We start from the raw sequence: 54,630 nt of genomic DNA on the forward strand, positions 1-54,630 counted from the left end.
TGCCAGCAGACTTGCGCGATGAATTTTACCGGCCCGTTTCGGCAGGCGGCCTAGGTCAATCCGGGGCCAGCATATAGCCCGCGCCGCGCACGGTTTGCAGGTATTGCGGCTGTTTCGGATCGCTTTCGATCTTGCGGCGCAGGCGGGTGATCTGCACGTCGACGGCACGTTCCTGCGCTTGCCCCCGGTCGCGGCCCAATTCTTCGACCAATTTGGCACGGCTGAGCGCGACACCGGGCTGGGCGGCAAAGATCTTCATCAGCTGCACCTCGGTCGTGGTGAGGCGCACCAGATCGTCGCCCTGCCACATCTCGCCCCGCTCCATGTCATAGCGGATCACGCCGAGCGACAGCACCTTTGGTGCGGTGTCGGCGGCAGAGGTGTCGGGCATCCGCCGCAGGATGGCGTTGATGCGCAGCAGCAGTTCTTTTGGCTCAAAGGGCTTGGGCAGGTAGTCATCCGCCCCGGCCTCCAACCCTTCGATGCGGTTGTCGGTCTCGCCCTTGGCGGTCAGCAGCAGGATTGGCGTTTGCAGGGTTTCGCGCAAGGATCGGGTCAGGGCCATGCCGTCTTCGCCGGGCATCATCACGTCGAGCACGATGAGGTCGAACTCCAGCCCCGCCAGCACCCGCCGCGCATGGGCCGCGTCGCGGGCCGTGCTGACCAGAAAGCCGTTCCGCATCAGGAATTTCTTCAACAGGCTGCGGATCCGCTCATCGTCGTCGACGACCAGCAGATGCGGGTCGAGATCGTTCATGGGGCGCTTTCGCGCAGCCGGTCAAAGCTCTGGCGCATTTCGGGATCCATCATGGCCTCCAATACCGTTCTGAAACCGGCCACGGCTTCGGGTCCGGCGGTGCGAAAGGCCAGACGCATCCGCGCGCGCTGCGCGTCCGATAGCTCCTGTTCCAGCTTGCGACCCTCGTCGGTCAGGAACAGATGCCGCTCGCGCTTGTCATTGCGGCCAACCTTGCTCTGCACCAGACCATCGGCAATCAACGTGCGCAAGACACGGTTGAGCGATTGTTTCGTGACCCCGAGGATATTGAGCAGGTTGTTCACCGTCGTGCCGGGGGCGCGGTTGATGAAGTGGATGGCACGGTGATGTGCGCGGCCATAGGCCATATCGGCCAGAATCCGGTCGGGATCGGCGGTGAAACCGCGATAGGCAAAGAACATCGCCTCGATCCCCTGCCGCAGTTGTTCGTCCGTCAAAAACAGCAGGCTGTCGCCGCTGCTAGGGGCCATCATACGCCCGTCCGCCATAGTATGTCTCATTCTCTCTCGGGCCTGTTGGGGATCAGTTTACGTCAGCGTTGTTGACATTCCAATAGTGAAAGGCTATCGAATCTCGTGTTTTGCGCAACTAAATGTCTGCATCTGCCGATTTTTGCGCAATTTTTGAAAAGATAGCGCGTCATTTGGAGGGGAAACACCATGGCAGGCGGATATGACAACCGGGATGGGCACATCTGGATGGATGGCAAAATGGTGGATTGGCGCGACGCCAATGTCCATATCCTGACCCATGCGATGCACTATGCGTCTTCGGTGTTCGAGGGCGAGCGTGCCTACAACGGCAAGATCTTCAAAAGCCGGGAGCATTCGGAACGGCTCAAGCGCTCGGCCGAGATGATCGACTTCGAAATCCCCTACACCATTGATGAGATCGAAGCGGCCAAGGCCGAAGTCCTCGCCGCCTCGGGCTTGCAAGACGCCTATGTGCGCGCGGTGGCTTGGCGCGGTGTAGGCGAAGACATGGGTGTCGCCTCGGCCCGTAACCCGGTGCGCTTGGCCATCGCGGCTTGGGAATGGGGTGCCTATTACGGTGACGCCAAGATGAAGGGCGCCAAGCTCGACATCTCTAAGTGGAAGCGCCCCTCGCCCGAGACGATCCCGAGCCATGCCAAAGCGGCGGGCCTCTATATGATCTGCACCATGTCCAAACACGCCGCCGAGGCGAAGGGCTGTTCGGATGCGATGATGTACGACTACCGCGGCTATGTGGCCGAGGCGACAGGTGCGAATATGTTCTTCGTCAAGGACGGCGAAGTGCACACGCCGCTGGCCGATTGCTTCCTCAACGGCATCACCCGCCAGACCGTGATCGGCATGCTCAAGGACAAGGGCATCAAGGTGCACGAGCGCCACATCATGCCCGAGGAGCTGGAGGGTTTCGAGCAGTGCTGGCTTACCGGCACCGCCGCCGAAGTGACCCCGGTGGGGCAGATCGGCGACTGGACCTTCGAGGTCGGCGCGCTGACGCGTGAAATCGCCACCGACTATGAAAAGCTGGTGCGCAGCTAAACGCTGCCGCCGAACTTTGCCAAAGTTACGCCGCCGTCCTGCAAACCCTTGCGGACGGCGGTTGCGATTTGAACGGCCTCTGCGGTGTCGCCATGCAGGCAAATCGTGTCGATCCGGCTGGGGATGTGCTTGCCGCTCTCGGTGATGATCGCGCCTGCCTTGACCATCTCGACCATGCGCGCCGCTGCCGTTTCCGCGTCATGGATCACAGCACCCGGCTTGCTGCGGTCGACCAGCGTCGCGTCGTCGTTGTAGGCGCGGTCGGCGAAGATCTCCCCGGCCCATTTGCAACCCAAGGAGCGCACCGCCGCCTCCTGCGCCGTGGCGGCCAGCACCATGACGATGAGGTCGGGCGCCACGCTCAGCGCCGCCTCATAAAGGTCGCGGGCCAAGCCTTCATCCTCAGACGCCATATTCGCCAGCGCTCCGTGCAGCTTCAGGTGTCGCACCTCCGCCCCGACGCCGCGCGCCATGCCCACGCTTGCCGCGACCTGATAGCGGATCTGGTTCTGCAAGGTGCCGCGCGGCACCGAGAGGCGGTTGCGGCCAAAACCGGCGAGGTCCATGAACCCCGGATGCGCGCCGATGCCGACGCCGTTTTCATCGGCCATGCGCATCGTCGCGGCCATCACGTCGGCGTCGCCCGCGTGCCCGCCACAGGCGATATTGGCTGAGGTCACGACGCGCAGCAGCGCCGCGTCGTCGCCCATTTTCCACGGGCCAAAGCTTTCGCCCATGTCGGCGTTGAGATCGACGGTTGTCATGTGTTCTCCTTCTCGAAGGGATCGGCCATGGCGGAAACCACGCCGGAGATCAGTTGATAGCCCAGAAGGTCGCGGATGCGCGCCGGGTCGCGCAACAGCGGCTGGCGGCGTTTGGGCAGGGCGGCAAGGTCAGCGCGGTGGCGCGTCTCGGCGGTCAGCGCTTCGTCGAGGTCGACGAAGGCGAAGTGCAGCGCAGCACCCGGCTGGGCCTGCGCGACGATCGGCAGGTCGCAGGGGATCACCGTGCCGATGCGAGGGTAGCCGCCGGTGGTCTGGCATTCGCACATCAGCACGAAGGGCGCGCCGTCGCCGGTGATCTGGATGTCGCCGGGGGTGATGACTTCGGACACGATGGTCAACTGCCCGCCGGTGGCGAAACCTTCGCCGTCATGATCCATCCGCGCGCCCATTCGGTTGGCGCGCGGATCACGGCGAAAGGTGGTTTCGGTGAAGCGCTGGCGGGTCGTCTCGTCGAAGGCATCGGTCTGCATGGAGGCGACGATGCGCACCTTCTCCGCCCCGAACCGGCTGTCGCGGGGCAGGGTGAGGTTCGTCTCGCCCCCCTTGTCGGCCCCCAACGGCAGGGTCTCACCACTTTGCAGCAGCGCGCCGATGCCAGCGGCCAGATGGCTGGCGCGGGCGTTCATCACCGGTGCCACGTCAAATCCACCGCCGACATGCAGGTAGCCATAGGCCCCGTCCCGAGCGCCGCCGATGGTCAGCTTCGCCCCGGCGGGCAGAAGGTGGCTGGCGTTCCACGCGACCGGCTCGCCGTCGATGCTCACCTGCATCTGCGCCCCGGTCAGGGCGATGCGTGTGTCCTGATCCACCTCGAAACTGCCGCCGCTGCCCGCCATCTCCAGCGCGGCGCTGTTGGGGTCTTGCCCCAGCAAGGCGGCCCCCTCGTGCAGGGCGGTCGGGTCCGCCGCACCGCCGTGGGTCAGTCCAACGGCGCGGTAGCCGGGGCGGCCAAGGTCTTGGATGGTCATGGCCGGACCGGCTTGATGGATGGTCAGCGTGCCGCTCATGTCAGCGCCTCCCGCTCGGCCCCGCCGGTGGGGTCTTCGGCGATCCGGTCGAACTCTTGCCGGGTGATGGAGGGGAAGATCAGCTCATCGCCCGGCGACAGCGGAAAGGGCATCTCACTGCCTGGGCGGAAGGTGCGAAAGGCGGTCTGGCCGATGTGCCGCCAGCCGGTGGGGGAGGCATTGGTGAAGATGATCAGCTGCCGAATGGCCACCACCAGCGACCCCGGCGGCACCGATTTCGTCAGCCCCTGCTGGCGCGGAATGTCCCAATGCGGGAGCAGTTCGCCCATATAGGGCTGGCCGGGGGCGAAGCCGATGGTCAGCACCCGGACCCGCGCCTGCGACAGTTCCGCAATGGCCGCGTCGGGGTCGAGGCCCGCGGCCGCGGCGGCCTCCTCCAACTGGGGGGCGAGGTCGGTGCCATAGACCGTGGGCACATGCCACAGGCTGCGCCCGGCGGGAAGGGCTTCGGCGAACCAGTCGCGGGTTTCGAGCAGGTCGCGCAGGCGGTCGGTCATCGTGGTAATGGCCTCTTGGGAGACCTCGAATTGCACGAAGGTCGACACCAGCGAAGTGCTGGTCTCGCGCACCTCGGGCCAGCCCTGTTCCTCTACCGCCGCGCGAAAAGCGAGGGCGGCGCGGTTGGCGGGTTCGGACATCTTCTCGGCAAAGGTGACCAATAGGCCAGAGAGGCCGACACTGCGGATGCGGGGCCAGTCAGTCATTGCGAAGCATCCTTTCGTAAAGGCGCGGCAGCAGCAGCGGGGTCAGATACATCGGCAGTTGCCAGCAGCCGATAAAGATCATCAGCGGCGCGATGACATCCGCAGGCAGCGCCACGAGAAACAGCGCGATATTGCGGTTGCCCGCGCCGATCGCCAGTGGTCCGGCCACGGCGCGCAGCGGGCCGCGTCGGGTCAGCAGCAACGTGCCCGCCTGCAACAGATAGCTTAGGGCAAAGGCCAGCAGCGTCCAGCCGGCCACGGCCCATGGATCGCTGCGCAGCGCGGGGGTCAATGCGGCCATCAACCCCACCACGATGACCGAGAAGGCGAGCACCGATGCGCCATCCAGCGCTTCGGTCTGGCGCGGGGAGGGGCGGGGCAGGATGACATGGCGCAGGGCAAAGCCCAGCCCCGTCGCGCCAAGGATCACGGCCAAGAGCCGCAGGGCGGCGAGGGCGATTTCCGAGGCCGGGCCGAGTTGTGGCAGGGCCGCGAGCACCGGCAGGACGGTCAGCGGAAAGGCGGCGGTGCCCAGCACCATCAGCTGCATCATTCGCCCCGCATCGAGCCGCATCAACAGGGCGAGGTTCACGCTGCCCGTCAGCGCCGGGGCCGCAGCGGCGAGGGTCACTGCCAGTGCGGCGGGGGTCTGTCCCAGCCCGGCCAGCACGAAGCCCCCCAACAGCAGCAGGGGCAGCAGCGTCTGCAAGGCCAGCACCGAGGCCAGCCCCCAGATCAGGTCGCGCACCGCACCAAGGGCCGCGCGATGCCCGATCCTGAGCGCGGTGATCGTCAGCAGCGCCGCCACCATCTGCGGCAACCACCCGGCAAGAGCCGCCGCAAGGCCGGGCAGGGCCAGCCCCGCCAGCAGCCCGACGATCAGGCAGGCCCGAGCATGGCGCGAGGCCAGTCTCAGCATATAGCGCATGGCCCTTCACCGCTAAACCGGTGCGCTGCGCAAGTTTTCGGGCAGCCATGTGGCCACTTCGGGGAACCAGATCAGCACGAAGACCATAAAGACCATGATCGCGAACATCGGCAGCGCGGCCTTGGTGATATAGCCCATCTCGTGGTTGGTCATGCCTTGCAGCACGAAGAGGTTGAAGCCAATCGGCGGGGTGATCTGCGCCATTTCGACGACCACGACCACAAAGATGCCGAACCAGATCAGATCAATGCCCGCGCTGCGCACCATCGGCTCCACCACCGCCATGGTCAGCACGACCGAGGAGATGCCGTCGAGGAACATGCCCAGCACGATATAGAAGACCAAGAGCGCCATCAGTAGCTCGAAACGCGAGAGCTCCATCGCCGCGATCCCGTCGGCCAGCGCGCGGGGCAGGCCGGTGAAGCCCATCGACAGTTTCAGGAAGGCCGCACCCGCAAGGATCAGCGCGATCATCGCAGAGGTCCGCATCGCCCCCATCAGGCTATCGCGGAAGCTGTGCCAGTTCAGCGAGCCCTGAAACAGCGCCAGCGTCAGCGAGCCGATGACACCGATGGCCGCCGCCTCGGTCGCCGTGGCAAAGCCGAGGTACATGGACCCGATCACGACCGTGATCAGCGCAAAGACCGGCAGCAGGAAGCGCGAGTTGCGCAGCTTTTCACCAAAGCTCATGCCGGTCTCCGCATCGGGGTTCCAATCCTTCGACAGCATGCTGGTAACAGCGACATAGCCCATGAACATCAGCGCCAGCAGCAGCCCTGGCAGCACGCCCGCGAAGAAGAGTTTGGTGATGCTTTCGTTGACCGTCACGCCGTAGACGATCAGCGCCAGCGACGGCGGGATCATCAGCCCCAGCGTGGCCGCGCCCGCCAGCGTGCCGATGATCATCTTTTCAGGATAGTTGCGCGCGCGCAGCTCGGGGATCGACATCTTGCCTACGGTGGTCAGCGTCGCGGCGGAAGAGCCCGAGACGGCGGCAAAGACCGTGCAGCCGACGATATTGGTATGCACCAGCCCGCCCGGCAGTTTCGCGAGCCACGGCGACAGCCCGCGGAACATGTCCTGCGACAGCCGCGTGCGGTAGAGGATTTCGCCCATCCAGACAAAGAGCGGCAGCGCGGTCAGCGTCCAGCTTGAGGAACTGGCCCAGATCGTGGTGATCATGGCGTCGCCCACGGGGCGGGTGGTGAAAAGCTCCATCCCGACCCAAGCCACGCCCATCAGGGCAAGGCCGACCCAGACGCCGGTGCCAAGGAGGAAGAAGAGGACGATCAGAAACAGGGTGATGGCATAGATCTCGGTCATGGCGTCATTCCCCGAAGCTTTGATCGACAAGGTCGCGGGTGACGCGGTGGTCGCCCTTGAAGATGAGGTGCAAAAGATTGTCGGTGAGCGCGATGGCAAGGATGCCGCCGCCGATCACCATGACGGATTGCGGAATCCAGAGTGCGGTGGCGTCTTGGTCCTGGCTCACTTCGTGGAACTTCCACGACCAATAGACGAACCAATAGGCGTAGTAAGTAAAATACCACGCGACCGCCGCCGCCACGGCAAAACACCAGATATCCAGCAGCCGCCTCCCGCCCGCGCTCAGCGCGTTAAGCAGGATCGACACGCGGATGTGCGAGCCGCGGTTGAGCGCATTGGCGAAGGCGAGGAAACTGGCCCCAGCCATGGCATAGCCCGCATAGCTGGCAGCGCCCGGAAAGACATTGCCGGTCCAACGGGCGACCATCTGCGCCACGATCAAGGTAAGGATGGCCACCAGACAGAGCGCGGCAAGCGCCCCCGCCCCGGTATATAGCCCGTCCAATAGTCTGCGCAGCGCCTTCATGCGGCTCTCCCTCCGTCAAGTCATGCCCGGGCATGAGAACGGCGGCCCGGGTGACGGGCCGCCGCAGGTTTCGTGATTATTGCATCGCCTTGTAGTCATCGACGATCGCCTGACCGTCTTCGCCCGCGGCTTCGAGCCATTCCTGCGTCATGGTCTCGCCCACTTCGCGCAGGCCCGACATCAGCTCTTCGCTGGCCGGTTCCACGTTCATGCCGCCTTCGCGCAGCCCGTCATAGGTGAACTGGGTGTAATCCTTGGACGCTTGCAGGCCACGCTCTTCGGCCTCGGTCGCGCAGGTGGTGATCGCCTCTTTGTTGGCGTCCGAGACTTCGGCCCAGACATCGGCGTTGATCATCACGTAGTTGCGCGGCAGCCATGCGTCGACTTCATAGAAATGCGTCAGGCTCTCCCAGACCTTCTGGTCGTAGCCGGTGGCCCCCGACGAGATCATCGATTCCGCGACACCGGTGGCGAAGGCCTGGCTGACTTCGGCGGCTTCGATGGTCACGGGCGACATGCCGGTCAGCTCGGCCAGACGCGCGGTGGTGTTGTTGTAAGAGCGGAATTTCACGCCCTTCATGTCCTCGACCGAACCGACTTCCTTTTTGAAGTAGAGCCCTTGGGGCGGCCATGGCACGTTATATAGCAGGACGAGGTTCTGCTCTTCCAACACGGCTTCGACCTTGGGCTTGGCGGCTTCCCAAAGCTGCGCGCTGGCCTCGAAAGAGGGCGCGAGGAAGGGGATGGAGTCAAAGCCGAAGACCGCGTTCTCGTTCTGGTGGCCAGAGAGCAGACGCTCGCCCAGCTGGACCTGCCCGGTCTGGATCGCGCGCTTGATGTCTGCGCCGGCGAAGAGGGCGCCGCCCGGATGGACGGTGATCTCGATCTCGCCGCCGGTCTTCTCGCCCACGCATTCGGCGAATTGCACGCCGTTCTCGGAGTGGAAGTTCGAGGCCGAATAGGCCATCGGCATGTCCCATTTCTCGGCCGCGAAGGCGGGCATGGCGGTGCCCAGCGTCAGGGCGGTCATCGCCGCGCCGGCCATCAGTCTTGCTGTCAGTGTCATGTGGTTTCTCCCTTGTTGTTGCAGTCCCACGCTTGGCGTCATCCGTCGAAGCGTTGGGGGTGATACGGGGTCAGATCCGTGTTTGGCGTCTGCCCCATGATCAATCCGGCGATCAGTCGGCCCGTTTTCGGCCCGCCCGTCAACCCGATGTGATGGTGCCCGAAGGCAGTGTAGACCCGGCTCGTCCCGATCTGCCCGATAAGGGGCAGCGAGTCGCTGGGGGCGGGTCGGTGCCCCAGCCATTCGATTTCTTCGCTGGCGGTGAGATGGGGGAAGGCGGCCTTGGCCTGGCGGCGCAGCAGCGCCAGCGGGGCTTTGGACGCGCCCGCCTCCAACCCGCCGAACTCGACGATCCCGGCACAGCGCAGCCCCTCGGCCATCGGCGTGGCAACGAATTTGCCCGCCGCCATCATGGTGGGGCGCGACGGGCCGCCCTCGGCATCCTTGAAAACGATGTGGTAGCCGCGTTCGGATTCCAGCGGCACGTTGATCCCCAGTTTGCGCATGAGCGGTTTCGACCAGACGCCGGTGGCCAGCAGCACGTCATCGCAGGGCAGCGGGCCTTGATCGGTGAGGACTGAAGTGACCTCCTCGTCGACGATCGCCACGTCCTGCACTTCGGCCTGTCGGATGGTGCCACCCATCCCCTCGAAAGCCTTGGCCAAAGCGCGGACATAGCCGCCGGGGTCGGCGATGAAGCCGTGGTCGGCCAACCGTGCGATGCAGTTGATCTGCGGCCCATAGGCCGGGTCGAATTCCCTGACCACGCCGCCGTCGATGATTTCCGGCTCGAAACCCGCCTCGCGGCGCAGCGCCCATGTGTAGGCTTCAGCCTCAAAGGCAGCGCGGTTGGTATAGGCAAAGCAATAGTCGCTGTCGCGGACCCAATCCGCCAGCCCCAGATCGGCGCAGAGGGCTTTGTGTTGCGCCACGCTGTCGCTCACGATGGGCACCAGCCCGGCAGAGATGCGTCGGGTGTCGCGGTCATTGGCGTGGGCCATGTAGCGGCGCAGCCACGGCAGCAGGCGGGGCAGATAGGGCCAGCGCAGGAACAGCGGGAACTCGGGGTCGCGCAGCATGCCGGGCGATTTGCGCAGCAGGCCCGGCCCGGTCACCGGCGCGACGCCCGCCGCCGCCAGTACGCCGCCATTGCCATGCGAGGTGCCGCGCCCCGGCTCGGCCCGGTCGACGAGCGTTACCGCCGCCCCGGCGCGGCGCAGCCAGATCGCGGCAGAGACGCCGACAATCCCGGCGCCGATAACAACGACATGCTGGCTCATGGGTGGCGGCTTTCGATTTCGCGTTGGGTCATGGCTTGTTTCCTTTGGGGCATCTTTTACACAAAAAATCACCACGTCAACAAAATGCTGATAAAATGTCATCGTTAGGGTTTCGCTTGTCTCGCCCTGCCCGCAAAGGCACCCTGCGCCCAAACGGAGGGCATATGACAAACGAGACGGGCGCGCGGCTGGGAATCCTCATGCTGGACACGCGGTTTCCCCGCATTCTGGGGGATGTCGGCCATGCGGGCAGTTGGGACTTCCCGGTGCGCTATGCGGTGGTGCCGGGGGCCACGCCTGAAGCGATCGTGTGCGACGATATCGAGCCCTTCGTGCAGGCTTTTATCGCGGTGGGGCGCGACTTGATCGCCGAAGGCTGCACCGGCATCGCCACCACCTGCGGCTTCTTGGCGCTGATCCGGCCCCGTCTGGCCGAGGCGCTGGGCGTGCCCGTTGCCGCCTCGGCGTTGGAGCAGGCGGGGCAGATCGCCGCCTGCCTGCCGCCGGGGCAAAGGCTGGGCATTCTGACGATCTCCGCCGCCACGCTTTCGCCCGCCCATCTGCGCGCGGCGGGCGTGCCCGAGGGCAGCCCGGTGGTGGGGATGGAGGGCAGCAGTTTCGCCCGAACGATCCTCGGCAATCTGCCCGACCTCGACGTGGCGCAGGCGCGAGCCGAGATGGTGCAGGCGGCGCAGCGACTGGTGGAGACCCACATAGATGTCGGGGCGATCCTTTTGGAATGCACGAATATGGTGCCATATGCCCCCGACATCGCGGCGGCGACCGGGCGGCCCGTGCATTCGATCCACAGCTATCTCAACTGGTTTCACGCAGGGCTGCTGCCGGCCCGCTTCGGCTAATGCGGCGCGCGCAGCCAGCCGTCGGTGAAGCTGATCCGGCGCACCCCGGTCAGCGGCAGGAGGCGGTGCAGCTCTGCCTCCAAGGCCGCCTGCCGCCCCTTGCCCCAGCGAACCCCGCGCTCGGGCCAGAGCGCGGTGACGCGCAAGACGTCCAGATCGCGATGCGCCTTCATATCGACCCGCCCCACCAGCCTGTCGCCCTGTAACAGCGGAAAGACATAGTAGCCGTATTCGCGCTGTGCTTCGGGCACGAAAACCTCGATCCGGTAGTCGAAACCGAACAGCCGGGCGGCGCGTTTGCGGTCACGCAGGGCGGGGTCGAAGGGGCTGAGCACCCGGAGCCGTTTTGGCGGTTCGCGGGTAAGGGTTGGGTCATCGGCCCAGCCGGGGCGGGCAAAGGCGGGGCGCAGGCTGCCGTCGGCGGCCTCAATGTCGATCTCCTCCAGCCGCCCCGCGGCCTGCTCTGCCACGCACCAGCCGCGCGCCTCGGCGGGGGAGGTATGGGCCCAGAAGGCGGCCAATTCCCCCGCCGTGGCGAAACCCAAGCGCGTCAGCGCCTGATCGCAGCACCAGTCGATCGTCTGCTCTATGTCGGGGGCATGCGCCGGGTCACGCAGCGCGGCGGGGACCACCCGCTCGGTCAGGTCATAGCGCTTGCGAAACCCCTCGCGCCCGGTCACGGCCAGCGCGCCGCTACGCCACAGATATTCCAGCGCGGTTTTCGACGGATGCCATTGCCACCAGCCCCCGCTGCTGCGCGGCTCGTCCCGGCCCACGTCAGATGAGGTGACGCTGCCCTCGGCCCGGACCTGCGCGAGCACGTTTTGCATCTGTGTTTCGAAGTCGTGCCGCTGCCAATCCTTCCAGCGGCCCAGCAACTTGGCCGCATCGCGGGTTTGGCGCAGATGCCATTGCGGGTAGAATTCCATCGGGATGACGGCGGCGTCATGGGTCCAATGCTCAAACAGCGCCCGGTCTTTTTCATAAAGCCGCTTGAGCGCCGCAGGACGATAGCGCGGACGGCGGGCGAACAGGATCAGATCATGCGCCCGCGCCACCGTGTTGATGCTGTCGAGTTGCACAAAACCCAGATCATGGATCAGCTTGAGCAGTGCCGTGCCCTTGGCCGAGCCCTGCGGCGGGTCCGACAGCAGGTGACGCGCCAGAAACAACCGCCGCGCGGCGCCATTGCCGAGCCTTGGGCGGCTCACCCCTGACGGCGGCGGCGCAGGGTATCGCCCAGCGACAGCGTCGGCGTCAGGGTGATCTGGGTCTGCATCTCCGGGTCCGGGTCAGGCTGGGTCTGGTTCAGGATGATCCGCGCCGCCGCCTGACCGATCTCGTTCCGGCAGGCATCCATTGTCGCCAATTGACGCGGCAGACCTTGTAGCAGTTCGACGTTGTTGAACCCGGCAAGGCCGATCTGCCCGGGAATGTCGATACCTTGGTCGATCAGATGCAGCAGCCCGCCCGCGCCGATCATGTCATTGGAGTAATACAGAAAATCAAGGTCGGGCGAGCGTTCCAGCATCTCCTGTGTCATCTCGCGCCCCTTGGCCAGCGCGGAGCCGCCGGAGTAAAAGGCGCGGTCTTCGATCTCCACCCCCGCTTTGGCGAGCCCTTCGGTAAAGCCCTCGAAGCGTTTGCGCGCGCGGTGGTCGAGGGGCATTTTCGTGCCCATGAAGCCAATCCGCTCATAGCCCTCGCGCAGGATTGCCTGCGCCATCTCGCGCCCGGCGCGGCGGTGCGAGATTCCCACCATCGCGTCGACGGGTTTGCCGTCGGTGTCCATAATCTCGACCACCGGAATGCCCGCATTGCGCAGCATGGCGCGGGTGGCCTCTGAATGCTCCAACCCCGCGATGATCACCCCAGAGGGCCGCCACGAGAGCATCTCATAGAGCACCCGCTCTTCCTTCTCGGGCAGGTAGTCCGTCACCCCCACGACCGGTTGCAGCGGCGTGTCTTCGAGCACTTGGTTGATGCCGTTCAGGACTTCGGGGAACACCATATTGCCCAGCGATGGGATCACGACCGCCACAAGGTTCACGCGCTGGCTGGCCAGCGATCCGGCGATCTGGTTTGGCACATAGCCGAGCGCCTTGGCTGCGGCGAGAACGCGGTTGCGGGTGGCCTCCGACACGTCGCCGCGTTTGCGCAGCACACGGCTGACCGTCATCTCGGAAACGCCGCAAGCATCGGATACGTCACGCAGGGTCAAGGGGCGTTTGGGGGGTGTGGTCAATTTGGTTTTCCTGTTTGCCTCACCCATAGGTAGCGCGAAGCGGGAGGCGCGATCAAGCATTGCCGCAGCCCTGCCGAGCGGCGCAGCCATTCGGTTGCCAATCTGCCGATGACATCGCCCGAGGCTTGCGCTACACCCGGCCTGTCGGCCCCGTGGCTCAACTGGATAGAGCAGCCCCCTCCTAAGGGGCAGGTTGCAGGTTCGAATCCTGCCGGGGTCGCCATCAGTCATCCTCACCCCCTTGTGCCTTGAAATCCCCATCCGGTCTGTCAGATTGCCCGGGATATAATCAGGAATGGCAGAGGCTTTGATGAAAATAGGAACTTTTGTGATCGGGGCGGCCTTGCTGGCCGTTGCCGGATGTACGGTGCCGGCGAGCGGGCCGCAGGGCGGCTCGGCCCGTGTGGGCAATCTGCCGGAGTCGGTGGTGAGCCTTGCCGCGCCGAACCAAGATCTGTCGACGGCGCGTTTGCTGCCGGAGGATGGCTGCTATTGGTATCAGCACAACGGCCCGGTCGAAACGACGCTGGTGCCGCTGCGGGCGGTGGGTGGCAATCCGATCTGCACCAAACGCCAAGCCTGACATAACAACGGGGGCTGCCACGCGGCCCCCGTTATTCGTTCCAGCTTAGCTGCTGGCGACAACGCTTTCTTCCGCCGAATAGAGATAGGCCGTCGAGCCGGTCTGCACATTCGGGTAGAGTTGGTTGATATGCGCCATGATCATCCGCACACAGCCTGAGCTTGCCCGGCCGCCGATGCTCTGCGGCTGCGGGGTGCCGTGGATGCGCAGATAGGTGTCGCGGTTCCCTTCAAAGAGGTAGAGCGCCCGCGAACCGAGGGGGTTTTCAGGGCCGGGCGGCACCCCGTCTTCAAGGCCCGCGTAAAGCTCGGGATCGCGCTTGATCATGTTCTGGGTGGGGGTCCAATGCGGCCATTCCACTTTACGTTTGATCGTATAGGTGCCCGGCTCATAAAGATTGCCACGCGCGATCGCCACGCCGTAGCGCATCGCAGTGCCGCCCTCTTCGATATGGTAGATATAGCGGGCCACTGCATCGACGTGGATGTCACCGACGCGCAGGTTGTCATTCGCCACGACCCGTTGCGGCAAGAAGCGCGGGTGCACGCCCCAGGGGTTGCTTGTCGCCGGGTCAAAGCCCGCCGGGGTAACCTGCGCATCCCATGCGGCTTTCTCTGCCGCGCTTGGGCGTGTGCGGGCCATCAGGGGGGTGGCAATCGCGCCGGAAAACAGCGCCGTGGTGGTCTGAATGAAATGACGTCTTGTCAGCATGTGGTCGCTCCGTGGTTGACCTCTCTGCGCGGGGCAGGGTCGTATGCGTGTATGAGAGACTAACGGCCTTTCCCCGCTAGAGGTTCAAGGAAGAAGGCGGTTGCTGAAGAGATTGTGATCTAAAACACACGGTTTTCACGGGAGAACGGGGCGCGGGCGGGTGGGCGCGCGCCCCGAATGCTGCGGGGGTAGCAGGTAGGGAAGGCCCGGTCAGCCGCGTCCCCGGTAGGGGGGCACCCCCTGATCGGGGATCCAGACGCCCTCGGGCAGGGGGCCGGTTTGCCAGAACACGTCAATGGGAATGCCGCCGCGCGGATACCAATAGCCGCCGATCCGCAGCCACTGCGGGTCAAGGAACTCGGCCAGCCGTCGGGCGATGGAGATGGTGCAATCCTCGTGAAACGCGCCGTGATTGCGGAAAGAGGTCAAAAACAACTTCAGCGATTTTGATTCCACCAGCCACGGGCCGGGCACATAGTCGATCACCAGATGGGCAAAGTCGGGCTGGCCGGTCATCGGGCAGAGCGAGGTGAACTCCGGCGCGGTGAAGCGCACGTTATAGGCAACATCGGCCTGCGGGTTCGGCACCCGCTCCAGTTCGGCCTCTTCGGGGCTGGCGGGAATACGGGTTTCCCCGCCGAGTTGTTTGAGATTGCTGTAGATGTCGTCGGACATGGGGGTCTCCATCGGTCAGACGCCGCGCTTGTTGCCCCAGATCAGGACATGAAGTTGCGGCAGGATACGGGGGGCGAACCAGTGATCGGTCATGGCAAGATCGGTCAGCCAGCCTAGGCGGTCGGCCAGCGCCTGCGGGTCCACCGGTGTGGCGGGATCGACCTCGGGGTTGCCGGGTTGAAGGTAGAGCGGGATATCGAGGTGATGGGCATGCACTTCGCGCGCCCAATGGTAGTCGATCTCGTCAAAGATCACGATCTTCATCACCTGCTGCCGCGCCTGCGCGCCGAGGGTCCGGCAGGCGTCGAATGCGTCCCAGTCGACACGCTCACCGCTTGATGGCGGTTTGGGTGAGAGCACAAGCGTATCGAGATCGGCAAACCATGGCCGCGCGATGGAGCCTTGGGTCTCACAGGCGAAGCGATAGCCCGCGGCCTTGCCCATGCGGATCAGCGGGCCGAAATCCTGTATCGCCGGGTTGCCGCCCGAGAGGGAGACGGTCAGCGGTTGGTCCTTGGAAAGCTTCCGGACCCGGCGCCAGACATCCTCGGTCGACATGGGGGCCCAGCTATGGCGGTATTGGCTGTCGACGGCATGCAGACTGTCGCACCAGCTGCACCGATAGTCACAGCCGCCCGCGCGGACAAATACCGTCGGCTCCCCGATCAGCGCGCCTTCGCCCTGAATGGTGGGGCCGAAAATCTCGGCGATGCGTAGGGTCATGGCCGGTATTCCGCCCAGGTCTTCGGGGTCTCGCTGACCAGCACGGCAGAGGTCTCGGGCCAGCGGGCGGCGCACCCATCGTGGAAATGTTTCGCCATGTTCTCGGCGGTGGAGGGGCCGTCGAGCACATCGTTCAGATGCCGGTGGTCAAAGTGATCGTCGATATAGGTCTTGAGCGGTTTCAGGTCGTGGTAATCGCGCACGAAACCATCGGCGTTGAGCGTCTCGGCGGCGAGTTCGATCACGACGATATAGTTGTGTCCATGCAGCCGCGCGCATTGGTGGTCATCGGGCAGGTGGGTCAACTGGTGGCTGGCGGAGAAGTGGAATTCCTTGCGAATACGGAACATCAGCCTTCCCCCTGTGCGGCGAGGGCCGTGGTCCAATAGTCGGGATCGGCGTAGACCGTGGGGTCGGTGACCCCGGCCAGATGAAAGGCTTCGCGCCGCTCGACACAGGTGCCGCAGCGCCCGCAATGGACCGCGCCGCCCTTGTAGCAGGACCATGTCTCGGCGAAGGGGGTGCCGTGCTGCGCGCCTTGGCGGACGATCTCGGCCTTGCTGTGCTCGACGAAGGGCGTGTGCAGCCGCACATCGGCATAGCCGTCAAGCGCGGCCTGCTGCATCGCGTCGAAGGCGCGGGTGAAACCGGGGCGGCAGTCGGGATAGATGAAATGATCGCCGCCATGCACCGCAGTGGCCACGGCCTCATCCCCCTCGGCCGCGGCAATGCCAAAGCCGATCGACAGCATGATCGCATTGCGGTTCGGCACGACGGTGATCTTCATCGTGTCTTCGGCGTAATGCCCGTCAGGCACGTCGATATCGTCAGTGAGGGCGGAACCCGAAAGCGCCGCACCGATGCCGCGCATGTCGATCAGGTGAAATTTCACGCCAAGCCGTTCCGCCGCCGCGCGGGCGAAATCGACCTCTTTACGGTGGCGTTGGCCATAGTCGAAGGAGACGAGCCGGGTGAGGTGATGCACCTTTGCGGTGATATGCGCAAGCGACACGGAATCGAGTCCGCCTGAGCAGATGACAAGTGTTTTCATTTTGGGGCCCTTGTTTTGATGTCCGGGTAGGCTGCGACCGGATGGCGGGGCTTATTTCAGAATTTGCGCGGATTGCAAGCCTTGCGCTTGGGCGCGCAGGACCGCCGCAGCAGAGGCGAGAGAGTTTCCGCCAAATCCCGATAAAATAGGGATTTTGCTTTAACGACTAAATCTAAGTTAACTTTAGCCAAGGCCGCATTCGCGCTATGGTGAGCCTATGTTAAAAAGCAGCCAAAGCGTTACGCTTGACGCCAGCCATTATGAATTGATCGAGGCGATGACCGACGAAGTGGTCATCCTTGATGCCGCCGGCAAGATTGTCGCGGTCAATATGGCATGGAAGATCTTCTGCGAAGAGAACGGCGGCGACGCGGAAACGCATTACGTGGGGGCCAATTACTTTGACATCTGCGAAGCGGCGGTCATGGATGCCGTGGTGCAGGCGGAAACGGTTCTGGATGGGCTGCGCCAAGCGCTGAAAACCGGGACTTCCTTTGAGGGGGAATACCCCTGCGACGGGCCGGGGGTGCGGCGCTGGTTTCAACTCAACGCCAACCGCATGACGGTCCAAGGCGCGCCCTGCCTGCTGTTGCAGCACCGCAATGTCACGACGCGCCGTATGGCGCATGACGATATCGAACGTGCCCATGTGCAGGCGGAAACCTTTGCCACCCTCGTGGCCACCACGGGCGAAGCGATCCTGACCTATGACATGGAAGGCCGCATCATCAGCTGGAACCCCGCGGCCGAGCAGCTTTACGGCTATACGGAGGAGGAGGCTTTGGGCCAGTCGGTCGAGCTTTTGTATCCCCCGGATTGGCCGATGCGGGTGCTTGAGTATCGCGATCAGATCATGGCGGACAAGCTGCGCCAGTTCGACGCGGTGCGCGTGGCCAAGGACGGCACCGAGCGCCATGTCACCATCGCCTGCACGCCCATTCGGACGCTCTCGGGGGATGTCGTCTCGATCTCGAACATCCATCATGATGTGACCGCGACGCGCAAGGCCGAAGAGGTGCGCGATCTCGTCTCGCGTGAGGTGATCCACCGGGCCAAGAACATGCTCTCTCTGGTCACGGCGATGCAGCGGCAAACGGCGAATTCGGCGGCATCCCTTGCGGAGTTCAACAAATCCTTCGGGGCCCGTATTCAGGCGCTGGCCCGCTCCACCGATTTGCTGGTGGATGGCGGCTGGTCCTCGGTGGATCTGGCCGAGCTGGTGCGCGCGCAGTTGGATCCGTTTTTGCATTTGCAGTCCAAAGCGGTGGATGTGGATGGCCCCTCGGTCGCTCTGGGACCGCAGGCGTTGCAACTGATCGGTATGGCGCTGCATGAGCTGGCGACGAATTCCACGAAATATGGCGTGATGAGCGACGGCTGCGGCGATATTCAGTGCCACTGGTCCCATACCGAAAAGGGGGGGCTGCGTTTTCAATGGATCGAGAGCGGCATTACCTTTGACCCTTCTGCCAAAAAAGCCACCGGTTTCGGCAGCAAGGTTCTATCAGTATTGGCCCCCGCCATGGTCAATGGCGCGGCTGAAACGGTGACCAGCGAGAACGCCCTGACCTGGACAGTCACGATTCCCGCCGCGCATTTGGGCAAACTGGCCTGAGCGACGCCGCGCCTGCCGTGCTGCGCAGGTGGGCGGTTCACGTAAATCCCCCCTTTGCGGAACTCTCCTACGCTGGAAACTTGTTCCTCCTTTGAGACGTCGTTCGAAAAGGCAAAAGGAGGTTAGGATGGCCGAAGGACAGGGCAAGACCGCGAAACTTTACCGGATGGTGATGGAGCAACACCTCTGTCCCTTCGGGTTGAAATCCAAAGACCTGCTGGAGCGGCAGGGGTACCAGGTCGAAGATCACCACCTCACGACCCGCGAAGAGACCGATGCCTTCATGGCGAAAGAGGGTGTGAAGACCACGCCGCAAACCTTCATCGAGGAGGAGCGGATCGGCGGCTACGACGATCTGCGTGTGCATTTCGGTTTGGACAAGCCCAAGGAAGAGCAATCGGACACCAGCTATCAGCCCGTCATCGCCATTTTCGGCGTGGCCTTCCTGATGGCACTGGGGCTTTCGTGGTATGCATTCGGCAACATCTTCACGCTTCGGGCCTTCGAGTGGTTCATCTCGATCTCCATGTGTGTCCTCGCTGTGCAGAAGTTGCAGGATATCGAAAGCTTTTCGACGATGTTTCTGAACTACGACCTCTTGGCGCAGCGTTGGGTGCCCTATGGCAAGGTCTATCCTTTCGGAGAAGCACTGGCGGGTATTCTGATGACCGCCGGCGCGCTGACTTGGCTCTCGGCCCCTGTGGCGATCGTGATTGGCACGATTGGCGCGGTTTCGGTGATCAAGGCGGTCTATGTCGACAAACGTGAATTGAAATGCGCCTGCGTCGGCGGGTCGAGCAATGTGCCGCTTGGGTTCGTCTCGCTTACCGAGAACGTCATGATGCTGGGCATGGGGGTTTGGATGCTGCTCAAGGTCTACGGCTGAGCAGATTACAGTGACCCGAGTTTTGTGCCGAGGGAGGTGTGGAAGGGTATCTGGTCGGGCTGAGAGGATTCGAACCTCCGACCCCCTGCTCCCGAAGCAGGTGCGCTACCAGGCTGCGCTACAGCCCGACCGATGTGCAGCGCAATAGCGCAGCTTGGCGGGTTTGGCAATTGGTCAGTTGCAGGGATTTTGCGTGGCGTTTGGGGGAAGCGGGGGGAATTGGGGGCGCTGCCCCCGCAGCCTGCGGCTGCTCCCCCGAGGGTATTTGAGAAAGGATGAAGGGAAGGGGGCGGGGCGTGAAACCCCGCCTTGGTTTCTTATAGGCTGGCGTCGAGGGCCTTGAGGATCGCATCGCCCATTTCTTCGGTCGTGATGGGGGTGCCGCCTTCGGGGCCCATCAGGTCGGGGGTGCGGGCGCCATCGGCCAGCGCGCGTTCGACGGCTTTTTCCAGACGTGCGGCTTCTTCGCCTTGGTCGAAGGAGTAGCGCAGCGCCATGGCGAAGCTGAGGATACAGGCGATCGGGTTGGCTTTGCCTTGGCCTGCGATGTCGGGGGCGGAGCCGTGCACGGGCTCGTAGAGGGCCTTGGGGCGGCCATCGGCGTTGGGCGCGCCGAGGCTGGCGGAGGGCAGCATGCCGAGGCTGCCGGTCAGCATGGCGGCGCAGTCGCTGAGAATGTCGCCGAAGAGGTTGTCGGTGACGATCACGTCGAACTGTTTCGGCGCGCGCACGAGTTGCATGGCGCCGTTGTCGGCATACATGTGGCTGAGTTCGACGTCCGGATATTCTGCGTCGCGCACCCGTTGGGTGACTTCGCGCCACAGGATGCCGCTTTCCATGACGTTGGCTTTTTCCATGGAGCAGACTTTGTTGCCGCGGCGGCGGGCGAGTTCGAAAGCGGAGCGGGCCACGCGCTCGATCTCGCTTTCGGTGTAGCGCTGCGTGTTGATGCCGACGCGTTCGTTGCCTTCCTCGAAGATGCCGCGCGGTTCGCCGAAATAGACGCCGGAGGTGAGTTCGCGCACGATCATGATGTCGAGCCCCGCGACCACGTCTTTTTTCAGCGAGGAGAAATCCGCCAGCGCGTCAAAGCATTGCGCCGGGCGCAAGTTGGAGAAGAGGTCCATTTCCTTGCGCAGGCGCAGCAGGCCGCGTTCGGGTTTCACGGAGAAGTCGAGATCGTCGTATTTCGGGCCGCCCACGGCGCCCAAGAGCACGGCGTCGACTTCAAGGGCGCGGGTCATCGTGTCGTCATGCAGCGGGGTGCCGTGTTTGTCATAGGCCGCGCCGCCGACCAGATCATGCTCTACGTCGAAGGCCAGATCGCGCTTTTCGCCGAACCAGTCGATGATGCGCGTGACCTGCGCCATGACCTCGGGGCCGATGCCGTCGCCGGGGAGGATGAGCAAGGATGGGTTGGCCATGGGAAACTCCTGAAAATACGGTTGGAGATTGGGTAGCCTGCGGGTTCCGGAGGGTCAAGATAGGGGGCGTCAGCGGGTGAGGTCGACCCAGACGAGGGCGTGTCGGCTGGCGCTTTCGCCCTGGGGCCAGATGAGGCCGGCGTCGCTGACTTCCCAGTTGCGGGAGGGCAGGATGTAATCGACCCGCATCGGGCCGGTTTGGGGCCAGTCGACCGTGGGGCGGTGCGGCAGGGGGTCTTGCAGCGCGGGGTGGGACAGGAGGGCGGCGATGGCTTCGCCGCGCCCGTCGCCGCGCTGCGGGTCGAGATTGGCGTCGCCCAGCAGGACGAAGGGCGGTGCCGGGGGTGTGCCGATCTTTCCGGCGAGGTGGTGGCGCCAGAAGGTGGTTTCGTCGTGGTTGCGGCGGCCATTGCGGTCTTCGGGGCCGTCGAAGACCGGCGGGGTGGCGTGGTAGGTCAGCAGCGTGACGGGGCCCTCCGGAGTTTGGATCGGTAGGGACCAGTGGCCGTTGGAGGAGAGGCGCTGCGTGGCATGGGCTTCGGCCCCCGCGAAGGGGGCGCCGTTGATCATCGGGTAGAGTGTATCGGGGAGGTCGCGCCAGAGGAGGGTGCTGAAATCTTGGAGCTCGGCCTCTTGGATTGGGTGGCGTGAGAGGATCGCCATGGCGCCTTGGCCGAAGAAGCGGCCATAGCCTTGGGCGTATCGGGGGGTGCCGAGCCTGCCGTCACCGTCAAGGTCGACGCCGCTTTGACGGCCTGCATTGGGCGGCGCGGCGAAGCGGTGGGGGTAGGGCGCGCCCGCGGCGGAGAGGGCGTCGGCGAGGGCATTGAGGGCGGCCTGTTCAAGATCGTAGTCGATACCTTGTAGCGCGATGATATCGGGATCGGCGCTGGCGATGGTTTCGATCACGGAGGTAACGGCAGGGTCATTCCCGCGCAGGATGTCGCGCAGGAGCAGGCCCGGCCCCTTGCGCGACAATTCGGTGTTGAAGGTGGCAATGCGCAGCGGTTCGGCCTGCGCGGTGCCGGTCAGCAGGAGCAGCGCCAGCAGGAAGCGGATCAGGCCGCCTGCATATGCGCTTCGGCGTAGGCGCGGCGGCGCTTGTCGTGGATCATCTCGGCCACCCGCCCCATGGCGATGCCGCGCATGATCATACTGGCCGGAAGGAATGCCCATGCGCTTATTGTCCAGATCATGGTTTGATGATTGCTCAGTGAGATCGGATCTAGCAGATCGGCGGTGGCCTTGACCACTGCGGGGATGAAGAAGGGCAGAAGGAAGCCAAGCGCGATGTTGATCCGCGCATCCCGTTGCAGCCGGTAGAGCACATCGCCGCCCGCCGTTGGGTCAAAGAGCGGCAGGTTCACCCAGACGTTGAAGGCGCCTTGGCGCGCGGGCCAGCCCATGACGCGCACCAGCACCACGAAGGTCGCCAATGCGATCAGCGAGACCAGATAGGCCAGCCCCGCCGCCGTGCGGATCAGGTTGACCGCCTCAAGAGGGGCGTCAGCGGGCATCATCAGCACCACGAGGCGCACGGGGGAATAGGGGAAATCAAGCGCATTGCCCAGTATCGTGCCAAGCGCGGTGAGTGCGCCGGTCAGCAGGGTGGGGGCCGTTTGACCCCGCGCGATAAGCGACAGGACGAGGATCGTGAAGAACAGGCTGATAAATCGCAGCCGATTGAAAGGCGGCGCATCGCGGAATTCGACGATGCCGGGTTGGCGGGCGTTGTATTCCATGAAGGTCAGGATCGCCGCGATACAGGCGAGCAGCACGGTGATTTGGCTGGATTCCGCATCGGCCCCCGGCAAAAGAAGCGCCGGGATGGCAATCAATAGCGCCACCAATAGGCCACGCGTCGCCGCGCCTGTCATTCGTCCGATCACTGCTCTGCCCTTTCAAACTGGCCAGCCGCGATACGATGCCGCGTGCTTGTTCCAACTTGATGCCCCTGGTTGATGGGGTGTGCCTCATTCTGGTCCAATTTTTGCCTTCTTTCCGCACATGCCTCAAGGCTCCGCGAAGAGAAGAGCAGGATACTGGGGTATTTTGAGGGAGGGGGTGGTGCCTTCTTGCATCAATTCCGTGGCGGTTTGATGGCAGGCGGCAACATCTTGTGGGCGCGCGATCTGCGCCCACAAGTTTGATCATGCAGGCCGGGCGTCAGACCCAAGGGCGGCTTTGGCCCAGCGAATCCTCGTAGCTGTCGATCGCGGCACCTTTTTCGAGCGTCAGGCCGATGTCGTCCAGCCCGTTGAGAAGGCAGTGCTTTTTAAAGGCGTCCACTTCGAAGGGGAAGGTCTCACCATCTGAGGTGGTCACGGTCTGGCCTTCCAGATCAATGGTCATCCGCGCGTTCGATCCTTTTTCGGCGTCTTTCATCAGCACGTCGACCTGCTCTTGCGGCAGGGCGATGGGCAGGATGCCGTTCTTGAAGCAGTTGTTGTAGAAGATGTCGGCGAAGCTGGGTGCGATGACGCAGCGGATGCCAAAATCGAGGATCGCCCAAGGTGCGTGTTCGCGCGACGATCCGCAGCCGAAGTTATCGCCTGCCACGAGGATCTGCGCGTCGCGGTACTGCGGCTGGTTCAGCACGAAATCGGGGATTTCGTTGCCTTCGCGGTCATAGCGCATTTCGTCGAACAGGTTCACGCCAAGGCCGGAGCGTTTGATCGTCTTGAGAAAGACCTTGGGGATGATCATGTCGGTGTCGATGTTCACCAGCGGCATGGGAGCCGCGGTGCCGGTGATTTCTGTAAACTTTTCCATCGGGATATCCTTCGGAGAGTGCGGGAACCACGCCGCCTGACGGCGCGTTCTAGGCAAATGGTGTATCAGGAGGGCATGGCATGTCGTACCAAACCGGCACGAAAGTGGAATGGGACTGGGGCAATGGCACCGGGACCGGCAAGATCGTCAAGAAATACACGCAGAAGATCACGCTGAAGCTGCAGGGCAGCGAGGTGACCCGCAAGGCGAGCGATGACGAACCGGCCTATAAGATCGAACAGGACGACGGCAGCGAAGTGCTGAAGTCCGGCAGCGAGCTGCGCAAGGCTAACTGAGCCCTGTGCAACGCGCCCGGTATCTATGCCCCACTCGCTCACGCCAGTTCGCGTACATCGGTCAGGTGACCGGTGAGTGCGGCGGCGGCGGCCATGCCGGGGGACACGAGATGCGTGCGGCCCTTATAGCCCTGACGCCCCTCGAAGTTGCGGTTCGACGTGGCCGCGCAGCGTTCGCCGGGGGCAAGCTGGTCGGGGTTCATCGCCAGACACATGGAGCAGCCCGCCAGACGCCATTCAAAACCGGCCTCGCGGAAGATGTCCGCCAGCCCTTCCTCCTCGGCCTGCGCCCGGACGAGCCCCGAGCCCGGCACGACCATGGCACGCAGACCGTCTTTGATCTTCTTGCCCTTCAGCACTTCAGCGGCGGCGCGCAGGTCTTCGATGCGGCCATTGGTGCAGGAGCCGATGAAAACGGTGTCGATTTGAATATCGGTGAGCTTCTGGCCCGGTTTCAGGTCCATATACTCCAGCGCGCGTTTTACCGCGTCGACCTTGCCGCCCTTGAAGTCCTCGGGCGCAGGAACGACCGAAGTGATCGGCAGCACGTCCTCGGGCGAGGTGCCCCATGTGACGACCGGTGCGATGTCCTCGCCCTTGAGCGTCACGACCTTGTCCCAATGGGCGTCCTCGTCAGAGAAGAGCGTTTTCCACCAGTCCATCGCCGCTTCCCACTGCGCGCCTTTCGGGGCGTGGGGGCGGCCTTGGCAATACGCGAAGGTCTTTTCGTCCGGCGCGATCAGGCCCGCGCGCGCGCCGCCCTCAATCGCCATGTTGCAGACGGTCATACGGCCTTCCATCGACAGGTCGCGGATCGCCTCGCCGCAGTATTCGATGACATAGCCAGTGCCGCCCGCGGTGCCGGTGGCGCCGATGACGGAAAGGGTGATGTCCTTGGCCGTGACGCCGGGGCGCAGCTTGCCGGTGATCTCAACCTTCATGTTCTTGCCCTTGCGCTGGATCAGCGTCTGGGTGGCAAGGACATGTTCGACCTCCGAGGTGCCGATGCCGTGGGCCAGCGCGCCGAAAGCCCCGTGGGTCGCGGTGTGGCTGTCGCCGCAGACCACGGTCATGCCGGGCAGGGTCCAGCCCTGCTCGGGGCCGACGATATGCACGATGCCTTGGCGCACGTCCGAGACGGGGTAGTAGTGCACGCCGAATTCACGCGCGTTCTTGTCGAGGGCGGAGACCTGAATGCGGCTGTCCTCGGTCATCGCTTCGGGGTCTTCGCGGCCCTCGGTGGTGGGCACGTTGTGATCTGGCACGGCGATGGTCTTGTCCGGGGCGCGCACCGTGCGGCCCGACATGCGCAGCCCTTCAAAGGCCTGCGGGCTGGTCACTTCGTGGACGAGGTGACGGTCGATATAGAGCAAGCAGGTGCCGTCATCGGCTTCGTGGACGACATGGGCGTCCCAGATTTTATCGTAAAGCGTCTTGGGGGACATGATGGTCCTCTCCCGTGGTTTGGAATGGCTATGGGTGTGGCTGAGAGGGCGGCTTATAGTCGCGCCAGAACGCTATGCGTCGCGCCGAAAAAGCGTTCGCGCAGACGCGCACGGTCGCAAAGATCAAACACCAGTATCATGGGGCAAGGGATATAGACCCAAAGCGAGTCTCGCAAGGTGGCATCGTGGGGGGATGAGGGGGTCGGCTTTGCAGCGGTTCTTGCCCTGAGGGGGAGGCTGTGCAACCGTGATCGTCCTTAGGTGCGAAGGCCATACATGATCCCTGAAACTCATCCCTTTTCGAACTTCCTTCTTTCGCTACAGGCCTTGTTCGACAGTGTTCTGGGCTTTGGCGAAAGTGTCCTGAGCCCCGGCTGGCGGCAAAACCAGATCCTGATCCTGCTCGCTTTGGTGGCGCTCGCTTGGGTGTTGCACCGGGTCACCGGGATGATGTTGCAAAACTGGGTCCGCTCCCGCGAAGGCTGGTCCAAATGGCAGTTGCGTGTGGTGGTGCAGGTCAAGCGACGGCTCGGCCTGATCTGGTTCGCGCTGCTGGCGGGGCTGCTCTATCAGGTGATGCAGAACGTGACTTGGCCGTCGCGGTCATATCTCATCGGTTTGGCGGCGACGCTGGCAGCGATCTACGTGGGCATCGCCTTCGCCGCGCGTCTGGTGCGCAACCGCCCCTTACGGCGCATGGTGACATGGGGGCTGTGGATCTATGCCACGCTCTACATGTTGAACGTCGCCGATGATGTGGCAGTGTTTCTGGACGGTGTCGCCCTCACGATTGGTGAGTTCCGCCTTTCGGTGCTGACCATTCTGACCGCGCTGGTGGTGATCGGCGCGCTTTTGACCATGGCGCGGCTGGCCAGCACAACCACCGCCGCGACGATCCGCAAGAACGAAGACATCAGCCCCTCCATGCAGGTGCTGGCGGTGAAGGGGGTGCAAATCCTGCTCTACGGCCTTGCCTTCTTCATCGGGGTGCGGGCGGTGGGGATCGACCTCACGGGTCTCGCCGTGCTCTCTGGTGCGATCGGTGTGGGCCTTGGTTTCGGTCTGCAAAAGGTAGTGTCTAACCTCGTCTCGGGCGTGATCATCCTGCTCGACAAGTCGATCAAGCCCGGCGATGTGATCAGTCTGGGAGAGACCTTTGGCTGGATCCAGACACTGGGCGCGCGCTATGCCTCTGTGGTGACGCGGGACGGTAAAGAATACCTGATCCCGAACGAAGACCTGATCACCGGGCAGGTGGTGAACTGGTCGCATTCCAATGACTTTGTGCGGCTCGATATCTATTTCGGCACGGCCTATTCCGACGATCCGCATCTGGTGCGCAAACTGGCGGTGGAGGCGGCCAAGGGCGTTGACCGGGTGCTGAGCTACAAGGCCCCGGTTTGCCATATCGTGGGCTTTGGCGATTCGTCTGTGGATTACATCCTGCGCTTCTGGATCAAGGATCCGACCGGCGGGCTGACCAACATTCGCGGCAATGTCTATCTGGCGCTTTGGGATGCCTTCAAGGAACACGGCATCTCCATCCCCTTCCCGCAGCGCGAGGTAAAAGTCATCGAAGACAGTCAACTGGCCCTGTCGCGTGGCGCGGCATCTCGGGATATGCCTGAGTGAGCGGGGATTTGCGCCACGGTTAACGCTGCCTGCAACCGATCCATTGAAAAATGAACCCCGTGTCGCTAAATTGGGGCTGCTCGGCACCGGGGCAAGCGTTCAGCATTGATGGTGCTATTTACGAAGGAGGACAATGTCCTGTCTCTTAACGTTGACGCAGCGCAGGCTGCTGACCATGGGGCTGCAATGACTGCCGCCTCGCAAATCGCAACCAGCGACGACCTGCTGGCGCTTATCCTTTCCTCGCTGAATGACGACAAGGCCGAAGATATCGTGCAGATCGATCTGCGCGGCAAGACGGCCATCGGCGACTATATGGTGATCTGCTCGGGCCGCTCCACGCGGCAGGTTTCGGCGATCTCGGAAAAGCTGGCGCAGGCCGTCAAAGATGCCACCGGACGTACGTCCAAGATGGAAGGCCGCGAAACCGGCGACTGGGTCTTGATCGACACGGGCGACGTTGTCGTGCATGTTTTCCGGCCCGAAGTGCGTGAATTCTACCAGCTTGAAAAGATGTGGCTGGGCGGCGACGACGCGGCCACAGCGGCACCGCACTGATCCCGCTTAGCGGGCCTAGGTCATGCGGGTTCACATCTGTGCCATGGGCCGGCTTCGCGCCGGTCCGGAAAAATCCCTTGTCGATGATTATCTGACCCGGTTCGACCGGACGGGGCGCGGTTTGGGCCTTGGCCCCGCGCGCGTGGTCGAGATGGAAGATAAGAAGAACGGCGGCATGGCCGCCGAAGCCGTGCTGCTGCGGCGCGCGATCCCCCAAGGGGCGGTGATCTGCGTGCTGGATGAGCGCGGCAAGGTCGAAACCTCCCCCGCATTTGCCGAACGGCTCGGCAAGTGGCGTGATGCGGGGCGGGGGGATTTGGCCTTTGTCATCGGCGGGGCCGATGGCATCGACCGCAGCCTCCGGGCAGAGGCGGATCATGCCCTCTCTTTTGGCAAGATGGTCTGGCCGCATATGCTGGTGCGGGTCATGCTGGCCGAACAGCTTTACCGCGCCGCCGCGATCCTTTCGGGCGGGCCTTATCACCGGGTCTGAAAGGGCGCAGGTCAGGGCAGCGGGATCGTCACCAATTCCGAAGACCAGCCGCTGACGCTGTCGCGCGCCTGAATACTGACCTCTCTCATCCCCTCGGGGATGCGCACGCCCGAAAGCGAGCGGGTGAAGGGCTGCTCTTTCACATGCGGATGCGCCAGATTGCGGGTGCCCAAGGGTTTCCCATCAGGGTCCAGAATGCGCCAAGCGTCGGCATAGTGATCCCAACCGCTATCGTCATGCCGGAGGGTGACGTCAAACTTCCACAAATCGCCCTGGCGATCGACCGTGACGTTCAGAATGGCGGGCGGATCGGCGAAACCCGGCGCGGCAAAGGCCATGAAGGCGACAATGAGGCTACGTTTGAACATGGGACACCAATAAAACAACGAACTGAATATAGCGCATTTCGGAAAGGTTCCAAGGTAGGCGGAAGTTGGGCCCGGTGCAATTCACCGTGAAGCCGCAATTTAGTGGTGCATTTGCATCAAGCGCGCGGCAAACTGGCCAAACCCGCGCCATAGGCTCTATGCTGCGGGGTCAGAGGAGGGACCGCAATGCAGATGCCAATACCCGATGCCGGGATCATTGCGCGCAAGGCGCGGGTCGTGGCGCGGCTGCGCGCGGCGCTGCCCGGCACCGCCGTGATCGACGATGCGCATGAGACCCGTGCCTATGAATGCGACGCGCTGACGGCCTATAAATGCCCCCCTTTGGCCGTGACCCTGCCTGCCAATACCGAAGAAGTCTCGACCGTGCTGCGGATCTGCCACGAGGAGGGCGTGCCGGTGGTGCCGCGCGGCTCGGGCACCTCGCTTGCCGGTGGCGCCTTGCCCACCGCCGATAGCGTGGTGCTGGGGGTGGCGCGCATGGCCGAGGTGCTTGAGGTCGATTACGACAACCGGCTGATGCGCGTGCAGACCGGCCGCACCAACCTCAGCGTCACCGGCGCGGTGGAGGAGGACGGTTTCTTCTACGCCCCCGACCCCTCGAGCCAGCTTGCCTGTGCCATTGCCGGGAATATCGCGATGAACTCCGGCGGGGCGCATTGCCTGAAATACGGGGTCACCACGAACAACCTTCTGGGCGTCACCATGGTGCTGATGGATGGCGAGGTCGTCGAGATCGGCGGCGGTTACATGGATGCGGGCGGGCTCGACCTGCTGGGGCTGGTCTGCGGCTCGGAAGGGCAGTTGGGCGTGGTGACGGAGGCCACCTTGCGCATCCTGCCCAAGCCCGAGGGCGCGCGCCCGGTGCTGATGGGTTTTGACGACAATGCCGTGGCCGGGGCCTGCGTCAGCGACATCATCAAAGCGGGCGTGCTGCCCGTGGCGATCGAATTCATGGACCGCCCCTGCATCGAGGCCACCGAGGCCTTCGCCCATGCCGGCTACCCGATGTGCGAGGCGCTGCTGATCGTGGAGGTCGAAGGCTCGGACGCCGAGATCGACCACCAGCTTGCCCTGATCACCGAGATCGCCCGCCGCCACAACCCGGTGGAACTGCGCGAAAGCACCAGCGCCGAGGAAAGCGCCGCGATTTGGCTGGGCCGCAAGTCCGCCTTTGGCGCCATGGGGCAAATCAACGACTACATGTGCCTTGATGGCACCATCCCGGTGAACGAGTTGCCCATGGTGCTGCGCCGCATCGGTGAGATGTCCGTTGAATATGGCCTTAAGGTCGGCAATGTTTTTCACGCGGGCGACGGCAACATGCACCCGCTGATCCTGTTTGATGCCAACAAACCCGGCGATCTGGAGAAATGCGAGGCCTTTGGCGCCGATATCCTGCGGCTCTGCGTCGAAGCGGGCGGTTGCCTGACCGGGGAGCATGGGGTCGGGATCGAGAAGCGCGATCTGATGCATGAGCAATACGGCCCCGCCGATCTAGAGGCGCAATTGGCCGTGAAGGATGTCTTCGACCCGGCATGGCTGTTGAACCCGGCCAAGGTCTTCCCCCTCGACGTGACGGAAGGGCGGCGCGGCAGCGGCGCGTCGGTGGCGGCGTGACGGTGACTTCCGAGGCGGAACTGGTCGAGGCGATCCGCGGCGCAGATGCGCCCCTTTCCCTGCGGGGCGGCGATACGCGTGGCATGGCAGGGCCGGGTGCGGCACTGTCGCTTGCCGGTTTGCAGGGGATCACCCTTTACGAGCCGGGCGCGCTGACGCTGGTCGCGCAGGCAGGCACGCCGGTCTCCGAGATCGAGGCCGCCTTGGCCGTCGAGGGGCAGCGGCTGGCCTTCGAGCCGATGGACCATCGCGCCCTCATGGGCCGCAGTGGCACGCCGACCATCGGCGGGGTCTTTGCCGCCAATGTCAGCGGTTCGCGGCGGCTTGCCGTTGGGGCCGCGCGGGATTTCCTGTTGGGGGTGCGGTTCGTCGATGGGCAGGGGGCCATCATCAAGAACGGGGGCCGGGTGATGAAGAACGTCACCGGCTATGATCTGGTCAAGCTGATGGCCGGGTCGCAGGGCACCTTGGGCGCGTTGACCGAAGTCTCGCTGAAGGTGCTGCCGAAACCCGAAACCAGTGCCACGCTCGCGCTGTCCGGGCTGGACGACGCCGCCGCCATCGCCGCGATGGCGCTTGCGATGCGCAGCCCTTTCGAGGTGACCGGCGCGGCCCATGACCCGGCGCAGGGGCTGACGGTCTTGCGGTTGGAGGGGTTCGAGACCTCGGTCGCCTACCGGATCGGGCGGCTGAAGGATCTGCTTGCCGCCACCGGGGGCGAGATCGAGGTGCTTGCAGAAGGTAGCTCAGAGACCCTCTGGCAGGGTTTGCGAGATGTGGCGCCCTTCCACGGGGCGACGGGCGATATCTGGCGCCTGCATTGCCGCCCGACCGAGGCTCCGGCGCTTGCGGCAAAGGCCGGGGCGGAGGCGCGGCTTTATGATTGGGCCGGGGGGCTGCTTTGGCTGCGCATGGCCCCCGGCACGGACCTGCGCGCGCATTTGGGGCGGTATGACGGCCACGCGACCTTGTTGCGGGCCGAGGCGGCGGGGGCTCTGCCCCGGCAGGAGCCCGAAGCGCCGGGGGTGGCGCGGTTGACAGCGGGGCTCCGGGCCAAGTTCGACCCCCGTGGCCTGTTCAATGCCGAAGCCTTGGCCCAGAGCGCATGACTTTGGTGCTGGCCTTCCTCTTTGTCTTTCTGATCGGCCCGTTTCTGTTCAAGGCGCTGATCGCCGTGCCGCCTTCGCTTCGGGCCATCCGTGCCTTAACGGCGATGGTGCTGGCGACCTTTCTTATCGCGCTTGCCTTGCGCTATGGTCTCACGCGCTATTGGAACGACAGCGCTTGGCTGTTGGGGGCCATCGCCTTGGCGCTCTGGGCCGCTTGGATCGGGGTGATCGCGCTGGTGGTCCAAGCGCTGCGCCGGGCCGATCCGCGCCCGGCGATGCGCCGGTGGAGCGGGGTTTTGGGGGCCGTGGGCACGACGGTGCCGTGGTTCGGCCTCGTCCTCGCCAATCTGATGCGCAGCACATAGGAACGGAGCCGCCATGCAAACCACCTTTACCCCCGCGCAGTTGCAGGATCCTGACACGCAGCGCAGCAACGAAATCCTGCGCGCCTGTGTGCACTGCGGCTTCTGCACGGCGACCTGCCCGACCTATCAGGTCTTGGGCGATGAGTTGGACAGCCCGCGCGGCCGCATCTACCTGATCAAGGACATGCTGGAGAACGACCGCGACCCGGACCCGAAGACGGTTCAGCATATCGACCGCTGCCTCTCTTGCCTCGCCTGTATGACGACCTGCCCCTCGGGCGTGCATTACATGCATCTGGTCGATCACGCCCGCGCCTATATCGAAGAGCGTTACAAGCGCCCCATGGGCGAACGTGCCCTGCGCTGGATGTTGGCGCGGATCCTGCCCTATCCCACACGGTTTCGGCTGGCGCTGCTCGGGGCCAAGATCGGACGGCCCTTTGCCCGGCTGATGCCTGACGCCCGGCTGCGCGCCATGCTGGAAATGGCCCCCAAGACGGTCCCCCCGGTCAGCCGCAACGACGACCCGCAGAGCTTTCCCGCCCAAGGCAAGCCGCTGCGGCGGGTGGCCCTGATGACCGGCTGCGCCCAAAAGGCGCTGAACACCGATATCAACGACGCCACGATCCGGCTGCTGACCCGCGCGGGCTGTGAGGTGGTGGTGGCCGAAGGGGCGGGCTGTTGCGGTGCGCTGACCCACCACATGGGCAAGACCGATGAGAGCCACACCCACGCCGCCCGCAACATCCGCGCATGGCGGGGCGAGATGGACGGCGAGGGGCTGGATGCCATTGTGATCAACACCTCGGGCTGCGGCACCACGGTGAAGGACTACGGCCATATGTTCCGCAATGACCCGCTGGCAGAGGATGCGGCGCGGGTTTCGGCCCTTGCAAAGGATGTGACGGAACTGCTGGCAGAGCTCGACTTGCCCTTTGCCGAACCGGCAGAGCCGGGCATGGTCGTCGCCTATCACGCGGCCTGCTCGCTGCAACATGGTCAGCAGATCAAGGCCACGCCGAAGACTCTGCTGAAACAGGCGGGATTCACGGTGGTGGAACCGGCGGACAGTCACCTCTGCTGTGGCTCGGCGGGCACCTACAATCTGATGCAGCCCGAGATTTCGGCCAAGCTGAAAGAGCGGAAGATCAAGACCTTGGAGGCCAAATCGCCGGACGTAATCGCGGCGGGCAATATTGGCTGCATGATGCAGATCGGATCGGGTACCGGGGTGCCGGTGGTGCATAGCGTCGAACTGCTCGATTGGGCCTGTGGCGGGCCTAAGCCGCCCGCGCTCAGCCGTAATCCCGACGCGCCTGCGCAGGTGCCGCGTTTGCGTTAAGCCTGCGCCGTATTTTCGCCGCAACTCCCCTATATCCGCCAAGTAAACATGGTTTCGAGGTGCATTTTGCGACAATTCTGGGCGGCTATTCTCGGCGTCTTTACCCTTGCCACGGCGGCGCTGGCCCAAGACAGCGCGCTCAAGGCGCTCGACAATGGTGTGGATGCCGCCGCTTGGGAGGCGGTGGGCCGGCTCGACATCGGCGGGACAGGCTTTTGCACCGGCACCCTGATCGCCCCGCGTTTGGTGCTGACCGCCGCGCATTGCCTGTTTGACCGCGAAACCAAGGCCCGGATCGACCATGGCGAAGTGCAGTTCCTCGCCGGTTGGCGCAATGGCCGCGCCGGGGCCTACCGAGACATTCGCCGCGCCGTGGTGCATCCCGATTACGTCTACGACGGTGAGGTCTCCTCGGGCCGGGTGCGGAACGATCTGGCGCTTTTGGAACTCTCCCGCCCGATCCGAAACACCACCATCCGCCCCTTCGGCACCGCCGCACGTCCGCGCCCCGGCGACCGTGTGGGCGTGGTCAGCTATGCCCGCGACCGGGCCGAGGCACCGTCTTTGCAAGAGGTCTGCAAGGTGCTGGCCCAGCAAGAGGGGGTTCTGGTGACCTCCTGCGCGGTCGATTTCGGCTCAAGCGGGGCGCCGATCTTTAGCTTTGTCGCAGGCGAGGCGCATATCGTCTCCGTCGTCTCGGCCAAAGCCGAGGTCGAGGGCGCGCAGGTCTCGCTCGGAACGGCGCTTGGCGCGCCTCTGGCGCTGCTGCAAGCGGAACTGGTGGCAGGCAAGGGCGTGTTTCTGGATTCCAACCCCGCAGGCAAGCGCATCCGCGTCGGAGAAGAGCGCGGCACCGGGGCGAAATTTATCCGCCCGTAATTCTGCACAGCAGGACTTGAAAGCGCGCAAATCCTTTCCCACATGAGCCTTGCCGAGGTGCCTCAATAGGGCTTCGGCGCTTGAAAAACAGGGTCTGTCCAATGGTGGAAGGCCCGATATGTCAATCGCTCACTGATGAGGATGAACACATGCGTAGCTTTGATTTCGCACCCCTTTACCGCTCCAGCGTTGGTTTCGACCAGATCGCCAATATGATGGACCGCGTTCTTACAAATGATGGGGCCACCCCCAGCTATCCCCCCTACAATATCGAAAAGCTCGATAACGATGCCTATCGCATCTCGATCGCCGTCGCCGGTTTCTCGGACAGCGACCTGAGCGTCGAAGTGCGTGAGAAGGCGCTGATCGTTTCGGCCCGCAAGGCGGATGAGGGTGAGGCCAAGACCTATCTGCACCGCGGCATCGCGACCCGGGCTTTTGAGCGTCGTTTCCATCTGGCGGACCACGTTCAGGTCATCGGCGCGGCCCATGCCAATGGCATGTTGCATATTGAGCTTGAGCGTCAGGTGCCCGAGGCTCTGAAACCGCGTCAGATCACCATCTCTTCCGAGGTAAAGGCGATCGACAAGGACGTGGTTGACGCCAAATCCGTGAACTAAGCCTACCCGTTCCAACGCTTTGCAAAGGCCCGCTTTTGGCGGGCCTTTTTTGTGAGCGGCGCGGCCCTGCGTGGGTGAATATCTGCCGAAGGCTACGCTCGAAAACGGCGGCTTTCTGCTGCGCGGGGCATGGGGAGAAACCAAGCGAAAGCTGTCGGGTTGAGTGGAGGACCGGGCAGGCGTGCCCGGGCAACAGCGTGCAAAATACCGCACGCGCAATGAAAGGAAGAACCATGACGACCTATGCAAATTCCCTACGCAAGCTTTCCCTGACGACGGCTGTCGCCGCTCTTATGGCTGCGCCGGTTGCGGCACAGACTCTGGATGCCGGTGTCGGCACCGATGCCACCGCCGATTTGGCTGGCACGGAGCTGGACACGACAGCCGGAGCCGAGGTGAATGGCACCATGACCACCGAGCAAGCCATCGACGAAACCGCGTCCTCGGACATTGAGGCGGATGCCGATATCGCGCTGGATGGCAGCAGCCTGGCCGTCGCTTCAGATGACACTGTCATCGGCACGATCTCGAACGCAGAGCCGCAAGCGGACGGTTCCGTGCGCTACTCCATTGATCTGGCCGAGGACTTTGCCGCCAATAGTGACCGCGCAGTCGTGCAGATCGACCAAGAGGTCGACGCCGATGGCCAGTTGGTCATCGGTATGACGGGCGAAGAATTCGCCGCGGCCCTGTCCCAACGTGTGAATGTGGACGGCGCGGCGCAGACCCGCACCAACTAAGGCGGGTCACTCTAGGGCGTATCTCTCCCTCGCCCGGAAGCCGGCAGCATGAAGGTGCTGTCGGCTTTTTTGCGCGGGGGATTGGCACTGTCTTGCAAAGAGGCCAGAAGGGGGCTACCCCGAATTAGTTATGATATAACATATCGAATCATGACGCAGGCCAAATCACGGAGAACGACATGCCCCAAACAACCGCATCCCCCCTATTCTTCCTGACGCTCAGCGCGGGCCTTGCCCTTTCGGCCCCGGTCTTGGCCGAAACGAAAGAGGCATCGCACGACCACGATCATTCCCATGCGCATGACCACGCCCGCGACCGGAACGACATTTACAAAGGCTACTTCGATGACGCGCAGATCAAGGATCGGCCCTTGTCGGATTGGGCGGGCGAGTGGCAATCGGTCTACCCGCTGTTGCAGCAGGGCGCGTTGGACGCGGTGATGCAGCACAAGGCCGAGCATGGCGACAAGACGGCGGCGGAGTACAAGGCCTATTACGAGGTTGGCTATGCCACCGATGTGGACCGCATCACCATTGACGGTAATGCCGTGACCTTCTTCCGGGACGGTGATCCGGTGCAAGGGCGCTATGCCAGCGATGGTTATGAGGTGCTGACCTACAAGAAGGGCAACCGCGGCCTGCGCTATGTCTTTGCCAAAGAGGGCGGCGATGCCGAGGCACCGGAGTATATCCAGTTCAGCGACCATATCATCGCGCCGCAAAAGGCCGATCACTATCACCTCTACTGGGGCGACGACCGCGCCGAGGTGCTAAAGGAGTTGACCAACTGGCCGACCTATTTCCCCGCCGAGCTGAGCGCGTCTGAGATCGCGGCGGATATGCAGGCGCATTAAGGGCGGCCCGCGGCATGACTGGCAAAAAGCGAAACCTGCGCAGCGGCCTGAAACGGCGGCGGCGTCCGGGCAATCCGATGGCGGCCTTTGACCAACTGCCGCCGCCCCTGCGGGCATGGCTCGCGCAGGCGGCGCTGCCGTGGTCGCCGCGTTCGGCGCAACGGCTGTGGTGTCGGGCGTTGCAGCGCTGCGAAGGGGATGTGGCGCAAGCGCTCTCGCATCTTTCGCGGGCGGAGCGCTGGATGCTGGCACAGGACCGGCTGACGCAATAGCCCAATGCAAAACGGGGCGCGCTATGGAACGCCCCGTTTCTTTAACTTCCGCCGGTGCTTAGACCGACAGGCAGACGTATTTCATCTCAAGATAGTCTTCGATCCCGTGGTGCGACCCTTCGCGCCCGAGGCCGGATTGCTTGACCCCGCCAAAGGGCGCAAGCTCGGTCGAGATGATGCCGGTGTTGACGCCGACGATGCCATATTCCAGCGCCTCAGCCACCTTGTAGACGCGGCTGAGATCTTTGCCGTAGAAATAGGAGGCAAGGCCGAAGATCGTGTCGTTCGCCATGGCGATCACATCATCCACATCGTCGAACTTGAAGAGCGGCGCGAGCGGGCCGAAGGTCTCTTCCTTGGCGACCTTCATGTCCTGCGTCACGCCGGTCACGATGGTGGGGCCGAAGAAGTTGCCGCCCATGTCGTCCGTGGCGTCGCCCAGAATGATCTCGGCTCCGTTGTCGACCGCATCCTTGATGTGCTCTCGCACCTTGTCCGAGGCTTCGGGGTTGATGAGCGGGCCAAGGTCGGTGCCTTCTTCAAGGCCATCACCGACCTTCATCTGGCTTACGCGCTCCTTCAGTTTCTGGGCGAAGGCGTCATAGACACCCGCCTGCACGTAGATCCGGTTCGCACAAACGCAGGTCTGACCGTTGTTGCGGAACTTGCACATGATCGCCCCCTCGACCGCCGCATCGAGATCGGCGTCGTCGAAGACGATGAAGGGCGCGTTGCCGCCCAGTTCCATCGAACATTTCATCACCTGATCGGCGGCCTGTTTCAGCAGGATGCGCCCGACCTCGGTCGAACCGGTGAAGGTCAGCTTGCGCACCGCCGGGTTTTCGCAGAACTCCTTGCCCACGGCGGACGACGATGAGGAGGGCACCACGTTGAACACGCCTGCCGGGATACCCGCGCGCTCGGCCAGAACCCCCATGACGATGGCCGAGAGCGGTGTCTCCGCCGCTGGACGCGCCACAAAGGAACAGCCCGCCGCCAGCGCTGGCGCGGCTTTGCGGGTGATCATCGCGTTGGGGAAGTTCCACGGCGTGATCGAGGCCGCGACGCCGATGGGCTGTTTCAGCACCATGATGCGCTTGTCGCGCTGATGGCCGGGGATCATCTCTCCGTAGACGCGCTTGGCCTCTTCGCCGAAGAACTCGATGAAGGACGCGCCATAGGCGATCTCGCCCTTGGCTTCGGCCAGCGGCTTGCCTTGTTCGGCGGTGAGGATGGTGCCCAGATCGTCCTGGTTCTCCATCATCAGGTCGAACCATTTGCGCAGCACGGCGGCGCGCTCTTTGCCGGTCCAAGCGGCCCAGTCCTTTTGCGCCTTCTCGGCTTGGGCAATCGCGCCCGCGACCTGCGCGCGGCTGAGGTCGGCGACCTGTGCGATGACATCGCCCCGCGCGGGATTGGTCACGTCAAATGTACCGTCGTCGCCTTCGACCCATTGGCCGCCGATATAGGCGCGGGTTTCAAGCAGGCTGGGGTCTTTCAGCAGTGATTTCAGATCCGTCTTAGCATCAGTCATGTCATCTCTCCGCTATTCTCTATAGCCTCCAAAGCAACAACGAGTATGATTGTCCAGTTAAGTTTGATCAAATCCGGGGTGGGAGACCCAAATGATGCTAGATGACGCCTATGCAAACGCTGCCTATATCGACGGGGCCGACGGCTTTCCGCCCCGCTGGGAAAAGGAGGCAGCGGCATTCCGCGCGTCACTGGGCGCGCGGGCGCAGCTTAACGTGCGCTATGGCCCGTCAGACCGTCAAAAGTTCGACTTCTTCCAGCCCGAGGGTGTCTCGCGCGGCACGGCGGTCTTTGTGCATGGCGGCTATTGGAAGGCTTTCGACAAGAGCTATTGGTCGCATCTGGCCGCCGGTCCGCTGGCGCGGGGCTATGCCGTGGCGGTGCCGTCCTATGACCTCTGCCCCGATGTGCGCATTTCCGAGATTTCCAGCCAGATCGCCGCGGCGCTGACCGAAGTGGCGAACCGCACGCAGGGCACCATCGTGTTGTCGGGCCATTCGGCGGGCGGGCATTTGGTGGCCCGCATGACCGACCCGCTGCTGCTGGGGTCCGAGGTGCGCGACCGGATCACGCGGATCGTGCCGATCTCGCCCGTGGCCGATCTGGCGCCCTTGTTGCAAACCGAGATGAACGACACCCTGCGGCTGGATGAGGCCGAAGCCGCCGCGGAAAGCCCGATTAGGATGACTCCGCCCCATGGCGTGGATGTCACCGTGTGGGTCGGCGCGGCGGAGCGGCCCGTCTTCCTTGAACAGGCCGAGAATTTCGCCCGCAGTTGGGGCGCGAAACATGTGGTGGCCGAGGGCAAGCACCATTTCGACGTGATCGATCCGCTGTCAGAGGCGGACAGCGACCTGACCAAGGCGCTGCTGGGCAGCTAAGGCCCGCATTCTGCGGCAAATGTCCCGCCTTATTGCGCGTAAGGCATTTGCCGCAGTGCCGCGGAAACACTATGTCAGAGGGGCAAAGGCCCCTGTTCGGCCGCGCGACCTAATGGAAAGGGCCGAAGATGAGAATCGTTAAATGGGTGTTTTGGGTGACCGTCTGGGTGCTGGTGGGGGCGTTCTTTCACTATACCCTGCCGCAGACCGATATCGTGCGCGTCACGGACACCTATGAAAAGCGGATCGACTTCGGCAACAACTCGATCTTCTGGTCCGGCTCCGCGACCGATAGCGCGGGCCAAGCGGTCAACCGCGATGTCTTTTTCATCCAGACACGCCGGGCCAAGGGCGATGTCATGGTCTACCGCAACGAAGACACGGGCTGGGGCTGGCCGCCCTATTTCAAGTTCGACACCGCCAACCTTCAGGCCGAGGCGGCGGATGCCCGCAGCACCACCGGCGCGCCGCAGTATTACGCGTTAAAGCACTACGGCTGGCGCAGTGAGCTACTGTCGATCTACCCCAATGCCATCTCGCTTCGCCCGGTCGAGGGGCCGGAGGCGCGCAAGGGCATCCCCTTCGTGACCATCATCGTGCTGACCCTCGCCGCGGCGCTGTTCTATGCGATCTGGGTGCGTTGGCGGCGGTTCCGCCGGGCGCGGCTGGACCCAAAGATCGAGGCGATCGAGGATGACATCGCCGCGCGGCGGGGCCGCTTTGCCCGCTGGCGGGCCGAACGACGCGCGCGGAAATAACCTCACCACGAACTGCAGGCGCTGAGCGGGGCAAGAAGTGCCCCGCGGTCAGCTTAATTCTGGTATTCCATCCTATATGGACATCATCCTCGTCACCACGGTCATCGCGTCGCTCTTTGTCGTTATCGGCTTGGCGGAGCCTTTGGCGGCGCGGTTGCAATTGCCCTACAGCGTGATCCTTGCGGTACTGGGCATCCTGATCGGGGTCTCGGCGACCTTTTTCCTGCGCACCGATCTGACGGATGCGCTGAACCCGGTGGCGGCGGCCATTCTGGGGCTGCCGATCCGGTCAAACGTCTTTCTTTATGTCTTCCTGCCGACACTGTTGTTTCAGGCGACCTTGGGCATGAACTTGCGGCGTATGGTCGACGACTGGGTGCCCATTCTGGTGCTGGCGGTGGTGGCCGTGGTGGTGGCGACGGTCAGCATCGGCTACGCGCTGTTCTGGGTCAGTGCGATCCCGCTGGCGGCCTGTCTGCTGATCGGGGCCATCGTCTCGACCACGGACCCTTCGGCGGTGGTCTCGATCTTTCGCTCAATCTCGGCCCCGCGGCGGCTTGCGCGGATCATTGAGGGCGAAAGCCTGCTGAATGATGCCGCCGCCATCGCGCTTTTCGGTCTATTCATGGGCTATGTCATGCTGGGCATTCCCGACCCGGAACTGGGCAGTGCGCTTGCGCAATTCCCGATGCTGATCGCAGGCGGAGCGTTAGTGGGCTGGCTCGGCGCGCGGATCGCGGTTTGGGTCATGGCGCTGTTTGCGCGGCATGAATTGGCGCAGCAGTCGATCTCGGTCGCGCTGCCCTATCTGGCCTATATCGTGGCCGAGCAAAGCGTCGGTGCGTCGGGGGTGATTGCCGTGGTGGCGGCGGGGCTGACGCTGAACCTCACGGCACCGGGGCGGCTGCCGCCACAGGCGTTGACCAACCTGCGCGAGCTTTGGGATGTGCTGGCCCATTGGGCCGGGGCGCTCATCTTTATCCTCGCCGCCCTGCTGATTCCGCGGTTGTTGGAAGAAGTCCGGCTGGAGGATTTCTTTCTTATCGCCGTGGTCGTGGTCGCCGCCATTTTCGCCCGGGCGGTGATCCTTTTCGGCCTGCTGCCCCTGCTGACGGCGGCAAAGCTTTCGCCGGCGGTCGAGCGGCCCTATCGGGTGGCGATCCTCTGGGGGGGGCTGCGCGGGGCGGTCACGCTGGCACTGGCACTGGCGGTGACGGAAAGCGTACGGGTGCCGGATGATATTCAGCGGATCGTGGGTATCTTGGCCACCGGCTTCACGCTCTTCACCCTGCTGGCCCAGGGTACGACATTGCGTTTGATCATCGGGCGGCTGGGGCTTGATCAACTCTCGCCCATCGACCACGCGCTGTCGCGACAGGTCATCGCCGTGGCTTTGCAGACCGTGCGCGAAGACGTGGCCCAAACGACCGAGAATTACGATCTGAACCGCGACATCGTGCGCTCCGAGGCGAAGCGTTTCGGCGAACGGCTTGAGACAGCGGTCAAGACCGCGGAGGAGGCGACCGATATCCTTGATCGCGACCGCATCGCGCTTGGGTTGATCGCACTGGCGGGGCATGAGCGTGACACGATCCTTGCGCGGGTGCGGGAGCGGACGATCTCGGCCCGGATGGCCGATCTGGTGCTCTCGGATGCGGACCGGCTGATCGAAGGGGCGCGGACCCAAGGCCGCAGCGGCTATCAACGCGCGGCCCGGCGCAGCGTGGCCTATGGGCGCACTTTTCGGGCGGCGGCGGTGCTGCACGGGCGCTACGGCGTATCGGGCCCGCTGGCGCGAATGACGGCGGACCGCTTTGAAATGCTGCTGTCGCAACGGTTGATCCTGCGGGATCTGGGCACTTTCATCGATGGCCGCATTCGCCGGATCCACGGGCGGCGGGTGGCCGAATTGCTGCATGACCTGCTGGCGCGCCGCATCGAAGGGATTGAGACCGCGCTGGAGGGGCTGCGCTTGCAGTATCCCGGCTATGCCGAAGAGCTGGAACGGCGTTTCATCCGCCGCACGGCGCTGCGTTTGGAAGAGCGCGAATATACATTGATGCGCGAAGACGGTCTTTTTGGGGCCGAGGTCTATACCGCCTTGATGCAGGAACTGGCCACCCGGCGCACCGCGGCAGAGGGGCGTCCGGGCCTTGACCTTGCCGTGCGGCGGGGCGCTTTCATCGAGCAGTTTCCGCTGTTTGCGGATCTGGAGGAGGGCGCGCTCAAACGGCTGAGCCGGGCGCTCAAGACCCGCTATGTCGATATTGGCGATGTGGTCTTGCACAAGGAAAGCCCCGCGCGCAGCGTGTTCTTCATCGCCTCCGGTGCGGTCGAATTGGAAAGCGCGGGACAGACTTGGCGTTTGGGGCGGGGGGAGATGTTCGGCCAGATGGCCATCCTGACGAACCGCGTCCGCCGGGTGGATGTGCGGGCCATCGCGCCGACCACGCTTTTGGTTTTGGACGAAGACCGGTTCCGCCGCCTGCTGGAGCGTAGCGCGGCCCTGCGCGAGGCGGTGCGTGCCAGTGCGGAGAAGCGCGGGATCGATCCGGTGGATCTGATCTCGGGTGGGCGGGGGTAGCTCGGCGCGTCAAACGCTGGTGGGGCGTTTGGGGCCGGTGTGGTGCAGGGTATTTGGGAAAGGATGAAGATAGGGGGGGTGCGGCCGGTAGGGGCGGCCGCACCTTTGGCTTGGGTTAGTCGTCGGGGGTGATTTCGCCGGTGGTGGCGTCGATCAGCAGGTCGCGTTCGCCGGTGGCGTCGGTCAGTTCGACTTCATAAACCATGCGGTCATCTTCATCGTCGAGTGAGACTTCCTCGACCCATGTGCCGTCTTGGCCTTCAAGTTCGGTCAGCGCAGTCATCAGCACATCGCGGGCCGTGCCAGCGGCGCGCAATTCGTCTTCTTGGAAGAGGCCGCTGAGGAAGCTGGTGAGCCGCTCTTCGGACTGCTTCATCACCTCACCAGTGGCGGCGTTGACGGTGACTTCGTAAACGGCTTCGCCGCGAACGAGGTCGATCTCATAGACCAGCGCGTTGCCTTCGGTCTCGATCTCAGCCTCCAGCACGCCGCCGTCGATGCTGCTTTGCGCGGCTTTGATGGCCTGGGACATGCTGATGCGCTCGGCCTCGGAGGCGGTCTCTTGCGCGAAGAGGGCTGCGGGGGCGAGCAGGAGCGATGTGGCGAGGGCGGTGAACTTATGTGTCATGAGAAACCTCTTGCGTTGTGGTGTGTCGGGCCGCGGGGCGGCGTTCACGGCTCAACGCTTGACGCGGGGGGCTGTTCCAGACGGGAGAGGCGGGCGGCACTAATCTGCGAAGAGGCCTACGGGCTGGACGATCGCGCGGGCCTCGTCTTCGGTCACCTTGAGGAAATGGGCGAGGGCTGCGGTGTTGGTTCCGAGCTCGGCGTATTCGGAGAGACGGCTGTAGTTCGCGAATTGGGCGTCGCGGATTTGGTCGACTTCATGCAGCATGTTGCCGCGGACCGTGGGGAGCAGGCGCGACAGGTTTTCTTGCGATGTTTGCGCGCCGCTCAGGCCGATGCGCCGGGCGTGGCTGCAAAGATAGGCGTCGGTCAGTTTGCATTCCAGTTCAAGCATGCGCACCTGCGCACGGTCCGAGGCGAAATCGCGCAGCAGGTCGAGGTTCGACGTGTCGATGCAGACGATCAGCCGCGGGCTGTCGTAGTAGTCGTAGAGCATCCGCATCAGGGCGCGGCGATGGCGGGTGCGCTTCTCCAGCGTGGTTTGAATGCCGCCCAGATCGGGCAGGGGGGTGTCTTCTTCGTTGAAGAGGAAATCCACTGCCGGGAGACCGGTTTGCTGGCGGATCCGTCCGACGAGCCGTTTTGCCACATGCCATTTCTTGGCGATGATGATCAGCAACTCCCGCTCGCGGCCAAGGCTGGATTCCGTCTCCCAAAAGCGGGGGGCGAAGCGGCGGCCGATGCGGCCTCGCGCGGTGAGGAATTCGAACAGGTTGCGGCCTTCGTCGCTGATCTGGAACGGCACCCCTTGGGCAGCGTAGAGCAGGCCGAGGCGGCGTTTGAGGTCCAGTGCCTCGGGGCTGATTTTGCGGGCGAAGAGGTGGTTCTGGCCGAGCAGCAGATCGTAGTGGTCATTGTAGAAGGTGACCGGCATGCCGTAGTCGGAAAACAGCAGGAAGGTCAGGCTGCGGTTGGCGATTTCGTCCTCGGGGACGAGGTGGCGCACGAGGGTTTGAAAGAAGGTCTCATCCGGGATCCAGGTGCTGCGGAAAAAGCGGATCACGTCGGGGCGCTCGTGGCTGAATGCCATCAGCGCCTCCACGGTGCGGCGGCGCAGGCACCACCACTGGCTGCCAATTTGCACCTGAAGGTCGGCAGGGATCTTGCGGGTGAGACCAAGGCGTTTCTGGGCCTCGAACATTGCATAGAAGCGTTTGCGCTGCGTGCGTTCGTTGAACCAGTGGCGATAGATCAGCCGCTCTTCTTTCCAGCCGGTCTTGATCCAATCGCTTTCGAAGTAATCCACGCTTTCGATGAAGTCGGTGTCATTCTCATCGAGGAACCGATGCGCGTATTCGGCGGATTTGATCGCCATGCAATCGCCCGACAGCAGGTAGAAATGCGTGGCGCGCGGGAAGGCTTCCATCGCGGCGGTGAGCGTGTCGAGCGTGGCTTGCACCAAGGACCATTCGCCCCAGCCGCAGCGGATGCGTTTGCGCGGGAAGGTGACGTTTGAGTTGTCGCGCAGGGCCGCGGTGACCTGGGCGTAGTCTTCGGCACTGGCGGAGGCGTCGAAGTGGATCGCCATGTAATCGCCCACGGCGGTCAGCCGCTCGGCCTGCCGGATGATGGCCTCCGGATCCTTGTGGCACAGCAGGATATAGGCAATTTTCGCCATGCAGGATACCGAATGTCCTTGTCGCGGCCCGCTTGCATCGGCCTTTTGTCGTGGATCACCTTCCTAGTTAATCCTGAAGACCGATTGAATAAACAGCATTTCTTTGCTTTTTTGCACCGAGGTCTGACTGTTGCTTAAAACAGCCAGCGCCAGCAGGAGGCAGGACGCGCATGGGTTTTCCCGGAACATGGATGACGGAAAGTGAGAGCATGGTGTACCGCGTGGTGCCCAAATGCGCCTGTTCGACCATCGGCCAGATCATGTATTATTCCGATCATGGCGCATTCTTCGATGGCGACATCCATGATGCCAAATCAGGCATTCATAAATGGGCCTTGGATGGGTCGCAGGGGCCGATTGCCGAGAATGTGACGGCGCGCAAGTCCTATGCCTTTACCTGCGTGCGCAACCCTTACACGCGGATTCTGTCGTCTTTCTTTGACAAGATTTGCGGCATTCAGCGCAACGGGCGGCGCTATCGCGGCAATCTGGTGCCGCTGCTGGTGCAGAAATACGGGATCGACGTGGGCGGTGAGGACGGCAAGCAGGAGTTCGACCAGATCGCGAGCTTCCGGCGGTTCCTGCTGTTCGCGCGCGATAGCATTCGTTGGCGGCGGCCAATGGACCCGGATATTCACTGGTCGGCCGTCTCGGGCCATGTCAGCACGTTCATCGTCAACGGCGGCACCTACGACCAGATCTTCTGGACCGAGCGGTTCAACGATGGGATGCAGCAGGTGCTTGATGCCGTTGATGCGCCGCACCCTGTCGATCTGGCGGCGATCCCGCGTTTTAACGAAAGCGAAGGCCATGGGCCTAAGCGGGCGCATCCGGTCGAAGATTACTTCGATGATCTGTCGATGCATCTGATGCGCGAGATCTACAAACGCGACTTCGATCTGTTCAAATATGACTTCGACAACCCCGGCAATAAGCAGCCTCTGGGGGAGATCGATTTGGATGAGGTACACGCCAAACTCGGTGACTGAGCGGCAGCATCTTGCACCGGGGCGGGGGGCGCTCTACATGCTTTGCCATGTCACAGGTCAAGTCCAGTTCCAAATCCGATCCGAATTACAAGGTGATCGCCGAAAACCGCCGCGCGCGGTTTGATTACGCGATCGAAGAAGATATCGAATGCGGTATCATCCTTGAGGGATCCGAGGTGAAATCCCTACGCGAAGGCGGGGCGAATATCGCCGAGAGCTATGCGGCCGTGGAGGATGGCGAACTGTGGTTGGTGAACGCCTATGTGGCGCCCTACAAACAGGCCAAGACCTTTCAGCATGAGGAGCGCCGCCGGCGCAAACTGTTGGTCAGCCGTAAGCAATTGGCCGATCTGTGGAACGCGACGCAGCGCAAGGGCATGACGCTGGTGCCCTTGGTGATGTATTTCAACCATCGCGGCATGGCGAAGATCAAGATCGGTGTGGCTAAGGGTAAGAAGCTGCACGACAAGCGCGAGACGGCGGCCAAGCGCGATTGGTCGCGGCAGAAGCAGCGGTTGTTGAAGGATCACGGGTAGGTTTCGCTTCGACCGAGCTTACCACCGGCCCGGAATCAAGCCGCAGGCGCCGGGCCATCGCCTGCCCGCCCCGCCGGGTAGGCGATTTGGTAAGGTTTGGCGCAGCTTCGCGAACGTACATCACGGTTGAGACATAAAGTGGCATGAACCGACGTCACATCGCCCACCCGCGGGCAGGCGATGGCCCTCAGCACGCCTCGCCGCCCCCCTTCCACTTGCCAGCATCCCCTGCCGGTTATAGGCATGGGCAACGCCCGCGACGAAGGAGGCCCCCATGGCCGACGATCCCAAGACATTGGTGTCAACCGATTGGTTGGCTCAGCATCTGAAAGACCCGGACCTGCGCATCCTTGATGCCTCGTGGTATCTGCCCGACGCCGGGCGCGATCCGAAGGCGGAGTATGACGCTGCGCATATACCCGGCGCGCGCTTTTTCGACATCGACGATATCTCAGACGCGCGTTCGGACCTGCCGCATATGGCCCCGCCGATCGAGAAATTCATGTCGCGACTGCGCGCCATGGGTGTGGGCGATGGGCATCAGGTGGTGGTCTATGACGGCGCGGGGCTGATGTCCGCCGCGCGGGTCTGGTGGCTGTTCCGCCTGATGGGGCAAGAGAATATCGCCGTGCTGGATGGCGGGCTGCCCAAATGGCAGGCCGAGGGGCGCGAGACCGAAGACATGCCCCCCGTGCCACGCGACCGCCATATGACCGTGCGCTTCCAGAACCAACTGGTGCGCGACGTGACACAGGTGGCCCATGCCTCCAAACTCGGCGATCCGCAGATCGTCGACGCCCGCGCCGCAGCACGTTTCCGCGGCGATGCGCCTGAACCGCGCGCGGGGCTGCGTGCGGGCCATATTTCCGGCGCGCGCAATGTGCCCTTCACCGATTTGCTCAACGACGACAAAACGATGAAGACCCCCGAAGAGACCCGCGCCATTTTCGAGGCGGCGGGCGTGGACCTGTCGAAACCCGTCATCACCTCCTGCGGCTCGGGCATCACCGCCGCCGTGCTGGCGCTGGCGCTGGAGCGGATGGGCCACCGCAAATGGTCGCTCTACGATGGTTCTTGGGCAGAATGGGGCATGTTCCCCACCGTGCCCGTGGCCACCGGCGCGGCTTAATCCTTTACCGTTACCTTCCAACCGGAGAACCCAATGTTCGAGACGCTCAAGGCGCAACCCGCCGATAAGATCCTTGCCCTTGTACAGGCTTACCGCGAAGACCCGCGCGACACGAAGATCGACCTCGGCGTCGGTGTCTATAAAGACGCCAGTGGCAACACCCCGGTGATGCGCGCCGTCAAAGCCGCCGAGCAGCGCATCTGGGAAAACCAGGAAACCAAGGTCTACACCGGTCTGGCCGGCGATCCGGCCTATACCAATGCGATGGCCGCACTGGTTCTGGGCGACGCCGTGCCGCGCGGCGCGATTGCCGCCGCCGCCACCCCGGGTGGCACCGGTGCCGTGCGTCAGGCCTTTGAACTGGTGCGTATGGCCAACCCCGAAGCGCGGGTGTTCGTCTCTGACCCGACATGGCCGAACCACCTGTCGATCCTGTCCTATCTGGGCATGGAGGTGGTGAACTACCGCTATTTCGACAGCCAAACCGGTGGCGTGAACTTCGACGGCATGATCGAAGACCTCAAGACCGCCAAGAAGGGCGATGTGGTCCTGCTGCACGGCTGCTGCCACAACCCAACGGGCGCGAACCTCAACAGCGCGGAGTGGGACGCGGTGATCGACGTGCTGCAAAGCACTGGTGCCGTGCCGATGATCGACATCGCCTATCAGGGCTTCGGCGACGGGTTGGAAGCGGATGCCGCTGCGACGCGCAAGGTGGCCGCTTCGGTGCCCGAATGTCTGATCGCGGCAAGCTGCTCCAAGAACTTTGGCATCTACCGCGAACGGACCGGCATTCTGATGCTGGTGGCCGCCGAGGCGGCGCAGGGGCTGAACCAAGCTACCCTGGCCTTTCTCAACCGCCAGAACTACAGCTTCCCGCCCGATCACGGCGCGCGGATCGTGTCGACCATCCTGACTGATGACGACCTTAAGGCCGACTGGATGGCCGAGCTGGAAGACGTGCGCAACGCCATGCTGGGTCTGCGAGAGCAACTGGCGGATGAGTTGCAGAAACTCTCTGGGTCGGACCGCTTTGGCTTCCTCGCCCAGCACCGGGGCATGTTCTCGCGCCTTGGCACCACGCCGGATAAGGTCGATGCGCTGCGTGAGAAACATGGCATCTATATGGTTGGCGACAGCCGTATGAACATTGCCGGGCTGAACCAGCACAGCGTGCCGATCCTTGCCCGTGCGATCATCGACGTCGGTATCTAACGGCATCCCGGGCCGCGCAGGTCGCGGCCCGGAGCGGCCCCCAATTGTTGCCGAACGATGGGGCCCTGCCTCTATTCCGGCCTGTTTTAATCAAAACTTGGTCGAAATGGCATGTTTAGATAGCGTGAGTGAAAACTCAGGGTCGGGTCAATTTTAGTATCGTTTTTACAATGCATTCGTTTGGATGTGAGTTTGCCTGCGGTAGAGCTGGTGATCGTGACGGCATCGCTTGTCACGGTCTTGGGCTATTGGGTGCGCGGGCATAGCAGCCTGCCCGGTAAGCATTGGTTTTTGCTGGCCATTCTGGCCATGGACCTCTGGCTTCTGTCGGTCGGGGTCGAACTTTCCGCCCCCTCTGCCGCCTGCGCCTTTGGGGTCAGCCGCCTTGCGTGGATCGGCTTTGTGCTGCTGCCGACCTTTTGGGCATTCTTCCTCTATGAATATGCGCTCGGGGCCAAGGTGCCGCGGTGGTTGGTGCCGCTTTGCGCGGGGTTTGCGCCCGCGTTGATCACCCTCGCCGCGGTGACGAGCGGCTGGCATGAGAAGTTCTATGGCCCCGAAACCAAGTGGTTGATGAGCGCAGAGGGGGCCTATGTCCAATCTGACCACGGCCCGCTGTTCTTCATCGCGATCACCTATCTTTACATGGTCATCATGGCGGCGGCGGTCGTGGCGGGGCGGGCGGTGCGTTCGGCCAACCCGGCGGTGCGCAGCTTTTTCCTCAAGCTTTTCGCCGCGACGCTGATCCCCATGGTGGCCAATCTGGCCTATATCTTGGGCGGCATCACCCTGTTCAACACCGATCCGACGCCCTTCTCCTTCGCGCTTTCGCTGACGCTGGTGGTCTGGCTGGTGGCCGATAACCGCTGGATCGACGTGAACGCAATCGCGCGCGAGCTGTTGTTTTACAACAGCACCGATCCGGTTTTCGTGGTCGACCCGAGCGGCGCTGCGATCGAGACCAATCCCGCCGCCGCCGACCTCTTGGCCCGGGAGGCCGACCCCGAGGCACCGTTGAGCGCCTTTGGGGAGTTGGGGCCGATCATCCGCTATCTTGCAGCCCATGGCAGCCTGCCCGATGTGACCGATATCCGACTGGGCCACCGCCATTTCGCCGTACGCGCCCATGCGATCTCTCTGGGCGCGGGGCAGAAGCAGGCAGGTTGGGCCGTGGCGTTGGTGGATGTGACCGTGCAAAAGATCGCCGCCGAGAAGGCCATCGCCGCCGAGCAGATGCAGGCGCAGTTCCTCGCCACGGTCAGCCATGAGCTGCGCACCCCGCTGACGGTCATCAACGGCGCCCTTGGCCTGCTGTCGCAGGGCGGGGCCAGGGTGAGCGATGCGCAAAAGGCGCGCTTGCTGGCAAAGGCGATCGGCAGTTCAAAGACGCTGACGACCTTGGTCAATGATCTGATCGACACCCAAAGCCTCAGCAGTGCAGAGTTCAGCATCGACCTGCAACCTGCCGCGCTCGCGCCGCTGGTGCAAAAGGCCGTGGCGCGGGCGGAAAGCCTGCAACCGGAGAAGGATATCCGCTTTAGCTGCGAGATGCCCGAGGCGGTGCTGACGGTCCAAGCCGATGCAGAGCGGTTGGGGCAGGTCCTTGGAAATGTGCTGTCGAACGCGGTGAAATTCTCCGCACCGGGCGGGCAGGTGGAGGTCAGCCTTCGGCAGTCCGAAGGCATGGCGCATGTGCAGGTCAGCGACAGCGGCTGTGGCATCCCTCCGGGCGCGGAAGAGCAGGTCTTTGCGCCCTTTTCGCAGGTCGATGGCTCCGACACCAAGATCGCCTATGGCAGCGGGCTGGGGATGCATATCACCCGGCAGATTCTGGACCGGCACGGCGGCAGCATCCGCTATGTCAGCGCCCCGGGTGTTGGCACGACCTTTACGATTTCTTTACCCCTAGTGGGCTAACGCAAACCGCCCGGCCATTGCGGGCCGGGCGGTCGATTGTTTGGCGATGCGCCGGGGCTTAGCCCTTGGCGAACTCGGGGTAGGCTTCCATCCCCAGTTCCGACATGTCCAGACCGGTGATCTCGGCCTCTTCGCTGACGCGGATGCCACCGGCGGCTCTCAGGATCAGCCAGACGACGAAGCTGACGATGAAGACAAAGAGGCCAACCGCGGCAAAGCCGATGATCTGTGTGACGAAGGATGTGCCTTCGGTATAGACCGGCACGACCAGCGTGCCCCAGAAACCGGCGATCAGGTGAACCGGGATCGCGCCGACCACATCATCGATCTTGAACTTGTCGAGCATCGGCACGGTCAGCACCACGATGACACCGCCCACGGCACCGATCCAAAGCGCACCGAAGAGCGTCGGGTCAAGCGGCCCTGCGGTGATCGAGACGAGACCGGCCAGCGCGCCGTTCAGCACCATGGTCAGGTCAACCTTCTTGTACATCACCTGCGTCAGGATCAGCGCGGCAACGGCACCGGCGGCAGCGGCCATGTTGGTGTTGGCAAAGATCTGCGCCACGGCGTCCACGTCTTCGATGGTGCCCATGGCAAGCTGCGACGCGCCGTTGAAGCCGAACCAGCCCATCCACAGGATGAAGGTGCCCAAAGTGGCAAGCGCGAGGTTGGAACCCGGCATCGGCACGACGCGGCCATCCTTGCCGTATTTGCCCAAACGCGGCCCCAGTACGATGGCCCCGGCGAGGGCGGCAAAGCCACCAGCAGCGTGCACGAGGGTCGAGCCGGCGAAGTCGCTAAAGCCCATGGCGGAAAGGAAACCGCCGCCCCACTGCCAGGACGCCTCGATCGGGTAGATGAAGCCGGTCAGCACGACCACGAAGATCAGGAAGGGCCACAGCTTGATCCGCTCGGCCAGCGCACCCGACACGATGGAGGCGGTGGTGGCGCAGAACATCAGCTGAAAGAAGAAGTCGGAGGCATTGGAATAGCCGCCCGCGTCGATCTCGGTCTTGATGTCCTTGGTGGCGAGAGTGCCAAAGACGCCTTCCATGATCCAATTGCCGTCACCGGGATACATGATGTTGTAGCCGACCAGCCAATACATGACCGCGGCAAGCGCAAAGAGGCCCATGTTCTTGGTCAGCTGCGTGGTGACGTTCTTGGAACGCACCAGCCCCGCTTCCAGCATGGCGAAACCCGCCGCCATCCAGAAGACGAGGAAGCCGCCGATCAGGAAAAGCAGGGTGTTGAAGATGAAGGTCGTATCCGCCAGCGTCGCGTATTCCGCGTCCTGTGCCAGCGCCAGCCCGGGCAGGGCGCTGACCGCCGCTGCGAGGGGAAGTATTAACATGGGTTTCATATGGTCGTTTCCTGTCTGCGGGTCCGAATGCGTGCTTACCGAAGCGGGCGGCTGCCCGTGCAGCATGAGAAAACCGGATATCGGACGCTCTTGGACAGGTTTGCTTGCCATATTTGCGCCATTGCTTGGCAGTGCCGCTTAAAAAGCGGGCGCAGGCTGGAATCTGCCTATAAATTAATCAGACATTTGACGCCGATTGGACCTTGCAGTGCTAAACAATCCACTGCAGTCAGGCTAAAGTGGCGAAAAATAGGGCCGAGCAGGCGATATTATGACCGACAAGAACAAGCGCAAACGCCCATTGGTGGCCGACAAGCGGTATCCCGGTAAGGCCAAACCCAAGGCCAAGACTGCGGCGCAGGGCAAACCGGCCCCGCGCAAGGCCGCGCCCGCCCGCCGCAAAGCCGCCCGTCCCAAACGCCCCCGGCGCGGCGGTATCGTCGGTTTCTTTGCGGGCCTCGCCCGTTGGATTTGGCGCTTGATCTGGACAATCACGTGGCGCGTGAGCCTTGTGGTCTTCCTCGTCCTCGCTTTGGCCGTTGGCTATATCTACACCTCGATCCCGCCGCTTGAGACGCTGTTGGATGGCCGCGCACGCGGCTCTGTCACCATGCTCGACCGTGAGGGAGAGGTCTTTGCCTGGCGCGGCGATCAGTTTGGCGGCGTGGTCTCGGCGGAATCGGTTTCCAAACATCTGCGAAACGCGGTCATCGCCACCGAGGATAAGCGATTCTATCGCCATCTGGGCGTCAGCCCGCGGGGCATCGCCTCGGCGGTGCGCATCAACTTGGCCGAGGGGCGCGGGCCGCTGTCCGGCCACGGCGGTTCGACCATCACCCAGCAGACGGCCAAGCTGCTTTGTCTGGGAGAGCCCTATGACCCCAGCAGCGGCATGACGGAAAGGGAATACGAGGCGGAATGCCGTCGTTCGTCCCTCAGCCGCAAGGCCAAGGAAGCGCTCTTTGCCATCGCGATGGAGCTGAAATACACCAAGAACGACATCCTCTCGATCTACCTTAACCGCGCCTATATGGGCGGCGGCGCCTTTGGGGCGGAGGCCGCGGCGCAGCGGTTCTTCGGCAAGCCCGCGGCGGCCCTCTCGCCCGCGGAAGGCGCGATGCTGGCCGGTCTTCTGACCGCGCCCACGACCCTCTCGCCCACCAATAATCTCGACCGGTCGCAAAGCCGCGCCGCCACGGTGATCCGGCTGATGGAAGAGCAGGGCTATTTGACCGCCGCCGAGGCTGACGAGGCCATCGCCAACCCCGCGCAACTGTCCGAGGCGGCAGAGGCCGAGGCGGGCGGTTATTTCGCCGATTGGGTCATGTCCTCGGGGCCGGAGTTCTTTACCCGCAACACCACCGAAGACGTGATCATCAAGACGACCCTCGATCAGCGCATTCAGCGCGCGGCCGAGGACGGGTTGAAATGGGTGTTTGAGAATAAGGTCCGCGAAGGCTCAAAGGCGCAGGCGGCGATCGTGGTGATGTCTTCCGATGGCGCCGTGCGTGCGCTGGTGGGGGGGCGCAAGACCAAGGTTGCGGGCGCCTTTAACCGTGCCACGCAGGCGATGCGCCAGACCGGCTCGGCTTTCAAACCCTTCATCTATGCCGCGGCGCTCGATCTGGGCTATTCACCCGATGACATCATCGTGGATGAGCCCTACTGCCTGAACATTCCCGGCTCGGGTCAGTGGTGCCCCAAGAACTACACCAAGAGTTTCAAGGGCCCGGTGACCCTGACCGAGGCGCTGAAAAGCTCGCTGAATATTCCGGCGGTGAAAGTCTCGGAAAGCGTGGGCCGCGAGACGGTGAGTTCGGTCGCCACGCAGTTCGGCATCAAAAGCGATCTGGCCGCCGGTCCGGCGCTGGCGCTTGGCGCATCGGAAAGCACCCTGCTTGAGATGACCGGCGCCTATGCCGGTATCCTCAACGGCGGCTCATCGGTGACGCCCTACGGGCTCGTCGATCTGCGCCTATTGGGTGAGACGGAGCCGCTGATGGGCACCGGCGGCGGCATCAACGAACGCGTCATTCAAGAAGATGCCGCGCGCCAGTTGGTCTATATGATGGAAAAGGTGATCTCCGAAGGGACCGGCCAGCGCGCCCAGTTTGGCGGGCGGCAACTGGCGGGCAAGACGGGCACCACCTCGGCCAACAAGGATGCTTGGTTCGTCGGCTTCTCGGCGGATTACGTGGCCGGGGTCTGGATGGGCTATGACGACAACACACCGCTTACCGGGGTCACGGGCGGTGGGCTGCCCGCAGAGATCTGGCGCGAAACCATGAGCCGCGTGCATGAGGGGATTCCTCTTTCGGAATTGCCAATGCAGGCACCCGCCCCGCCCAGCAACCTGAGCGAGGCACAGCCCGAACCGCAGCCCCAGCCGCAACCGCAGGGCGGTGGCAACCAAGGCGGCGCGGATAACGTGATCGACCGCGTTCTGCGCGACATCTTCGGGGGCGGCAGCAGTGGCAGCGGCGCCAGCGCGCCCGCGCCGAACTTCCTCGACCGCTGAGGCGGTCGGGGGCAGGTCGAAAAATCAATAGCATTGGGTTGTTAAACTCAGTATCAATTCCCCGAAGGCGGGAAGGTGCTGCGCGCGTGGCGGGCAGCGTTGAAAGGGATTGATGCAAAGCGATGTGGTGAACAGGGGGCTGTCCGAACTGCGTCGCGTGCGCAGGCGCAGCCGCGGGCTTTATTGGGCGGTGGCCCTGTTCAGCCTTTTTGCCAATATGCTCATGCTCACCGGCCCGCTCTATATGTTGCAGGTCTATGACCGCGTGCTCGGCTCCGGGTCAGAGGAAACGCTGATCGCCCTCTCGGTTCTTGTGGTCTTTCTCTATGCGGTGATGGGGCTTTTGGATTACACGCGCGGTCGGATCATGGCGCGGGTGGGGGCGCGGTTTCAATCCGATCTCGACCGGCGGGTGTTCGACGCGGTGGTGCGCAAATCCGCCGTGGCGCCGGACGTGAAAACCAACGCAGGCCTTGCCGATCTCGAAGCCGTGCAACGCCTCATGACCTCCCCGGTGCTGATGGCCGCCTTTGACGCGCCATGGACGCCGATCTTCTTCGCCGCGATCTTTCTGTTCCATCCGATGCTGGGCTGGCTGGCCTTGGGCGGTGCCGCCGTGCTGGTGGCAATCGCGGTGGCCAATCAGATGCTGTCGCGCGAAAGCCAAGCCCGGGCTGGCATCTCGGGGCAGGCGGCGGATGCCATGTCGGGCCAGATCAGGGTCGAGGCCGAGATGGTGCAGGCCATGGGGATGCGCGATGCCGCCTTTACCCGCTGGCAGCAGGCCCGGGGG

The 54,630-nt window shown here is 63.5% G+C and carries 55 protein-coding genes and 2 tRNA genes (1 of these 57 only partly in view); 29 read left to right on the forward strand and 28 right to left on the reverse strand.

Going from position 1 to position 54,630, the window contains the following annotated elements:
• Nucleotides 1–55: 55 nt before the first annotated feature.
• Nucleotides 56–757: a response regulator gene (locus tag ACGYK7_RS02140; RefSeq protein WP_394398552.1), complete on the reverse strand. Its 702-nt coding sequence runs from the start codon at nt 755–757 to the stop codon at nt 56–58.
• Complete coding sequence (locus ACGYK7_RS02145; RefSeq protein ID WP_067264985.1) at nt 754–1,266, reverse strand: MarR family winged helix-turn-helix transcriptional regulator; 513 nt, start codon at nt 1,264–1,266, stop codon at nt 754–756. The genes ACGYK7_RS02140 and ACGYK7_RS02145 overlap by 4 nt, the downstream gene beginning before the upstream one ends.
• Before the next feature lie 171 nt (nt 1,267–1,437).
• On the opposite strand from ACGYK7_RS02145, the gene ACGYK7_RS02150 reads away from it, so the two are divergent.
• Nucleotides 1,438–2,307 carry a branched-chain amino acid aminotransferase gene (locus ACGYK7_RS02150; protein ID WP_394398554.1) on the forward strand — a complete coding sequence of 290 codons (870 nt, stop codon included), beginning with the start codon at nt 1,438–1,440 and terminating at the stop codon, nt 2,305–2,307.
• Here the strand turns inward: ACGYK7_RS02150 and ACGYK7_RS02155 are convergent.
• The 8 genes from ACGYK7_RS02155 to ACGYK7_RS02190 all read right to left on the reverse strand — a co-directional run bounded on the left by ACGYK7_RS02155 (nt 2,304) and on the right by ACGYK7_RS02190 (nt 9,950).
• Entirely contained in the window at nt 2,304–3,071 is a 768-nt protein-coding gene (locus ACGYK7_RS02155; RefSeq protein WP_394398556.1) for a LamB/YcsF family protein, read from the reverse strand. The two genes, ACGYK7_RS02150 and ACGYK7_RS02155, sit on opposite strands and share 4 nt — an antisense overlap.
• Nucleotides 3,068–4,099 (reverse strand): biotin-dependent carboxyltransferase family protein, encoded by a 1,032-nt coding sequence (locus ACGYK7_RS02160; protein ID WP_394398558.1) that lies wholly within the window; start codon nt 4,097–4,099, stop codon nt 3,068–3,070. The genes ACGYK7_RS02155 and ACGYK7_RS02160 overlap by 4 nt, the downstream gene beginning before the upstream one ends.
• On the reverse strand, nt 4,096–4,824 hold the full coding sequence (locus ACGYK7_RS02165) for an allophanate hydrolase subunit 1 (protein ID WP_394398560.1): 729 nt from the start codon (nt 4,822–4,824) through the stop codon (nt 4,096–4,098). The genes ACGYK7_RS02160 and ACGYK7_RS02165 overlap by 4 nt, the downstream gene beginning before the upstream one ends.
• Nucleotides 4,817–5,752, reverse strand: a complete 936-nt coding sequence (locus tag ACGYK7_RS02170; protein WP_394398562.1) for a hypothetical protein — start codon at nt 5,750–5,752, stop codon at nt 4,817–4,819. The genes ACGYK7_RS02165 and ACGYK7_RS02170 overlap by 8 nt, the downstream gene beginning before the upstream one ends.
• A gap of 12 nt (nt 5,753–5,764) precedes the next feature.
• Nucleotides 5,765–7,075 (reverse strand): TRAP transporter large permease, encoded by a 1,311-nt coding sequence (locus ACGYK7_RS02175; RefSeq protein ID WP_394398564.1) that lies wholly within the window; start codon nt 7,073–7,075, stop codon nt 5,765–5,767.
• 4 nt (nt 7,076–7,079) lie between these two features.
• Nucleotides 7,080–7,604: a TRAP transporter small permease gene (locus ACGYK7_RS02180; RefSeq protein ID WP_394398566.1), complete on the reverse strand. Its 525-nt coding sequence runs from the start codon at nt 7,602–7,604 to the stop codon at nt 7,080–7,082.
• Nucleotides 7,605–7,680: 76 nt separating this feature from the next.
• The gene (locus ACGYK7_RS02185; protein ID WP_394398568.1) at nt 7,681–8,670 is read right to left on the reverse strand and encodes a TRAP transporter substrate-binding protein; all 990 of its coding nucleotides are present in this window, start codon (nt 8,668–8,670) and stop codon (nt 7,681–7,683) included.
• A 38-nt stretch (nt 8,671–8,708) separates the two neighbouring features.
• Entirely contained in the window at nt 8,709–9,950 is a 1,242-nt protein-coding gene (locus tag ACGYK7_RS02190; protein ID WP_394398570.1) for an NAD(P)/FAD-dependent oxidoreductase, read from the reverse strand.
• Between the two features lie 164 nt (nt 9,951–10,114).
• Here ACGYK7_RS02190 and ACGYK7_RS02195 point away from each other — a divergent pair, with 164 nt between their 5' ends.
• Nucleotides 10,115–10,810: an aspartate/glutamate racemase family protein gene (locus tag ACGYK7_RS02195; protein ID WP_394398572.1), complete on the forward strand. Its 696-nt coding sequence runs from the start codon at nt 10,115–10,117 to the stop codon at nt 10,808–10,810.
• On the opposite strand, the gene ACGYK7_RS02200 is transcribed toward ACGYK7_RS02195, so the two are convergent.
• The gene (locus ACGYK7_RS02200) at nt 10,807–12,021 is read right to left on the reverse strand and encodes a winged helix-turn-helix domain-containing protein (RefSeq protein WP_394398574.1); all 1,215 of its coding nucleotides are present in this window, start codon (nt 12,019–12,021) and stop codon (nt 10,807–10,809) included. The two genes, ACGYK7_RS02195 and ACGYK7_RS02200, sit on opposite strands and share 4 nt — an antisense overlap.
• Nucleotides 12,018–13,055 (reverse strand): LacI family DNA-binding transcriptional regulator, encoded by a 1,038-nt coding sequence (locus tag ACGYK7_RS02205; protein ID WP_394398576.1) that lies wholly within the window; start codon nt 13,053–13,055, stop codon nt 12,018–12,020. Before ACGYK7_RS02205 ends, ACGYK7_RS02200 begins: the two co-directional genes overlap by 4 nt.
• A gap of 146 nt (nt 13,056–13,201) precedes the next feature.
• Between ACGYK7_RS02205 and ACGYK7_RS02210 the strand changes: the two genes are divergently transcribed.
• A tRNA-Arg gene (locus ACGYK7_RS02210) sits at nt 13,202–13,278 on the forward strand.
• Between the two features lie 87 nt (nt 13,279–13,365).
• Nucleotides 13,366–13,638: a hypothetical protein gene (locus ACGYK7_RS02215; protein WP_394398578.1), complete on the forward strand. Its 273-nt coding sequence runs from the start codon at nt 13,366–13,368 to the stop codon at nt 13,636–13,638.
• 45 nt (nt 13,639–13,683) lie between these two features.
• On the opposite strand, the gene ACGYK7_RS02220 is transcribed toward ACGYK7_RS02215, so the two are convergent.
• The 5 genes from ACGYK7_RS02220 to queC form a co-directional block, all read right to left on the reverse strand.
• Nucleotides 13,684–14,349 (reverse strand): L,D-transpeptidase, encoded by a 666-nt coding sequence (locus tag ACGYK7_RS02220; RefSeq protein ID WP_394398580.1) that lies wholly within the window; start codon nt 14,347–14,349, stop codon nt 13,684–13,686.
• Nucleotides 14,350–14,559: 210 nt separating this feature from the next.
• Nucleotides 14,560–15,024, reverse strand: a complete 465-nt coding sequence (gene queF / locus ACGYK7_RS02225; protein WP_067268534.1) for a preQ(1) synthase — start codon at nt 15,022–15,024, stop codon at nt 14,560–14,562.
• A 15-nt stretch (nt 15,025–15,039) separates the two neighbouring features.
• On the reverse strand, nt 15,040–15,747 hold the full coding sequence (gene queE, locus ACGYK7_RS02230) for a 7-carboxy-7-deazaguanine synthase QueE (RefSeq protein WP_394398582.1): 708 nt from the start codon (nt 15,745–15,747) through the stop codon (nt 15,040–15,042).
• Nucleotides 15,744–16,097: a 6-carboxytetrahydropterin synthase QueD gene (gene queD, locus ACGYK7_RS02235; protein WP_394398584.1), complete on the reverse strand. Its 354-nt coding sequence runs from the start codon at nt 16,095–16,097 to the stop codon at nt 15,744–15,746. Before queD ends, queE begins: the two co-directional genes overlap by 4 nt.
• Nucleotides 16,097–16,798: a 7-cyano-7-deazaguanine synthase QueC gene (queC, locus tag ACGYK7_RS02240; protein ID WP_394398586.1), complete on the reverse strand. Its 702-nt coding sequence runs from the start codon at nt 16,796–16,798 to the stop codon at nt 16,097–16,099. Before queC ends, queD begins: the two co-directional genes overlap by 1 nt.
• Nucleotides 16,799–17,015: 217 nt before the next feature.
• Here queC and ACGYK7_RS02245 point away from each other — a divergent pair, with 217 nt between their 5' ends.
• Nucleotides 17,016–18,413, forward strand: a complete 1,398-nt coding sequence (locus ACGYK7_RS02245; RefSeq protein ID WP_394398588.1) for a sensor histidine kinase — start codon at nt 17,016–17,018, stop codon at nt 18,411–18,413.
• Nucleotides 18,414–18,540: 127 nt separating this feature from the next.
• Nucleotides 18,541–19,299: a MauE/DoxX family redox-associated membrane protein gene (locus ACGYK7_RS02250; RefSeq protein WP_394398590.1), complete on the forward strand. Its 759-nt coding sequence runs from the start codon at nt 18,541–18,543 to the stop codon at nt 19,297–19,299.
• 51 nt (nt 19,300–19,350) lie between these two features.
• Here the strand turns inward: ACGYK7_RS02250 and ACGYK7_RS02255 are convergent.
• From ACGYK7_RS02255 to leuD, 5 genes are all read right to left on the reverse strand, one after another.
• Nucleotides 19,351–19,427, reverse strand: a tRNA-Pro gene (locus tag ACGYK7_RS02255).
• 189 nt (nt 19,428–19,616) lie between these two features.
• Entirely contained in the window at nt 19,617–20,723 is a 1,107-nt protein-coding gene (leuB, locus tag ACGYK7_RS02260) for a 3-isopropylmalate dehydrogenase (protein WP_394398592.1), read from the reverse strand.
• A gap of 69 nt (nt 20,724–20,792) precedes the next feature.
• Nucleotides 20,793–21,899, reverse strand: a complete 1,107-nt coding sequence (locus tag ACGYK7_RS02265) for an endonuclease/exonuclease/phosphatase family protein (RefSeq protein WP_394398594.1) — start codon at nt 21,897–21,899, stop codon at nt 20,793–20,795.
• Nucleotides 21,782–22,612: a hypothetical protein gene (locus ACGYK7_RS02270; protein ID WP_394398596.1), complete on the reverse strand. Its 831-nt coding sequence runs from the start codon at nt 22,610–22,612 to the stop codon at nt 21,782–21,784. The genes ACGYK7_RS02265 and ACGYK7_RS02270 overlap by 118 nt, the downstream gene beginning before the upstream one ends.
• A 277-nt stretch (nt 22,613–22,889) precedes the next feature.
• Complete coding sequence (gene leuD / locus ACGYK7_RS02275; RefSeq protein WP_067268508.1) at nt 22,890–23,495, reverse strand: 3-isopropylmalate dehydratase small subunit; 606 nt, start codon at nt 23,493–23,495, stop codon at nt 22,890–22,892.
• 80 nt (nt 23,496–23,575) lie between these two features.
• Here leuD and ACGYK7_RS02280 point away from each other — a divergent pair, with 80 nt between their 5' ends.
• A complete protein-coding gene (locus ACGYK7_RS02280; RefSeq protein ID WP_120349937.1) occupies nt 23,576–23,791 on the forward strand; it encodes a DUF2945 domain-containing protein in 216 nt (71 codons plus the stop codon).
• A gap of 38 nt (nt 23,792–23,829) precedes the next feature.
• On the opposite strand, the gene leuC is transcribed toward ACGYK7_RS02280, so the two are convergent.
• Nucleotides 23,830–25,236: a 3-isopropylmalate dehydratase large subunit gene (gene leuC / locus ACGYK7_RS02285; protein ID WP_394398598.1), complete on the reverse strand. Its 1,407-nt coding sequence runs from the start codon at nt 25,234–25,236 to the stop codon at nt 23,830–23,832.
• A gap of 276 nt (nt 25,237–25,512) precedes the next feature.
• On the opposite strand from leuC, the gene ACGYK7_RS02290 reads away from it, so the two are divergent.
• The 3 genes from ACGYK7_RS02290 to rlmH all read left to right on the forward strand — a co-directional run bounded on the left by ACGYK7_RS02290 (nt 25,513) and on the right by rlmH (nt 27,919).
• Nucleotides 25,513–26,868, forward strand: a complete 1,356-nt coding sequence (locus ACGYK7_RS02290; RefSeq protein ID WP_394398600.1) for a mechanosensitive ion channel family protein — start codon at nt 25,513–25,515, stop codon at nt 26,866–26,868.
• A gap of 186 nt (nt 26,869–27,054) precedes the next feature.
• Entirely contained in the window at nt 27,055–27,426 is a 372-nt protein-coding gene (gene rsfS, locus ACGYK7_RS02295) for a ribosome silencing factor (RefSeq protein WP_067268516.1), read from the forward strand.
• Nucleotides 27,427–27,448: 22 nt separating this feature from the next.
• On the forward strand, nt 27,449–27,919 hold the full coding sequence (rlmH, locus tag ACGYK7_RS02300) for a 23S rRNA (pseudouridine(1915)-N(3))-methyltransferase RlmH (protein WP_394398602.1): 471 nt from the start codon (nt 27,449–27,451) through the stop codon (nt 27,917–27,919).
• Between the two features lie 11 nt (nt 27,920–27,930).
• Here the strand turns inward: rlmH and ACGYK7_RS02305 are convergent, their stop codons facing one another.
• Nucleotides 27,931–28,287 carry a hypothetical protein gene (locus ACGYK7_RS02305; protein WP_394398604.1) on the reverse strand — a complete coding sequence of 119 codons (357 nt, stop codon included), beginning with the start codon at nt 28,285–28,287 and terminating at the stop codon, nt 27,931–27,933.
• 186 nt (nt 28,288–28,473) lie between these two features.
• Here ACGYK7_RS02305 and ACGYK7_RS02310 point away from each other — a divergent pair, with 186 nt between their 5' ends.
• The 9 genes from ACGYK7_RS02310 (at nt 28,474) to ACGYK7_RS02350 (ending at nt 36,106) form a co-directional block, all read left to right on the forward strand.
• Complete coding sequence (locus ACGYK7_RS02310) at nt 28,474–29,925, forward strand: FAD-linked oxidase C-terminal domain-containing protein (protein WP_394398606.1); 1,452 nt, start codon at nt 28,474–28,476, stop codon at nt 29,923–29,925.
• Nucleotides 29,922–31,034: an FAD-binding protein gene (locus ACGYK7_RS02315; protein WP_394398608.1), complete on the forward strand. Its 1,113-nt coding sequence runs from the start codon at nt 29,922–29,924 to the stop codon at nt 31,032–31,034. The genes ACGYK7_RS02310 and ACGYK7_RS02315 overlap by 4 nt, the downstream gene beginning before the upstream one ends.
• On the forward strand, nt 31,031–31,399 hold the full coding sequence (locus ACGYK7_RS02320; protein ID WP_394398610.1) for a hypothetical protein: 369 nt from the start codon (nt 31,031–31,033) through the stop codon (nt 31,397–31,399). The genes ACGYK7_RS02315 and ACGYK7_RS02320 overlap by 4 nt, the downstream gene beginning before the upstream one ends.
• A gap of 13 nt (nt 31,400–31,412) precedes the next feature.
• Nucleotides 31,413–32,741, forward strand: coding sequence for a glycolate oxidase subunit GlcF (gene glcF, locus ACGYK7_RS02325; RefSeq protein ID WP_394398612.1), 1,329 nt, complete (start codon nt 31,413–31,415; stop codon nt 32,739–32,741).
• A gap of 48 nt (nt 32,742–32,789) precedes the next feature.
• Nucleotides 32,790–33,620, forward strand: coding sequence for a trypsin-like serine peptidase (locus tag ACGYK7_RS02330; protein ID WP_394398614.1), 831 nt, complete (start codon nt 32,790–32,792; stop codon nt 33,618–33,620).
• A 149-nt stretch (nt 33,621–33,769) separates the two neighbouring features.
• The gene (locus ACGYK7_RS02335; RefSeq protein WP_394398616.1) at nt 33,770–34,240 is read left to right on the forward strand and encodes an Hsp20 family protein; all 471 of its coding nucleotides are present in this window, start codon (nt 33,770–33,772) and stop codon (nt 34,238–34,240) included.
• Between the two features lie 233 nt (nt 34,241–34,473).
• Entirely contained in the window at nt 34,474–34,980 is a 507-nt protein-coding gene (locus tag ACGYK7_RS02340) for a hypothetical protein (RefSeq protein ID WP_394398618.1), read from the forward strand.
• Nucleotides 34,981–35,159: 179 nt separating this feature from the next.
• Nucleotides 35,160–35,834, forward strand: a complete 675-nt coding sequence (locus ACGYK7_RS02345) for a metal-binding protein ZinT (RefSeq protein WP_394398620.1) — start codon at nt 35,160–35,162, stop codon at nt 35,832–35,834.
• A gap of 14 nt (nt 35,835–35,848) precedes the next feature.
• Nucleotides 35,849–36,106: a DUF6525 family protein gene (locus ACGYK7_RS02350; protein ID WP_394398622.1), complete on the forward strand. Its 258-nt coding sequence runs from the start codon at nt 35,849–35,851 to the stop codon at nt 36,104–36,106.
• A 58-nt stretch (nt 36,107–36,164) separates the two neighbouring features.
• Here ACGYK7_RS02350 and ACGYK7_RS02355 read toward each other — a convergent pair whose 3' ends face one another.
• Nucleotides 36,165–37,640, reverse strand: a complete 1,476-nt coding sequence (locus ACGYK7_RS02355) for an NAD-dependent succinate-semialdehyde dehydrogenase (RefSeq protein ID WP_394398624.1) — start codon at nt 37,638–37,640, stop codon at nt 36,165–36,167.
• Nucleotides 37,641–37,731: 91 nt separating this feature from the next.
• Between ACGYK7_RS02355 and ACGYK7_RS02360 the strand changes: the two genes are divergently transcribed.
• The 3 genes from ACGYK7_RS02360 (at nt 37,732) to ACGYK7_RS02370 (ending at nt 41,862) form a co-directional block, all read left to right on the forward strand.
• Nucleotides 37,732–38,520 carry an alpha/beta hydrolase gene (locus ACGYK7_RS02360; protein ID WP_394398626.1) on the forward strand — a complete coding sequence of 263 codons (789 nt, stop codon included), beginning with the start codon at nt 37,732–37,734 and terminating at the stop codon, nt 38,518–38,520.
• A gap of 128 nt (nt 38,521–38,648) precedes the next feature.
• On the forward strand, nt 38,649–39,278 hold the full coding sequence (locus ACGYK7_RS02365) for a DUF1523 family protein (protein ID WP_394398628.1): 630 nt from the start codon (nt 38,649–38,651) through the stop codon (nt 39,276–39,278).
• Between the two features lie 76 nt (nt 39,279–39,354).
• Nucleotides 39,355–41,862 carry a cation:proton antiporter gene (locus ACGYK7_RS02370; protein ID WP_394398630.1) on the forward strand — a complete coding sequence of 836 codons (2,508 nt, stop codon included), beginning with the start codon at nt 39,355–39,357 and terminating at the stop codon, nt 41,860–41,862.
• A 115-nt stretch (nt 41,863–41,977) separates the two neighbouring features.
• On the opposite strand, the gene ACGYK7_RS02375 is transcribed toward ACGYK7_RS02370, so the two are convergent.
• Nucleotides 41,978–42,490, reverse strand: coding sequence for a PepSY domain-containing protein (locus ACGYK7_RS02375; protein WP_394398632.1), 513 nt, complete (start codon nt 42,488–42,490; stop codon nt 41,978–41,980).
• A gap of 99 nt (nt 42,491–42,589) precedes the next feature.
• Entirely contained in the window at nt 42,590–44,167 is a 1,578-nt protein-coding gene (locus ACGYK7_RS02380) for a DUF5928 domain-containing protein (RefSeq protein WP_394398634.1), read from the reverse strand.
• A 170-nt stretch (nt 44,168–44,337) separates the two neighbouring features.
• On the opposite strand from ACGYK7_RS02380, the gene ACGYK7_RS02385 reads away from it, so the two are divergent.
• The 5 genes from ACGYK7_RS02385 to ACGYK7_RS02405 all read left to right on the forward strand — a co-directional run bounded on the left by ACGYK7_RS02385 (nt 44,338) and on the right by ACGYK7_RS02405 (nt 49,953).
• On the forward strand, nt 44,338–45,156 hold the full coding sequence (locus ACGYK7_RS02385) for a sulfotransferase family protein (protein WP_394398636.1): 819 nt from the start codon (nt 44,338–44,340) through the stop codon (nt 45,154–45,156).
• 47 nt (nt 45,157–45,203) lie between these two features.
• Nucleotides 45,204–45,692 (forward strand): SsrA-binding protein SmpB, encoded by a 489-nt coding sequence (gene smpB, locus ACGYK7_RS02390; RefSeq protein WP_394398638.1) that lies wholly within the window; start codon nt 45,204–45,206, stop codon nt 45,690–45,692.
• A gap of 274 nt (nt 45,693–45,966) precedes the next feature.
• The gene (gene sseA / locus ACGYK7_RS02395; protein WP_394398640.1) at nt 45,967–46,821 is read left to right on the forward strand and encodes a 3-mercaptopyruvate sulfurtransferase; all 855 of its coding nucleotides are present in this window, start codon (nt 45,967–45,969) and stop codon (nt 46,819–46,821) included.
• A gap of 33 nt (nt 46,822–46,854) precedes the next feature.
• The gene (locus tag ACGYK7_RS02400) at nt 46,855–48,036 is read left to right on the forward strand and encodes an aromatic amino acid transaminase (protein ID WP_394398642.1); all 1,182 of its coding nucleotides are present in this window, start codon (nt 46,855–46,857) and stop codon (nt 48,034–48,036) included.
• 186 nt (nt 48,037–48,222) lie between these two features.
• Nucleotides 48,223–49,953, forward strand: coding sequence for a histidine kinase N-terminal 7TM domain-containing protein (locus ACGYK7_RS02405; protein ID WP_394398644.1), 1,731 nt, complete (start codon nt 48,223–48,225; stop codon nt 49,951–49,953).
• Between the two features lie 58 nt (nt 49,954–50,011).
• Here the strand turns inward: ACGYK7_RS02405 and ACGYK7_RS02410 are convergent, their stop codons facing one another.
• Nucleotides 50,012–51,319, reverse strand: coding sequence for an ammonium transporter (locus ACGYK7_RS02410; RefSeq protein WP_394398646.1), 1,308 nt, complete (start codon nt 51,317–51,319; stop codon nt 50,012–50,014).
• A gap of 271 nt (nt 51,320–51,590) precedes the next feature.
• Between ACGYK7_RS02410 and ACGYK7_RS02415 the strand changes: the two genes are divergently transcribed.
• Nucleotides 51,591–53,837, forward strand: a complete 2,247-nt coding sequence (locus tag ACGYK7_RS02415) for a transglycosylase domain-containing protein (RefSeq protein ID WP_394398648.1) — start codon at nt 51,591–51,593, stop codon at nt 53,835–53,837.
• A 112-nt stretch (nt 53,838–53,949) separates the two neighbouring features.
• Nucleotides 53,950–54,630, forward strand: the beginning of a protein-coding gene (locus tag ACGYK7_RS02420; protein WP_394398650.1) for a type I secretion system permease/ATPase. It continues 1,056 nt past the right edge of the window; the window shows 681 of its 1,737 coding nt (coding positions 1–681); its start codon is at nt 53,950–53,952; the stop codon falls past the right edge of the window.

Origin of the sequence: Sulfitobacter sp. 1A15299 (assembly GCF_043556915.1) — a bacterium.
Taxonomy (GTDB): domain Bacteria; phylum Pseudomonadota; class Alphaproteobacteria; order Rhodobacterales; family Rhodobacteraceae; genus Sulfitobacter.

Coding starts and splice junctions, on each gene's coding strand:
- ACGYK7_RS02140 (WP_394398552.1), bottom strand. CDS start 757: ATGAACGATCTCGACCCGCATCTGCTGGTCGTCGACGACGATGAGCGG.
- ACGYK7_RS02145 (WP_067264985.1), bottom strand. CDS start 1,266: ATGGCGGACGGGCGTATGATGGCCCCTAGCAGCGGCGACAGCCTGCTG.
- ACGYK7_RS02150 (WP_394398554.1), top strand. CDS start 1,438: ATGGCAGGCGGATATGACAACCGGGATGGGCACATCTGGATGGATGGC.
- ACGYK7_RS02155 (WP_394398556.1), bottom strand. CDS start 3,071: ATGACAACCGTCGATCTCAACGCCGACATGGGCGAAAGCTTTGGCCCG.
- ACGYK7_RS02160 (WP_394398558.1), bottom strand. CDS start 4,099: ATGAGCGGCACGCTGACCATCCATCAAGCCGGTCCGGCCATGACCATC.
- ACGYK7_RS02165 (WP_394398560.1), bottom strand. CDS start 4,824: ATGACTGACTGGCCCCGCATCCGCAGTGTCGGCCTCTCTGGCCTATTG.
- ACGYK7_RS02170 (WP_394398562.1), bottom strand. CDS start 5,752: ATGCGCTATATGCTGAGACTGGCCTCGCGCCATGCTCGGGCCTGCCTG.
- ACGYK7_RS02175 (WP_394398564.1), bottom strand. CDS start 7,075: ATGACCGAGATCTATGCCATCACCCTGTTTCTGATCGTCCTCTTCTTC.
- ACGYK7_RS02180 (WP_394398566.1), bottom strand. CDS start 7,604: ATGAAGGCGCTGCGCAGACTATTGGACGGGCTATATACCGGGGCGGGG.
- ACGYK7_RS02185 (WP_394398568.1), bottom strand. CDS start 8,670: ATGACACTGACAGCAAGACTGATGGCCGGCGCGGCGATGACCGCCCTG.
- ACGYK7_RS02190 (WP_394398570.1), bottom strand. CDS start 9,950: ATGAGCCAGCATGTCGTTGTTATCGGCGCCGGGATTGTCGGCGTCTCT.
- ACGYK7_RS02195 (WP_394398572.1), top strand. CDS start 10,115: ATGACAAACGAGACGGGCGCGCGGCTGGGAATCCTCATGCTGGACACG.
- ACGYK7_RS02215 (WP_394398578.1), top strand. CDS start 13,366: ATGAAAATAGGAACTTTTGTGATCGGGGCGGCCTTGCTGGCCGTTGCC.
- ACGYK7_RS02220 (WP_394398580.1), bottom strand. CDS start 14,349: ATGCTGACAAGACGTCATTTCATTCAGACCACCACGGCGCTGTTTTCC.
- queF (WP_067268534.1), bottom strand. CDS start 15,024: ATGTCCGACGACATCTACAGCAATCTCAAACAACTCGGCGGGGAAACC.
- queE (WP_394398582.1), bottom strand. CDS start 15,747: ATGACCCTACGCATCGCCGAGATTTTCGGCCCCACCATTCAGGGCGAA.
- queD (WP_394398584.1), bottom strand. CDS start 16,097: ATGTTCCGTATTCGCAAGGAATTCCACTTCTCCGCCAGCCACCAGTTG.
- queC (WP_394398586.1), bottom strand. CDS start 16,798: ATGAAAACACTTGTCATCTGCTCAGGCGGACTCGATTCCGTGTCGCTT.
- ACGYK7_RS02245 (WP_394398588.1), top strand. CDS start 17,016: ATGTTAAAAAGCAGCCAAAGCGTTACGCTTGACGCCAGCCATTATGAA.
- ACGYK7_RS02250 (WP_394398590.1), top strand. CDS start 18,541: ATGGCCGAAGGACAGGGCAAGACCGCGAAACTTTACCGGATGGTGATG.
- leuB (WP_394398592.1), bottom strand. CDS start 20,723: ATGGCCAACCCATCCTTGCTCATCCTCCCCGGCGACGGCATCGGCCCC.
- ACGYK7_RS02265 (WP_394398594.1), bottom strand. CDS start 21,899: ATGGGCATTCCTTCCGGCCAGTATGATCATGCGCGGCATCGCCATGGG.
- leuD (WP_067268508.1), bottom strand. CDS start 23,495: ATGGAAAAGTTTACAGAAATCACCGGCACCGCGGCTCCCATGCCGCTG.
- ACGYK7_RS02280 (WP_120349937.1), top strand. CDS start 23,576: ATGTCGTACCAAACCGGCACGAAAGTGGAATGGGACTGGGGCAATGGC.
- leuC (WP_394398598.1), bottom strand. CDS start 25,236: ATGTCCCCCAAGACGCTTTACGATAAAATCTGGGACGCCCATGTCGTC.
- ACGYK7_RS02290 (WP_394398600.1), top strand. CDS start 25,513: ATGATCCCTGAAACTCATCCCTTTTCGAACTTCCTTCTTTCGCTACAG.
- rsfS (WP_067268516.1), top strand. CDS start 27,055: ATGACTGCCGCCTCGCAAATCGCAACCAGCGACGACCTGCTGGCGCTT.
- rlmH (WP_394398602.1), top strand. CDS start 27,449: ATGCGGGTTCACATCTGTGCCATGGGCCGGCTTCGCGCCGGTCCGGAA.
- ACGYK7_RS02305 (WP_394398604.1), bottom strand. CDS start 28,287: ATGTTCAAACGTAGCCTCATTGTCGCCTTCATGGCCTTTGCCGCGCCG.
- ACGYK7_RS02310 (WP_394398606.1), top strand. CDS start 28,474: ATGCAGATGCCAATACCCGATGCCGGGATCATTGCGCGCAAGGCGCGG.
- ACGYK7_RS02320 (WP_394398610.1), top strand. CDS start 31,031: ATGACTTTGGTGCTGGCCTTCCTCTTTGTCTTTCTGATCGGCCCGTTT.
- glcF (WP_394398612.1), top strand. CDS start 31,413: ATGCAAACCACCTTTACCCCCGCGCAGTTGCAGGATCCTGACACGCAG.
- ACGYK7_RS02330 (WP_394398614.1), top strand. CDS start 32,790: ATGGTTTCGAGGTGCATTTTGCGACAATTCTGGGCGGCTATTCTCGGC.
- ACGYK7_RS02335 (WP_394398616.1), top strand. CDS start 33,770: ATGCGTAGCTTTGATTTCGCACCCCTTTACCGCTCCAGCGTTGGTTTC.
- ACGYK7_RS02340 (WP_394398618.1), top strand. CDS start 34,474: ATGACGACCTATGCAAATTCCCTACGCAAGCTTTCCCTGACGACGGCT.
- ACGYK7_RS02345 (WP_394398620.1), top strand. CDS start 35,160: ATGCCCCAAACAACCGCATCCCCCCTATTCTTCCTGACGCTCAGCGCG.
- ACGYK7_RS02350 (WP_394398622.1), top strand. CDS start 35,849: ATGACTGGCAAAAAGCGAAACCTGCGCAGCGGCCTGAAACGGCGGCGG.
- ACGYK7_RS02355 (WP_394398624.1), bottom strand. CDS start 37,640: ATGACTGATGCTAAGACGGATCTGAAATCACTGCTGAAAGACCCCAGC.
- ACGYK7_RS02360 (WP_394398626.1), top strand. CDS start 37,732: ATGATGCTAGATGACGCCTATGCAAACGCTGCCTATATCGACGGGGCC.
- ACGYK7_RS02365 (WP_394398628.1), top strand. CDS start 38,649: ATGAGAATCGTTAAATGGGTGTTTTGGGTGACCGTCTGGGTGCTGGTG.
- ACGYK7_RS02370 (WP_394398630.1), top strand. CDS start 39,355: ATGGACATCATCCTCGTCACCACGGTCATCGCGTCGCTCTTTGTCGTT.
- ACGYK7_RS02375 (WP_394398632.1), bottom strand. CDS start 42,490: ATGACACATAAGTTCACCGCCCTCGCCACATCGCTCCTGCTCGCCCCC.
- ACGYK7_RS02380 (WP_394398634.1), bottom strand. CDS start 44,167: ATGGCGAAAATTGCCTATATCCTGCTGTGCCACAAGGATCCGGAGGCC.
- ACGYK7_RS02385 (WP_394398636.1), top strand. CDS start 44,338: ATGGGTTTTCCCGGAACATGGATGACGGAAAGTGAGAGCATGGTGTAC.
- smpB (WP_394398638.1), top strand. CDS start 45,204: ATGTCACAGGTCAAGTCCAGTTCCAAATCCGATCCGAATTACAAGGTG.
- sseA (WP_394398640.1), top strand. CDS start 45,967: ATGGCCGACGATCCCAAGACATTGGTGTCAACCGATTGGTTGGCTCAG.
- ACGYK7_RS02400 (WP_394398642.1), top strand. CDS start 46,855: ATGTTCGAGACGCTCAAGGCGCAACCCGCCGATAAGATCCTTGCCCTT.
- ACGYK7_RS02410 (WP_394398646.1), bottom strand. CDS start 51,319: ATGAAACCCATGTTAATACTTCCCCTCGCAGCGGCGGTCAGCGCCCTG.
- ACGYK7_RS02415 (WP_394398648.1), top strand. CDS start 51,591: ATGACCGACAAGAACAAGCGCAAACGCCCATTGGTGGCCGACAAGCGG.